We start from the raw sequence: 41,375 nt of genomic DNA, 5'->3' as shown, positions 1-41,375 counted from the left end.
ATTTTAATTAATATTAACACATATTTACTAAAAATAATTATTTTTAAACCTTTAATTTTTATTATTCTTTAAAATATTTTAATTTAAATTTAACTAATTATAAGTGTTATATATCTAATAAAGAATTCCATCTCTGTTTTATGTCTAAAATGCGGGCTCTTGAACTATTTTTAAAATTAAGTTTATCATTACTATTTTGAGAAGAAATTAAATCTAATACTATTTTTGATTTTGTAGAATCTATATTAAAATCAGTTAAATTTCTTAAAACTCTTCTTTTTAATCTTTCATCAACAATGTCTTGACCTAAATATATTGGTGTTTTAACAGCTGAAGAAATTTTAGTGTTCCCTCTAGCTATTTGTCTTTCTTGTTTTCTATTTTCAACAATAGTTTCACAGCTAGAGCCTAAATTCAAATCCCTAAATGGAATAGCTAAATCCGAAAGAGCTATTAATCTTTCTTCATCATAAGATAAATCTTTATCAATCATTTTATATGATGGAGAAGCTATAGTTCCACCACTTATCCTTCCAAATACAGGACCATCCCCTACATGAAAACCAGCAGCTATTAATCCTGCTTTTACTGGAATAGATGAAGTGTAAGTTAAAATCAAACCTTTAGATTTTAAAATTCTTTTAAATTCTTTAAAAAGTTCTACTGTGTATAACTCTGGAACCAATTTAGGTGAAAAACTATCTAGAAAAATTGCATCATAAAATTTTGAAGGAAGTTTTAAAATAATTTTTCTTATATCTTCAATAAAAAGACCTATGTTAATTTTTTCAGAACCTTCATTAGTTTCTAAATTTAACGAAAAAATATTTTCATGAAATAGCTTGGATTCAATAGACTTTTTTATAATATTATGTGATTCAATAGGTGATGGAATAGCTAAAGCCATTTTCAATATTGCCTCAGAAATTTCAACCATATCTATGTTTAAATTTAATTTATCTTCATTTTCCTTATCTTCACTGAATTTTAAAAATTCATCAATAATAGCTGCAGAATTATATCCAAATCCAGAACAAACATCTAAAATGGAATAAGCCTGAAAATTATCCGTACTAAAATTGTTATTTTCAATATTATTATTATTATTATTATTATTATTATTATTATTATTATTATTATTATTATTATTATTATTATTACTATTATTACTGTTACTATTGTTATTTATTTTACTCTTATTATCTTCATTATTAATATGAATATTTTTACCATTTCTAAGGTTTTTATTAAGCAAACCATCCTGTTTGTTAAATGGTTTTTGATTTAACAATGGATTAACAAATTTTTCAAATGATTCTGAAATAGCTCCTGCAGAAGTGTGCATTGTTTCTGTTAAATCATCCGCATCTGGAGGTTTAAAAGTGTATGACCCATCATCAGTAATTTGTAAATATTTTAATATCTTTTTTTTAAGTATTTGCCTATATTTAGGGTCTTTTGTTTCAAATTCTTTTTGAAAATAGTACTCTACTAAGTCAAAAGGATTTTCAAAGTTTTTTTCCTCCATTTTATCACTACATAAATAAATAATATAATCTTTTTATCAAAAAACCATTAAAGTATTAATTGATTAATTAATTAATTGATTAAAAAAAATATCAAATAATAAAAAATTGATTAAAAAGATAAATATAAAAAAATTATAATGTATGACAAAAATTTTTTAATTGATAATTTATAAAAAAAATTGTCTAAATTAAATAATTTAAGTTAAATATTCTTTAATTTCATGAAATATTAGTCCATAATTATTTATTTTTATAAATATTGAGTATAATTAATTATATTATTAAGTAAATAGAATAAAATAATATTTAAAATAATATTTAAAATAATATTTAAAATACTATTTAAACTAAAGATTAATACAAATTTTTTGTCCAAGATTATAAATAAAAAACAATAAGCAATTATATTTTTTTAAAAGTTAATTATATACATCATAATTTAAAATTAGAAAACAACAATATCATTATAACTAATTCATTTACGGTTATATTTAAAACATAAATCAGAAGAATAATATTATCTTTTTGAAAAAAAACTCACTTGCTTATAAAGAAAAAATTAAATGTTTTCTACTATCCAATTCTAACTTCTAGTTACATTATTCTATTTTAAAATAAACTTTCGGACTGTCACAATAAAATAAAAATAAAAGTAGAAAAAAGTAAGATAAAAATGAAAGTAAAAAAAGTAGGAAGAAAATAAAAGAAAATAAAAATAAAAGAAAATTAAATATTTAACCCACTGTAACACATTTAGCTAAATTTTTAGGGTGGTCTGGGTCTAAACCTCGATAAATACTTATATAATAAGATAATAGCTGTAAAGGAATAATATATGTTAGTGGAGCAAACAATTCTTCAAATTCTTCACCTAAGTCATTAGGGATTTCAAAAACATCCTGAGCCTTTTGGTCTGATAGATCCTCAACATCCGAAGTAAAAGCTATTATATCACCACCACGAGATTGAACTTCAGACAAATTATTCATTGTTTCTTTATAACTGTCACCTTTAGGAAGTAAAACAACAACCGGAACACAATAATCAATTAAAGCTAAAGGACCATGTTTTAACTCTCCAGCAGCATAACCTTCAGCATGGATATATGTTATCTCCTTTAATTTTAAAGCTCCTTCTAAAGCAGTAGGATAAGCTAAGCCTCTTCCTAAGTAAAAAAAATTAGGAGGATATTTATATTTTAAAGAAAGATCTTTAATTTCATCTTCATTTTCTAAGATTTTTTCAATTAATTTTGGAATCAAATTGATTTTTCTCAAAAGTGTGTTGGCAAATACTTCATCTTTTAAGTGATGTTTAGAAAAAAAGGCAGCAAGAAGATATATACAAATTAATTGACCAATATAAGTTTTTGTGGCAGCTACACCAATTTCAGGACCTGCTTGAGTGTAAATAACATAGTCTGCAATCCTTGTGGCTTGACTACCTAAAACATTAACAATAGCTAGTGTTTTAGACTTTTCTTTAGCCATTTCAATTGCATCTATTGTATCTCTAGTTTCACCAGATTGAGAGATAAATATTGTCAATGTTTCTTCATCTAAAGAGTTAAATGAGTATCCAAATTCAGAGGCAAGTATTACATCAGTAGGAATGTGAGCATAGTTTTCAAATAAGTACTTTCCAGTTAACGCAGCATGGTAAGATGTTCCACAAGCAACAAAACATATTCTTTTAATACTTTTAAGATCTTTAACAATATTTTCAATTTCTTCTTTAACAGATAATGTGTTTTCAACAGTAATTGCTTGTTCATGAATTTCTTTTAACATGAAATGATCATATCCTGCTTTTTCAGCCATATCTTCATTCCAATTAGTTTCAATTATCTCTTTTTCAATAACATTTCCATTTAAATCTTTCACTACTACATTATCAGCTGTTAATATAACTATTTCATCATATGCAGGATACATTATTTTTTTTGTGTGTTTTAAAAATGCAGGTACATCAGAAGCTAAATAGTTTTCTCCATCACCTATTCCTATAACAAGGGGACTTTTTCTACCAACAGCAACAATTTCATCAGGATTATTAGTAGAAATAGCTCCAATAGCATATGTTCCATCTAAATGACCAACTGTTTCAACTAAAGCAGATTCTAGATTCATTCCTTTTTCCATGTAGCTTTCAATAATATGTGTTATTACTTCAGAGTCTGTTTCAGATTTAAATTCATGTCCTTCATCAATTAATTTATTTTTTAATTCTTTAAAATTGTTTATAATCCCATTGTGAACAATAGCTACTTTGTTATGGCAGTCAGTATGGGGATGAGAGTTTTCATTACTTGGAATTCCATGGGTAGCCCATCTAACATGAGTTATTCCAACATTTCCATCAAACTTTTCCCATTCTTTGTCAACAACTTTACTGATTTGCCCTTTTGCTTTTTTTAAACCAATATTATATTCTTTATTATTGTTGTATCTATTTTCTTCAACTGTAGCAATTCCCACTGAGTCATAACCTCTGTATTCTAATTTACGCACAGAATCTAATAAAATAGGTGCTACTCTTCGTTTTTTGCTAATACATCCTGCAATTCCACACATTTTTTCACCATTTTCAAAATTATAAAACTTATAAAAATTCCATTTAACCAGTAATAACTATTTTTACAAAAAAATATAAAAAAATCATTTATTACAACAATATATGGTTTTTAGTAATATTTATATTTTTTTAAAAACCATCTGCGTCAAAAAGATACATTGATAAATGTCATGAAAATTCGTGTCCTTTCTCAATTAATTTGTCTTTTAATTCTTTAAAGTTAGTTATAACTCCATTGTAAGTAATAGCTACTTTGTTGCAGTCAGTATGAGGATGAGCATTTTCATTAGATGGATTTCAACTGGTAGCCCATCTAAAGATCTGTTCCAATATTCAATTTTGAGCTTTTTCCAGCCTTAATTAACAACTTCAATGATTTGCCCTTTAGCTTTTTTTAAATTAATTTGATATTTTTTATTATTGTTAGGCTTATTTTCTCCAGCTGTAGTTATACCCACTGAATCATAAGCTCTAAATTAATTATCCTCTTCTAATTTTTTTAAAACTAAATCATATCCAATTTCACTTAAAATGTGTTTTTGTATTTTACCACTGGTAGTCAATGGAAATTTTTCTACGAAGAAAACATGTTTAGGAACTTTATAACGAGCTATTTTTGTAACTGCATAATCACGAATATCTTCTTCTTCTAAATCTGCTCCATCTTCTTTAATAATAAAAGCACCAACAATTTCACCGTATTTTTCGTCTTTTATCCCTGCAACTTGAACATCCTTGACACCATCTATAGTAAACAAAAATTCTTCTATTTCACGAGGATAAATATTCTCTCCACCACGAATAATCATATCTTTTATTCTGCCCACAACAGAATAATATCCATCCTTATCAACAGTTGCTAAATCTCCACTATGTAACCATCCTTCATCATCAATAACTTCAGCGGTTTTTTCAGGCATTTTATAATAACCTTTCATTATATTGTACCCTTTACAACAAATTTCACCTACTTCACCAATGTCTAATGGCTTGTTAGTTTCAGGATCAACAATTCTAACTTCAACATCATCATATCTACGACCAACAGTATTTACTTTTCTTTCAATTGCATCTTCAGCACTTGTTTGAGTCATGCCCGGTGAAGATTCAGTTAGACCATAAACACTAGTTATTTCTTTCATGTTCATCTTATCCATAACCTCTTTCATAGTCTCAATAGGACAAGTAGAACCAGCCATTATTCCAGTTCTTAGTGAAGACATGTCAAACATGTCAAACATAGGGTGATTTAACTCAGCAATAAACATTGTTGGGACCCCATGAATAGCAGTACATTTCTCTTTTTCAATAGCTGAAAGTGCCAATAATGGATCAAACTCTTCTAACATCACTAAACATGCTCCATGAGTTAAAATAGCTAAAACTCCTAAAACAATCCCAAAACAGTGAAATAAAGGTACAGGAACGCATAATTTATCCTTTGAATTGAAATTCATTCTCTCTCCAATTCCAAAACCATTGTTTAAAATATTTCTATGTGTTAACATGACTCCCTTAGGAAATCCTGTTGTTCCTGAAGTGTACTGCATATTAATAACATCATTGTTGTCAAGAGAAGATTTAACCTCAATAAATTTATCCTCACTTTGATGAGATCCAAGCAAAATTAGTTCTTTAGTATTATACATTCCTCTATGTTTTTCTTGACCAATATAAACCACATTTTTAAGGAATGGATATTCTTTACTCTCAATGTTGTCCCTTTTAGATGTTTTTAATTCTGGAACTAAATTATAAACTGTTTCAATATAACTTACATCTCTAAATCCATCAATCATTGCTAAAACTTTCATGTCAGATTGCTTTAATATATAATCTAATTCATGACTCTTGTAAGCAGTGTTTATTGTAACTAAAACAGCTCCGATTTTAGCTGTTGCAAACATAAAAGCTAGCCAATCAGGGACATTTTTTGCCCAAATACCAACATGATCACCTTTTGAAACTCCAATAGCTAACAATCCTTTTGCTAAATTATTAACTCTTTCATTAAATGAATTATATGAAAATCTTAGATTTCTATCAGGATAAACAATAAAGTCTTTGTCTCCTTGTAGTTTTACTTGTTTTTCAAAAAAATTCCCAATTGTGTCCTCTGAAAATACCAAATTATCACCTGTATTAAAATAAGTATTAAAAAGCCATATAGATTGAAACATTAAAATGGCTGTGCAACAATTCAAAAATCTAAGTTTCTAAAATTAGTTGATTAAGTTAAAATTAGATTTATAAAGTTATAATAATGTTCATTATAAAAATAAAAATAAATATTTAATAAAGTTCTATTTTAATTAATATTAATATCTATTTAGTAATCATAATTATTTTTAAATATTTATTTTTTATAAAAGCATGTATTAATATTTTACATATGATTTAACATATTTTAACTAAATATCTGTTTTTACAAAGAATAATCATTGCACAGCCTATAAAAAAATTAAAGTTTATAAAAAAATTAAAAATGAACCATAGTGAAGAATTTTATGGATTATGACTGTAGAGATGTTCTTCTAACTTCTTTCTTATGTCCTCTGGAATAGGTTTAGATTTTTGCTCAATAAAATCAAAGTGAACACAAACAGCAGTACCTTTGACTTTAAGCTCGCCTTGTTGCCAAGCTTCATGATAAACAGTAAATGAGCTATTACCTATTTTAAGAATATAAGTTCTTATTTCAACATCATAGCCATAATACATTTGTTTAAGAAAATCATAATCTGTTCTAGCCATTATGAGTTTCCAATTTTCATGACTTAAATCTAAATCAGGTGTGAAAAATCTAAAAATGTCATTTCTACCTGATTCAAACCAAGAAGCCAATATTGTATTCGTAACATGCTTTAATCCATCTATATCTCCAAATTTAGGAATGACTGTAATTTTAAACATAATATCACATAGAATATAATAAACTAATTAAAAAATTAAGAATTTAATATTTTTATAAATTCAGCTAAAAGAAAAAAACTGAATAATAATAAATTTATAATTAAAATGAACATTAAAAATTGAATAATAAAAAATGAATAATAAAAAATGAATAAAATAATAATTTTAAATCTATTAATCAAAAGGAGAATAAATAACTGCTAAAATCTTGGATTTTTCATTATTAAACGAGTGTAAATGATGAGGAACAATAGAATCATAATAAATACTATCTTCAGCATTAACAATATAAGTATCTTTGCCATACTTTATTTCAACAGCTCCTTCTAAGACATATATAAATTCTTCACCCTCATGAGAGGATAAGTCAAAATCTGCATCTTCTGTATGAACATCTATTATAAATGGCTCCATATGTCTATCATTTTTCCCTGCTCCTAAAGAATAAAAATCTAATGCACTTCCATTGTTATTTTTTTCATCACCAGAGAAATACATAACCTTATTACTCTTACCTTTCTTAATAAGAATGGGTTTTGTACTTAAATTATCATCTAGAAATGTTCCTAATCGTACACCTAAAACATTAGAAATTTTCATCAAAGGACTTAAAGATGGAAAAACATCCCCATTTTCTATATTTTCTATTAACTGTGAATTTACACTAGTTCTATCAGCCAATTCTTCAACTGTTAATTTCTTGCTTTCTCTTAGAATTTTTATTTTATTTCCAATCTGATTACTTTCAGACATTTATTCACCAAATAATAGTTAATATTATCAAATAAGATTTAAATAATAAAAAAATATAAAATTATTAAAAAAATATAAAAAAATAAAAAAATTAGATATTAAATATTAAAAAAATTAAAAAAAATTGATAATTAAAAAAATTAAACAATTTTAAAAAAAGATTTAATAAATGTAAAATCAAATGTTAGACGAATTTGTATCAATGGGTAAAGTTGAGTTATTAGTAATATTTGTAGTATTTGTAGTATTATTATTTATTATTACAACAGTATTAATCTTTAATGGGCTAAAGTTCCCGTCCCCTACAGCTATTAATTTATTTGTAGATAAGTTCCATTGACTGTCATTTAAGTCAATAAAATTCCCTGTGAAAGAATAAGCTACAGAACTTGTTAAAATGGCCAAAATAGCTACCACAAAAATTATTATAAAATTAGCTTTTTTAACTGGACTCATTAAAACACCCTTAAGTTAACAAAATTATCATTAGTGAAAATAAATAATAATGATAAATAAAAATAATCAAAGAAATTACTATTAAAAATAATATAAAAATAATTAAAAAAAATTAAAAATAATAACCAATAATAGTCACTATAAAAAATTTACTACAACATATTAGGAACTCTCAAGTTATGTGGTAATGGTTTAATTTTTGCAGGAGTTCCAATAGCTAAATTATATGGAGGAACACGACGAGTAACAACAGCTCCAGCAGCAACCATTGCACCTTCACCTACTTCAATATTAGATAAAAATGTAGTGTTGGCCCCAATAGATGCACTTTTGCGAATTAAAGGTCCTTTCAAGTCAAAATCCACTCTAACAGGATATCTATCATTAGTAAAAACAGCACATGGACCAATAAATACATTATCCTCAATTAAGCTATTTATTGGAATATAAACATTAGATTGAATACTAACTCCATTACCAATTTTCACATTACCCTCAATAATTGTATTGGTTCCAATTAAAACATCATCTCCAATAGTAGTATTTTCTCTAATAACTACATTGTGACCAGTTTTAAAATCCTTTCCAATATTCACATCATTATAAATAATTGAACCTGAACGGATTAAATAATTATCTCCAATAGTTGGAGGGTTAGAGTCTTCTTTGTATTCTACTCCAAATTGAATATTATTCTTTAAAAATACTTGAGATGGACTATTATTTTCTTCTTTGTCATCATCTTTAGTATTTCCAAAAAATACAAACTTTTTTGCCATTTTATCTTCCGATAAACATTATAAAATTTATTAAAGCTTAGTAGCTATTATAAATTATTAATCTAAATTAATATTCTTATGTAAAATTTTATAAAAGTCATATTAATATAAATAAAAGTCATATTAATATAAATAAAAGTTATATTAATACAAATAAAAATTTACTTATAAACTATTTTTGCATAATCTATAAAGTATTTTTGTATAAATATTTTTGTATAAATAATTTCATTTATAATAATTATATTTATTAAAATAATAATATATAATATTATCTAATTAAAAAAAATATGATAAAATCTAAATAGATACTATGTATTCAATTAACGACATTAAAGAAAATATTAAAAGAATTAGAAAAAATATCGGTCATGATGATTCAGAAATTAATATTAAAGATATGATTTTTAATGAAAAATCAAATGAATTATGGATAATTACCAATGATCGTCCTGACAAATCAGTCATAATTGGAAAAGGTGGATGGGTTGTTGGTAGATTAAGAGAAGATTTAAATATAAATAAAATACATGTAGACAGCTATTCTGACCATATTTTAAAAAAATACAAAATGAACGAATCGTTAAATAAAATTAATTCAGTGATAGAAGATAAAAACAATAATAAAAATGACAAATCCAATGGATTAATAAATTTAAAAAAATTATTAGAAATAAAAATTGAAAATAGCTATAATTTTGATTTTAAAGAGCATTTAAAGAAAAATGAGTCAGAATATGATAAAAATAACCATGAAGCTATTGTTGCACTTTCAGGTGGAGTAGATAGTAGTTTTTCACTTGTCCTTGCCAAATTTTTAGGATTTAATCCAATAGCTATTACAGTTGATGCTGGGAGCATAATCCTTCCTAAACATTATAAAAAAAATATAGACAATTTAACTAAAGAAATTGGAGTTGAACATAAATACATTAAAAAAGATTACTCCAAGATTATCCATGAATCATTAGTTCAAGGAAGATTTCACCCTTGTGGACGCTGTTCATCAAAAACTGGAGAAACATTATTTAACTTTGGTCTTGAGAATGATATAGACACAGTTATTTTTGGAGATATGCTTGCAACTGGAAGCCAATGTATAACAAATAAAATTTTAAACTACAATGGAGAAAAAAAGAAAATGTATAGATTAAATTTACCTGCATCTCTTTCCATTGCAAAACAAGAAATTAAACAAGTGATAGCAGATTATAAAGTTGAAAGTATTGGTGGATTTGGGTGTCCACTTCTCTTTGAAGTCCATAAAAAATATCCTTACATGAGAAAATTCTCAATCCAAAGAATTTTAAGAGAAACAAGATCAGGAGCATTAGAAGCAGGAGAAGCCCTGAATTTAATCTGGAGTTTTGCAAAAAAATAACAAGATTAAACAAAATCAATCAAGTTAATGATAATGCCATACCTTCTATTTTTTTTAAATGTTTATACATCCATAGAGACAGTAATCCAGTAAATATTACTATTGAATAGACATTTATCCGTTCAGCTATTCCAAGGTATTCATTCGGAAGTATATTCATTAACATTGCTCCTACAAACAGTAATATCAATATAACCAATGAAATAATCCCAAAATATTTATATTCTTTTGTTTTAAAAAATCCCACAAAAAACAATATTAATGTAGCTATTGTAAAAATCACAACAAAAACCGTTACTAAAATATGCATTTGATCCTGAAATGATCCAGCATATCCTGATTCGGATAATGGAAAAAATGTATAACCTAAAAATGAAATAATTGTCATTATAGCAAAAACAAAAGAAGCACTGGTAACAATTCTATTAATCTTTCCTTTAAAATATGTAAAAAATCCAATTGAAAATATTACAGTAAAAATTCCATATAATATTGAAAATAGTGATGATATGTTTCTTGATGGAGAATTTAATGCAGTTAAATCACTTATTGCCTGTGCTAATGGATCATAATTTGGATAAAAAATTTCACCCGTGATTACATGAAGAAAATAAAATATAAGTCCAATTAAGCCAAAGAAACTAATTATTTTTATCAAATTTTTATTTGATGTGTTATTCATAATTCTATTTATTATACCTCGATATATTTAAATCTTAATCAAATTACAATAAATTATTGATTAAATAATGTTTATTGAAATAAATTTATTAAATAATATCTATTAAATAATACTTGTTAAATAATGCTTATTATAATAATGCTTATTAAATAATAGCTATAAATAGTGGTTCATTAAATAAAATGTCTTTTATTTGTAAGAATTTATTCAGAATGAGGTAAATACAATTTTTCCCTCTTAATTAACTCGAAAAAATTAATACATTGAAATGGGGCAGTATCAGGGTTAATGTTTTTAGAAATAAGCTTATCACTATGGCAATAAGCACCTAATTTAGGACAAATTGTAGGTATTTTATAGTTAGATTCATTGGTAGCTCCAAGATTGCATTTTTCTTGAGTAACAAGCACTGCACTATATGCCATTGCATAAGCAATTAAATATGGATCTGCCCAATTATTTTTAGAATCATCATAATTGTGGTACCATTCAGGAAAATTTTCTTCTAAAAAACCTAACTCAGTAGAAATATTATTATTCATACTTCTAAATAGATTAAGAAAATTATCAGACCATGTTTTTAATTCATCTGTTTTTTATTAACAATTTCATCTTTAACAATTATAGGGGATATAATTTTACCTTCATTTATCATTCTATCAAAATTGTCCCAGTGAATAGGAAAAGAATCATACTCGTACATATCATGTTTAGTCCTCCGAATAATAACACTAGAATCTATAACATAGAGAATTTCATTCAAGAATATTCCCTCTTTAATATGCATTCCCTAATTTTTTCTACAACATATAATGAAGTATCTAAATCCCTTGATAATTCTAAATCTGAAATTAATTCATTTTCGTAGGCTTCAAATAGTTTCTTAGTAAAATAATTGCCATTCTTACTAAAAAGTTCCGATGCTAGTTTTTGATATTTTTCATCAGCTGTTAGCATTTTAGCTGTTTTATTCTCTTGATTTAGAGTATTTTTTAATGTATTTGTATTTTTGTTTGTTCTGATAGCCCTTTCTTTTAAATATTCTTTAAATTCCAAATCTCTTTTTTTATAAGAATTTTTATTTATATAATTTAAATCTATTGCTTTTCTTATTATAACATCTTTACTTACATTAAAAGTTTTTGATAAATATTCAATGTCTTTATTTTCAAATTTATCATTTTTAAACTCCTTGGTAATAGCTTTAAAGAGTTCTAAAGGTACTAAAATCTCAGAAGCAATTTTGTTACATAATATTTCTTCACTAAATTTCAAATCATAATTTAATATATTACTTATACTGTTTTGTTTAAGGAGAATATGAGCTAGTTCATGGAATAATGTGAATTTTTTTGGGTTTTTATATTCTCTATGATTAATACCTATAATTGGTAGTTTATCATAGCATAATGCATATCCTCTTATTTTATCTGGGTCAATACCATAAAATTCAAAAATTAATATTCCCATAGATTCTAGTTTTTGAATCCAATAGCCTAAATTATATTTAGATGTAGATCTATTCATTTTTAATATAGACCTAATATTTTGAGATAGTTTTTCTATATTTTCATTGTTTAAGTCTTTTAAAACAAAATCAGCTATTTTAAAATTATTATGTTCTTTATTAATGTCCAATAGTATTTTTCGTCTGAATTTAGCATTTCTAATCTCAAATTCAATATCTGGAGTAATTTTTGCATTATTTTCATTGGCAAAGGTTCTAAAATCAGTAAAATCTTCTTTTTCATAATTTGGTTTAGTTTTACTAAAAAAAACAGATGTTGGTCTTTGATAATATTTTCCCAATTCAACAAGGTTGTCATATTCAATTTTTCCTGTTTTCTCCCATTCTATTAATGTTTCTGGAGATTTTTTAATCTTTCTAGCAATATCTTCAATGTTGTAGTGTGCTGTTTCTCTAGCCCAAACTAGCCATTCTCCATTTGTTTCTAATTTTGATGAACTCATTTAAATCTCTCTGTTTTAAATTTTTATAATAATATTTATTATATCTTATTAATTTTATAAATCTTTTCTTTTTTATTGAGTTTTTGTGTCAAAAATTGATGTTAAAATAAAATCATGAAAATTTGTCAAAAATTAAAAAATTAAAAAACAAGTTTAAAATCCCTCAATTTTTGAAATAAATATGATTAAGATATTAAACTAAAAAACATCAAAATAGTAAAATAAAATACCTCAAAATAGTAAAATAAAAAACATCAAAATAGTAAAATTTAAATACATCAAATAATAAAACAATATTTGAAAAACTAATAAAATTAACTGAGCAATTAATATGAAAAAAAGATATTTAAAGCGAGTAATTGATGATATTTTAAAAGAACGTTTAGAAATGATCGGAGCAATTGTTATTGAGGGGCCTAAATGGTGTGGTAAGACAACAACCGCCGAACAACATGCAAAAAGTATATTAAAACTTCAAGATCCTGATAAATCAAAATCATATCTAAAATTATCTGAAGTTAAACCTTCTGCACTTTTAGAAGGAGAAACTCCAAGATTAATTGATGAATGGCAAATGGCACCTGTGTTATGGGATGCAGTGCGAAATAGTGTAGATAATTTAAATGAGGTAGGATTATATATTTTAACAGGTTCAACTTCAGTAAATGAAAACGAAATAATGCATTCAGGAACTGGGAGAATACATAAATTAATTATGAGACCAATGAGTTTATTTGAAAGTGAAGAATCAAATGGCAAAATAGCTATTATGGATTTGTTTAATTCACCAAATATGGATATCAATGGTGTTAAATCAGAGTTATCAATTGAAGAATTGATTTTTGCTAGTTGTCGTGGAGGATGGCCAGATAGCTTAAATAAAAAAACTAAAAAAGCACAACTTTTTGTTGTATCCAATTATGTGGACAATATTTGTGAAAGTGATGTATCTACTGTTGATGGAGTAAAACGTGATCCACAAAGAGTTAGAACTCTTTTACAGTCTTATGCAAGAAACATATCCACACTTGCTTCAGATGAAACTATAATAAAAGACATTCGAGCAAATTTTACAAATATAAGTAAACCAACATATTATTCTTATATTGATGCATTAAATAGATTATTTGTTATAAATAATGTTCCTGCCTGGAACCCAAACATAAGATCAGCAACAGCTATCAGATCAAGGGCAAAAAAAGAATTTATAGACCCATCAATTGCAGTAGCATTGTTAGGTTTGACTCCAGAAACATTACTATATGATTTAAATACCTTTGGATTTATATTTGAGAATTTATGTATAAGAGATTTAACAGTTTATTCTACTTCAATAGATGGAAAAATAGCTTATTACAGAGATAAATATGGTCTTGAAGCAGATTGCATATTACATTTAAAAGATGGGAGATATGCCCTAATTGAATTTAAGTTAGGTAGTAATGAAATTGAAAAAGCTGCAGAAAATTTAATAAAACTTGACAATTTAATAAAACAGAATATAAGAGATTATAAAATAAATATAAAAGAACCAAGTTTCTTAGCTATTATTACTGGTGGAGAATTAGCTTATACTAGAGCAGATGGTGTTAAAATATTACCAATTGGTGTTTTAAGATAACAACAGGATAATATTATAAAATATAATTATAAAATATTTTCCTATAAGAAAAAAATCCAATAAAATTACAAAATATTTTCCTATAAGAAAAATATCTAACAATCATCAACTAATTTAATAAAACATCTCAAGTGTTGTAGTTCCTGATGGTGTTGTATTTTCTAAAGTGTTTCTTACATTTTCAAATCTAGAAATAACTGGAGTTCTATGAATAAACTCTACAAAACATGTGTCTGGACTTTCAGGAATATCTATTCCATTTTGAATAATTGCTGTATAAGTTTTTCCTTTTAATCCTTTAACTAAAGCTTCTCTTTTAGACAATTTAACTACTCTTTGTAATGGCATTCTTAATCATCTCCAAACCCTTAACCTAATTTTAAATTTTTTTATTATTAACTAAGCATTAGAAAAATTATTGAAAATTATATAATAATGCTTAACTAATATAAAATAGAGTTTTTATATAAAAGAAGATTGAGATAGAGAGCATTTGGAAAGTAATATTAGGAAGTTCATAATTTGTTCTCTTTTTAATATTTATTAAACAAAAGAAAGTAAAGAGTTAGTAATTAATTCTATTAACCAATTATAAATAATAAAAAATATAGAAATAAAAATTAGAAGTTGAAATAATAAATGATTTCTTTAACAAATTACTTTATACGAATGAGAATGAAAAAAATGGAGTTAAATTTATGGATGATTTTTCTGAAGAATTATATTTCATTGAAGAGAATAAAAATGATAAAGCTAAATCTATGGATGATTTTTCTAAAGACTTATATTTCATTGAAAAGAGTAAAAAAAATGAATCTAAATCTACAGATAATTTTTGTGGTGCAGTATTTGCAATAGCTGGGGTAATAACTTTAGCGGAAGTAATTTTAAGTATTTTTTAATGTTATTATTAAGCAAAACTTAATTGAAATACTATACAATTTTTAAAAATTTGCATGGTTATTATGATTAGAAAATTAAATTATAGTATTAATATTAATTTGTATAATTTTTGCAATATTAAATGTCTTTTTTTTTAAAAAAGTTGATTTATATTTATTAAATGGATTTTTTAATAACTATTTTAATGATCTTTTAGCTTCTAGAATAATTTTCTAAATATATCATTTGTTTGGGAATTTTTAGTAATTTTTATTAAATATCATGCAGTAAAAGATTATTTAGATATTTTAACATACATTATAGGTTGTTTAATATATTGGAGAGTAATAAATGAATTTAATTTGTCACAGGAGAAAAGATAGAACATTTAAGTACAAAAATCACTACTTTCCAGTGTGTGCAAGATGTACTGGATTTTATCTAGGGATTATTTCATTATTCTTTTTATTGGTTTTATTTTTTAAATCTTCTAATTTAGAAAATTTAGTTTTATTTGGTATTATTTTATTAATACCTATGATTTTAGATGGATTTAGTCAATTATTCCATTTAAGAGAAAGTAATAATATTTTAAGGTTTATTACTGGACTAATTGGTGGTTTTGGAATTGTATTGTTACTTATTAATATTGTTTTTAAATTTTCATTCATTATTTAATTTATGGAAAAATAATGCTCATAGAATGATCTTTGGATCATGACCATTTTTTGGCTCATTATTATATTATAGTTTGGAGTATTTTGTCATAGGAATCTATTTTATAGTTTATTCGGTATTGTTCTAATAGGATATATCCTTGTAAATTGTCTTTTGAAGCTCCTCGGAATATTCTTAAGAATCTTCGAAGTAATGAATGTCTATTTTCATTATTATTCACATGTGCTTATCCTCTTGCAAATTTTCTATCACCATGATTAACTGTATAATGATTTGCAACTTTTTCATGGTTTATTAAATTATTATAGATTGTATATTCCTCTGTGTAAATTGTAGCTTCATTTTCTACAATTTTATTTACAATTCCTCCTACTACTTTTTGTAAGTTTTTTAAAACTAGGAAAATTGTGTATTATGGTTTGTCTGTGAACAATGGTGGATACTTGTGGTTTATCAGTATCATATGTTCCACGTCCTCTTCTTTTTAAAGCTCTTCTTCTTGGTGGTTCTTCGAATTTGATGTTTTTTTTTATGCTTTTTCTTCCAGCATTTACATAAATTTCATCAAACTCTAAAAGACGGCTTCACATGATTTTTCTCTAAAAGACTCTTATTAATTTATGGTATCTTACAACAGTTTTACGATTATGTCCTAATTCTTCTGCCATTTGTTTAACAGATTTGTTATGAATGTTAGTTAAAATCCATAAGACTTCACCAAAAGGGATTTTACTTCTTTCAAGAAAAGTTCCTGTAAAATCATTGAAAAATGTCCCACAATGTTTACAAGAATATCTTTTACCATGACCTCGACCTCCACGATTATTCACTTCAAATGAACCACATGAAGGGCAATAAACATCACAAGACCAACGAAGACCCCTATAAAAAGCCAAAGATTCATCTTCATCAACCACCATACTTTTAATACCACTTTTAACAGATTCCATATGTAAATATAAGTCAACAACACCATATAAACTTATGCGCCATAAAATGGTCATGAGCCAAAGATGGCTCATGACCATTTCATGGCTCATTATTCGATTATGGTTTGGAGTATCATGTCATAGGAATCTGTTTTATAATTTATTCGGAATTGTTCCAATAGGATATATCCTTGTAAATTGTCTTTTGAAACTCCTCGAAATATTCTTAAGAATCTTCGAAGTAGTGAATGTCTATTTTCATTATTATTCACATGAACTTCTCCTCTTGCAAATTCTCCGCCACCATGATTAACAGTATGATGATTTACAACTTTTTCATGGTTTATTAAATTATTATAAATTACATATTCATCTGTATAAATTATAGCCTCATTTTCAACAAATCTGTCTACAATGCCCCCTACTACTTTTCGCAAGTTTTTTAAAACCAGGAAAATCGTGTATTTAGTTTGTCTGTGGACAATAGTAAATACTGGTGGTTTATCAACATCATATGTTCCACGTCCTCTTCTTTTTAAAGCTCTTCTTCTTGGTGGTTCTTCGAATTGGATGTTTTTTTTATCCCTTTTCTTCCAGCATTTACATAAGTTTCATCAAACTCGAATTCCCCATCAAAAGATGGATCCACATGATTTTTCTCCAAAAGATCTCTTATTAGTTTATGATATCTTGCAACAGTTTTACGATTATGTCCTAATTCTTCTGCCATTTGTTTAACAGATTTATTATGGATATTAGTTAATATCCATAAGATTTCACCAAAGGGGATTTTACTTCTTTCAAGAAAAGTTCCTGTAAAATCGTTGAAAAATGTTCCACATTCTTTACATGAATATCTTTTACTACGGCCTCTCCCTCCACGATTATTTACTTCAAATGAACCACATGAAGGACAATAGACACCACAAGGCCAATGAAGACTTCTATAAAAATTTAAAGCTTCATCTTCATCAACCACCATACTTTTAATACTACTTTTAACAGATTGCATATATAAATATTAGTCAATAATACCATATAAAAGTATGTGCCAAGAAATGGTCATGAGCCTATTCTTAAGAATCTTCGAAGTAGTGAATGTCTATTTTCATTATTATTCACATGAACTTCTCCTCTTGCAAATTCTCCGCCACCATGATTAACAGTATGATGATTTACAACTTTTTCATGGTTTATTAAATTATTATAAATTACATATTCATCTGTATAAATTATGGCCTCATTTTCCACAAATCTGTCTACAATTCCCCCTACTACTTTTCGTAAGTTTTTTAAAACCAGGAAAATCGTGTATTTAGTTTGTCTGTGGACAATAGTAAATACTGGTGGTTTATCAACATCATATGTTCCACGTCCTCTTCTTTTTAAAGCTCTTCTTCTTGGTGGTTCTTCGAATTGGATGTTTTTTTTATCCCTTTTCTTCCAGCATTTACATAAGTTTCATCAAACTCGAATTCCCCATCAAAAGATGGATCCACATGATTTTTCTCCAAAAGATCTCTTATTAGTTTATGATATCTTGCAACAGTTTTACGATTATGCCCTAATTCTTCTGCCATTTGTTTAACAGATTTATTATGGATATTAGTTAATATCCATAAGATTTCACCAAAGGGGATTTTACTTCTTTCAAGGAAAGTTCCTGTAAAATCGTTGAAAAATGTTCCACATTCTTTACATGAATATCTTTTACTACGGCCTCTCCCTCCACGATTATTTACTTCAAATGAACCACATGAAGGACAATAGACACCACAAGGCCAATGAAGACTTCTATAAAAATTTAAAGCTTCATCTTCATCAACCACCATACTTTTAATACTACTTTTAACAGATTGCATATATAAATATTAGTCAATAATACCATATAAAAGTATGTGCCAAGAAATGGTCATGAGCCAAAATTTAAATACTAACAAATTCATATTATATAATACATTCAAAGTAAGTCCCCCTAAATCTGAGCCGTCCGTGACGGCCGTGCTCTTAAATGAGTAAAAGTGTTTAGGGGGCAATGAACCTACTTAAATATATTCTTTTTTTAAAAAAACACTTATTTTGATAATTTTAAACCATAATAATTATTAAATTTAGATTATTACTACTGATTTTAAAAAAAACTATCATCTAATTATTACTATTATTATAAAGTTTAATACTAATAAATTTATCTATTAAAAAAATAATTCAATCAGAAGAAAAACTAAAAAATTGCACATAAGGGTAAAATTTTCTTAAGTATTTTTTTCAATCCTATGCAGTTATTTCCATTTTAGAAATAGCTGATTTTTCTTCAAGTTCTTTACCTCAAAAGTATTTTTCAAATGCTTAACTGATACTGGTGCTTGAACATTAAAAGTCTTTGCCATAACTTTTTGAATAACTCTCATTGTTTCATTTTTTGAAATAATAGAAAATATAATTTATATTTATTAATATTGCCTCATATAATGCATAAATATGTTTATTTTGGCTCTCAAAAGACTATCAATTTGTTAGTGTGGGTAAAAAATTTAAAACATGCTTAATATTTTAAATTGAAAAATAAAGAGACATTATGAATTTAATTTTTTCAAAAAACTAATAATTAACAATGCCCTAAAATTTCTCTTAGAAAAATATAAATAATAAAAGATAGAGAATAATAATAAATTCTAAGGAGAATAAAAAATGACATCAATAAAAATACAGTTACAACAATCAATCATTGATAAAATAAAAGGAAAAAACATTGCTGGTTGGAATATTAATAATAATGGAGAACTTGAGTTAGAATTTGTTGATTGTGATCTTGAAAAAGAAGTTAAAGAGCTTCAAAATGAACTCGATGCAGGAAAAGGTGTAAGAGTTGATATAAATGACCTTGAGAAACACTTTGGACTATGACTTAGAATTTACAAAAAAAGCAGAAAAATATATCCAAAAACTTGTTAAAAAAGATGAAAAATCTGCTAGAAAAATTTTAAAATCTATAAAAGAAATGGTTGAAAAACCCTATGAATACTCTATTTTAAAAGGTAATTTTAATAAAGTCCATAAAATTCGAGTAGGCAATTATAGAATTTTATTTGACATAAATGAAAATAAAAATCCTCGTATAATTCGTATAATTGATATTGGTCCAAGAAAAAACATTTACAGATAAAATAACTTTAAATAATACGATAGAAAAAATGTATTAATGTTATATAAAAGTAATTTTATAAGTTAAGTAGTCTATTTGAAAATTTTGTCTATAACTTTTTATTAAGGTAAATAGCATATTTAATTGATTTTTTATTGGTTATTATTTCTATTTATTTAAATTTTGATTAAAAAGCTAAATTTAAATTAGCAACTTATTTCAATTAAACCAGAAAATATAATTATAATAAGCATGATTTTTTTATCTACAAGTAATTCATTGCCTTCTCTTATTAATGATTAATAAAATGTTAAAAATGAAATAAAAATTATAATTGCAGATAAATTAAAGTTAGGAATATTATTTTAAAAAAGCACCACAAGTGTTGTAGTTCCTCTTGGAACCAATATCTTCTAGAGCAACTATAAAAAATATTTGATGACAATCTATGAGAGATTGAATAAATATAAAAATCACTACATTATTTGATTATGCCGAAAAATGGTAAAATTGCCGAATAAATGCCAAGTAAATGCCGAATTATTAAAAAATTGCCGAATTATAATTAATCTTATAATTTCACCCTTTAGTTTATACATCAGAGATAAAATATCATATTTGACTAAAACATTTAAATTAACTCTTAAAATTCTTTTTTAAATTCTAGGACAACTTTTATCTAATTTTAACTTGATTAACTAAATTTAAAAAATTAAATTTTCGAATGGCTTTAGATATTCAAGATAAATAAAAATAATTCCAATGTTAAAAAAGAGTTTAAAGATTCAATTTCTTAATTAATTAGAACTAAAGTCTTTTGTTTTATCTACATTAAGTATTTTGCATTTAACATCTGTAAATACTACATCATCTATTTCTGTGTCTTTTAATCCTAATGCCATTAGTCTTATTTCATAGCCTCTGTATGGTCTCCAATATTTCTTTTTTTGGATTTGTTTAAATGAATCTTTGATTAATGTGTCTAATGATTTTGATTCGACTTGAGTGTATTTCATTTCAGCTATAATTAGATATTTTTTTTCTCTGTTTTCCAGTGTAAAATCTATTCGTCCAGATTGAATTGCTTTTTCTTCAGTCACTTGAAATCCCATTGACTGAGCCCATGTTGTAAAAATTATTGAGTAAAATTTCCATTTTTCTCGGTTGTTTTTACTTGGTTTTAAGTAATATGGTATTCTTGCTATTGAGGTTTCAAGTTCTTGAGAGAGTTTTTTACAGCCTCCATTTATTATTTCATCCCAAAATTCATTAATTAAATTTTGGAATTCATCTTCAATTTCTTCAATGAATAATTCTTTAAGATTTTCTTTATAAGCAGATTCAACTTCAAAGTTAGGTATTTTAAGAAAATAATTAATGTCTCCACCTTCAATTATTTTTTTATCAATGGTTAAATATCCTGATTGGAAAAGTAATCCTGTAACATTGGCTTTTAGTGGGTTTATATCATTTAGTTCTCTTCGACTTAGTAGAATTGGTTTAAAGTAATCAATTGTATTTTTTCTATTTTTTAAAATTTCAGTTAAAAAACTTGGTGTTCCACTTTCAAACCAGTAAGGAATAAATTCTTGAGATCTAAAAGCTAAAATAGTAGAATAAGGATTAAAAACCTTAGTTTCTCCATCCCAACTGTAACCATCGTAGAAAAAATTAATTTTATTTAAAGTTTCTTTGTAAGAACAATTTAATTTTGTTGATAAAGCTTGTATTTGATCTTTATAATAATATTCTAATTCCTTATGAGTTATACCACATATAGTTGAATATTTTGGATCTAATGTGATTTCTATTAGGTTATTTAATTTAGAAAATATTGAAGTCTTTGCAAATTTGCTTATTCCAGTTATAAACACAAATCTAAGATATTCTTCACTATTTTTTAATACATTGTAAAAATTTTGTAGAAACTTACGATTATTATCAGCTATTTCCACATTATTTATATTATCAAGTATTGGTGCATCATATTCATCAATTAAAACAACGACTTTTTTATTTGTACTGTTATGTATTTTCCTAATTAATTGGAAGAAATTAAAAGATATTGGCAATTCTCTATTTAATTCAATATTATATTCTTCAGCATATATATTAATATAATCTGTAAGAGTTAATTCTAATAAATCATCATTTTTACTTTCTAATTTACTCATGTCTAAATGTATTACAGGATATTTTTCATTCCAATCCCAGTTGTCATAGATGTAGAGACTTTCAAATAATTTTTTATTCCCTTTAAAGAAGTTTTTTAATGTTGAAAGGAATAAAGTTTTTCCAAATCTCCTTGGACGTGATAAAAAATAGTATGTTCCTTCTTCATCTATCATCTGTTTTATAAATTTAGTTTTATCAACATAAATCTTGTTTTGACTTATTAATTTATCAAAATCACTTACATCAAAAGATAATAGTTTTCTATGATTTGTTTTCATTTAATAACCCTCTTAATTATCATTATTTACATAAAATTTTCATTGTAATTAAAAAATAAACAATTAATACTTTGTTATTTATCATATTTATAATTTTTTTATTAAAATTTCAAGACCAATTTCTATCTAATATAGGGTTTTAAATAATAATAAAAATGTACTAAAATTATACTAAAAAAGTAATAAAAAAATAATGAAATGATAATAAAATGATAGATAAATTTGTATTAAAATTATATGCAAGTTTCTATCCTATATTCCTAAAAGAAAATTTTCAATTAATGATTTGTTGAAATATTAAGTCATTTTAAAAAATAAGTTTTTATTATATTTAATTTTTGAAATAATCATTTATAATTTTATTATATAAAAAAATATTTATTATAATTATTTAATTTAATCAATAGATGAATATAAGAATTTTTAAAAAAAATCATTACTTCTAAACTTTATTTTCTGGACTATATTTTTCATTATAAAAGAAGACTTAATCTCTTTCAATATCAATAGATCCTCCTTCGTAACCACATACACCCATACGAGGAGAGTTAACAACTGGCAGATATCCATAATCCTCGAAATCAGGACATTCTACTGCATGTTTTTTTCCACATTTATCACAAAACATTTTATCATGAATAATGCATATTTGAGTAGCTATTTCTTCATTGCATGAGTCACATTTCCATTTAACAGGATCATTACGTGAAAGTAGCACTATTTCATCGTCTGCCTTTACAGAATACTCTTCTAAAACAGTTAATCTCAACTCAGTAGTACTTCCATAATCATAGTCATAACCCAATTTCAAATCTTTATAAAAAACATCCTTAACTTTTTCATCCATTGACACTTGCCCCCCTGCAAAACCACTCATATGTCCACAACATTCAAGCCAAATACCTCGAAGGAATGCATCAATATCCTCCATAATTGTCTCACCATCAACCCATAATGAAAGGAAATAAGGTGAAGAACCATAATATTGGTCAGATTCTACTTTTATAAGGTATGACTGTCCTTTTGTATTTTCACTTTCTTTTTGTTTTAAATGAGTTTTTAAATGACGGTTAATTCCTGCTTTAGTAAAAATTTTACCACAAAATGCACATTTACCCTTTGATTTAGGGAAATTCATTACCATTTTTTATTCCTCCAATAATTAATAATAATATGTTTTTTTGGCTCTGTAAAATAACTGCATCCTGAGATTTTTAGCAATATAACATTATAATTTTATATTATAATTTTATATTATAATTTTATATTATAATTTTATACTACTATTTCGCCTCCTGAGACTTTTTTACACTTGAAACAGCCCTTTAAGGTTTTATACACTTTAAATCATACTTCAGAGATTTTAAGCGAAAATTAAATAGTGAAAGTTAAATAGAAGTGTCGATAGATATTTATAATCTGAAAACAACAAATACTATCGACATTACTAATATTAAAAGCATACAATATAAATTTATCTGTTTTGGTACAAAAGTCCTGATTTCAATTAAAACTTAATTTTTATTATTTTTATTATTTTTTTATTTTAAAAATTTATTTAGCATAGTACCAAAAGTTATCCCAAGTAATATCTGGCACATGTAATAAGTATGTTATTCCATCATCCATAAACAGTGATACTACAAAGATTAATATTATTTTTCCAACAGAAACAGTCTTTTTTCCATTATAATCCATATCGTGAAAATAGTTACTAATAGTAATATCCAATTGATGAAGTTTTTCTACAATTCCATTTTTATTAGCTAAAATTCTATTTTTTAGGTTTTCATTATAGAAATAGTTTCCATTGTCTCTATTAATATCTGATGCAGTTTTATAGGCGTCATACATATTGTAAACACGAAAAATAAAGGATAACCAAGAAAAAGTATCTTGGATACTTTGTCCAATTAATTGAGAATATTGTAAATTGACCAATATTAATGAGATTACAATAAATACAAGCCCTTTCAGTATTTGTCCATTATGTAATTGTCCTAAACCTGGATATAAAGATAAAATTGTAGCCAAATATTTGTTTTTATGGTATACTATTTGATCGTCACTTTTTTCAGGAACATATTCCTTAACTTCTCGTTCAACCAACTTTTTCCCGCACTTTTCACAAAAGAGAGTGTTTTCATTTTTTATTGGTTCTCCACAGTATTGGCAATATCTAATTCTTTTTTCCATACTTTCACTTTTTAATCTATTAATTTAAATAAAATTATTACAATTTTTATTATAAATTATTATATTAATTTTTAGGAATATATAATTAATTGCCGAAGAATAAATCCAAAATGGTTAATGAAAAAGACATCCCACATGAAGATGTCCCATGATTAATTTCATGAAAAAAATTAATTTATTTAAAATTAATTTAATCAGTAAATTACTATTCAAATATAAATTTATAATTTATTAAGTATTATTTTACTAAATAAAGTTGTAATTAATAGTTATACTAAATTTAATCAATTTTAAAACCAATTTTAAATTATCTAAAATTTAAAAATTTTGAATTATTGGACATCCTCACAGTAAAAAAACACATACACATGAAAAATAATAAACGGACTTGGAGGGATTTGAATCCTTGATCTTAAGATTTTTTTCATTACGATTCATGATCAAAAGTCTAATTTTCGTTAAATTATATATAATGACTTATATATATTTATTTAGTTGATTTTGGATTTTGTTGGTAATTTTTTATGAGTTAGTTAAATCTGATGTTGGTCAAGAGAAGTGGATTTCCAAGGTTCATTCTTTTTATGTTCCTGAAGATCATGTTTCTCGTTTTGTTGTGGATTTTGTTGATGAATTATTTTATTAATACCTATGATTTTAGATGGGTTTAGTCAATATTTTATTTAAGAGAAGTAATAATATTTAAGGTTTGTTACTGGGCTAATTGGTGGTTTTGGAATCGCATTGTTACTTATTAATATTGTTTTTAAATTTTCATTCATTATTTAATTTATGGAAAAATAATACTAATAGAATAATATTCTATTAATTTCTAAGCTTTTTCTTTAAAAGTTTCATAACTATCCACGGCTTCAAAGTTAATATTTTTATCAATAGCTTCAAAATGTTTCTTACCACAAGTAATTTTATCTTTTTCAGTTGGTCTAAGTGTTTCTGGATCAACATTCCCTTTAGTTTCTACAACAAAGTACATCTTTTCCTCACCATCATCTTCAAGTAAAGCAGCCCAATCAGGATTATATTTACCAATTGGAGTGTTTATTTTAAACCATCCAGGTAGTTTTGTATAAACTAAAACATTTTCATCATCTTCAAGTCTTTCTGCAAATTCTTTCTCAATATTTGAATCATATCTAACATAATCATAAACTGAATTATCACTTTCTATTAAATTATTTATTTTTTCATCTTCTGAGAGGTAACCATATAACTCTTCATTTTTAAATAGATTTTGACAATAATAATCATCTTCTATTTTTCTGTATTTTATTCCATCAACAAGCATATGCTTCATTTCTCGGGAAATAATTTTTAAAGAGCTTTCCATATACTCTTGAGGATTCTTTTTAAACTGTTCTAATGTTCCACTTTTAATTAAAACATCTACAATTGTTTTTCTTGTTAGATAAGTTTCATTTTGAAGAAATGTAACAATATCAGGTAAAGCAATTTCATATTCTTCTGAGTGAACTGTTAGCCTTCCTTTTTCTGATACCACAACACCTTCTGCTTTAACATTAATTCCTGCTTTTGTATAAATTAATTTAGGTGGTTTTATATCTAAATCCTCTTTTAATGCATTTGAACATTTATCTATTAATTCATCACTATCAAATTCAACTTCATAAGTTGTTTTGAATTTTATTTTATTCCAAATTTTTTCAAAATCAGGAGATGAAAATACTTTATGGTTTATTTTGACTTCTCTTTTTTGGCGTGCAGGCTTAATAATAGTTCCACCAATTTTTCTTTTAACTATATCAACAATTGAGCTAGATATAGCTTCATATCTTTTAGGAACTTCCACTTTTTTATTTTTAAGATCTAATTTTAGAGTATCCAATATTTTACCTTTGCCATTAATATATTTTTTCTCTTTAAAGAAGTTAAAAATGTCATTAGATCCTACTTTATCAATAGTTTTAACTTCTCCTTTTTTATTTTCCATTCTAAGATGAGAAAAAGTATATTTTTCAATAATTCCAAATTTAATTCCTGCTTCTTGTTCCATTTCTTTTTGAAGAGTTTTTGCAAAATCCTCATAGCTTTCATTAGCCATAACAGTTAAAATATTAATGTCATTATTATGAACTCTGTCTCCTTCTTGATTAACACATAATCTTAATCCTCTTCCAATTTCTTGTCTTTTTTTCATAGTGGATTTTGTTTCATTTAATGTGCAAATTTGGAAAACATTAGGATTATCCCAACCTTCTTTTAATGCTGAGTGGGAAAAAATAAATCTTAAAGGACTATCAAAACTTAAAAGTCTTTCTTTATCTTTCATTATAAGCGAATATGTATCATCATCAGCTAATGTATTGCCTTTTGTATCTTTAAATTTACCTTTATTTTTACCAGATTTATCAATAGAAAAGTAACCATTGTGAATTTTCTCAACAGGTGTTTCAATGTCCACATCTTTTAAAGCACTGAATTTTTGTTTTTGACTTAATTTATTATATTCCTCTTCAAACATTAGAGCATATGGTCCTTTTTGAGGATTTCCTTCCTCATCATAAGTCCTATAATTAGCTACTTTATCTATAAAAAATAAACTTAAAACTTTAATTCCTTTCTTTGTTAAGATTAGTTCTTTATCTAAATGTTCCTCAATTGTTTTTCTAATCTGTTGTCTTTTTACAACAAAATCATCTATATCACCAACAACTTTTCCAATTGTTAATGTTTCTTCTCTGTTTGTAAAATCAACATATTCATTTCCTTCACCACAATAAATTTCATTTACTGTGTAACCTTCATAAATGTCTCTGTTTCCAAGTTTTGTTGATGTGAGATCATCCCCTTGTTTAACAGTACAAACTTTTCTTTTAACATTCCCATTTTTATATTGGTCAATTTCAATTTTAGCAGTTATAGGAGATTTTTTATTATCTACAGAAATTAATTTCATATAAGCTTTATTATGATAATCTAAGGATTCAAAAGAAGCTACTTCAATTTGTTTAACTAAATTCATTTCATAAGCATTAATTGCATCTAATCTGTATATTAAGTTTTGAATTTCACTATGTGTTGCAGAATATCTTAAAGTACATAATGGATTCAGAGATTCAATAGCTTCCTTAGCTTTAGGAGTATTAGCTACAGATTGAGGCTCATCAATAATAACAATAGGGTTAGTTTCTTGAATAAGTTCAATAGGTTTCCAACCATTTAACTTATCATTAGGCCTATGTATGATATTAGCACTAGTTTCTTTTGAAGGATCTGTGAAGCTTCTTCTAAATGCATCAATATTTATTACCATAATTTGAATATTACTGTTTACAGCAAAATTTCTAACTTGTTCAAGCTTTTGACTATCATAAATAAATGAATCATAAATTACATTATCATATAATCCTTTAAAGTGGTTTTTTGTAATATTTATTGATTTATAAACTCCTTCTTTAATAGCTAAACTTGGAACAACAATAATGAACTTTGTAAATCCATATTTTTTATTTAATTCGAATATAGTTTTTAAATAAACATAAGTTTTACCAGTTCCAGTTTCCATTTCAATGTTAAAGTCCATTGTAGAAGAGGATAAGTTTTCACTAGGAGGTAATTGATTTTTACTCTGTATATCTCTTAAATTATTTAATATGTCTTCATCTGGACTGATATCCAATTTATTAGCTACACCTTGAACTGTACTATCTAGAGAAAGTTGTCCTGTTACAGTGAAATAGGATAGCATTGAATTTTGCCCTTCAAATAAATTGACTACTGCTGAGACTGCATCATTTTGATATTTTAAGTTTGAATCAAATTTTAGTTTCATTTACTCATTACTCCGTTATTTTTAATATATTCCTTGTAATTAATTTTTTACACTAATTTTTACATTTTATTTGCCCATTTTCTAAAAAATGTAGCTTTTTTTGAGTTAACTCTCTATCCTACAGATATAATCGCATCAAAATCATATAATATTGGTTGTTTAGTTGATTCAGGATTAATAATAAGACTTCCACCAATAGTGGAATTGTTCACATTGAATGTTATTTCTGATTTATCGAGCCCACCATCTTCAAAAATATTATTTAAATGTTTACTCGCCTTTTTAGTAGCAACATTAAATAAATTTACTATTGTTTTCTGTGTAGTCAACATTATCTCATTCATATTATCTATAATAACTTTTAATGTTATAGAACATTCACTACTCATATATAACAATATATTTTTCATTTCAAAATTATTTTCTTCCATTAAAACCACTACTTTATTATTAGTTTTTAGAGTCACTTTCAAACTTTTTTAAAAAATTCGGAACAAAATAATAGTTATATTAAATCGTTATAAATTCATCAATATTATTAGTTTTTAGAGTTTCTTTTATATTAGTTTTGTCACTATCACTTGCAAAGCCATTATCTTTGAAAACAATTCTTGTAGTTTCAGGTGATAATTCTTTTTTTAGTTTAATTATTTCCGTAGCTATTTCTTTTGTGATGTTATTATCTAAACAAATTAATAAAGAACCGAATCCTATTGAGTATATTTTTTTATTATTTAATTCAAATTCTTTTATTGGTAATGTTAAATCAATACCATATTTAAGCATTATTTCATATATTAGGTCTAATTCTGTCCTATCTTCTTTGATGTTATCTCCACTTGTAAGTAAAGCCTGTTCAGGATCTTTATAATCAGGATCCCATTTTTTAAGATTCGAAGAATATAACTTAAAAACTTTGAAACCTGTGTCTAAATCGTTATTATTTGACTTTTCTATGATTTTATCTCCTGCTCTTCTTATTCTTTCTTTACCTATTTCAGCAATATTGAAAAAGCCTTCTTTATATAATTCTTCTTTTGATTCAATAGGTTCTGGGATTTGCACCATGATAAATTTTCGTTTATAATTATCTAAAGCATTTAATTCTAAAATTGCATGAGCAGTAGTTGAAGATCCTGAAAAAAAATCAAGAATTATTTGATTATTAGTGTCTGTCATAGATAACATCCGCTTAATCAAATTTAATGGTTTTTGTCCACTTTTAAATGTAGGAATATTCGATTCATTTTGTATATTATTATATGGTAAATCCTCCCATATATCTGACAAAGGAGTGGTAATTGCCTTTGTTCCAGTAGTATTGATTGGTTTAAATGAGGTTTCTAAAAAATTTAATAATCTACCATTTAACAGATATAGTTTCCTCCCATCAGTTCGCTTATGGATAATAACTTCATCTTTTGATTGTAATGATTTATTTTTTTCTTCTGAATCTTTATAAAACTTGGTGTCAAAGATATTACTTTTATATTTTCTATAAAAATCTTGGAATTCTTTTTGATTAAGAGATAAATCAGATAATTTTGTATTTTCATTAACAATTTTTTTCTTCTTCAAAATTTCAATCAAAGGAAAAACTTGATTTGATTCATGATCATAAAAGCTATTGAAATGAGTGTCCCATTTTCCACTTTTTTCAACGAAAGTAGAAATGTAATTATAATATTCTATATTCTTGGCATAAATCAACACAAATTCTTTTACTTTAACTGGTTTATTGGCTTTAGATTTAAAACCACCAGGTCCACCTGTTTTAATTGTGATTATAGTAACTAAATTGCTTTTTCCAAAAATTTCATCAGAAATTTTCATAAGGTTATTCAATTCATTATCGTCAATACTTATAAAAATAACTCCATCATTAGTTAAAAGATTTCTCGCTAATTTCAAGCGAGGATACATCATATTTAGCCAGTTTGTATGAAATCTTCCATCTTTTTCTGAGTTTGAACTTAATTTAATACCAATGCTCTCTCTCTCTCTCCTGAATTTCTAGGTGCGACCTGCCCCGTCATTTCGAGATAATGTTCAAGATTATCTTTGTAATTATCAGGATATACAAAATCTTTTCCTGTATTATACGGAGGATCAATATAAATCATCTTAATTTTACCATAATAAGACTTTTGAAGTAATTTAAGAACTTCTAAATTATCTCCTTCAATGTATAAGTTTTCTGTGGTGTCCCAATTTTTACTTTCTTCTTTACACGGTATTAAGGTTCCTGTTGATGGTGATTGAGCTATTTGAATAGCTTTTGATTTTCCATGCCAAGTGAAATTATATCTTTCATTTGATTCCTCAATATATTCTCCAAAGATTTGTTTGAATTTATCAAAGTCTATTTTATTTTCTGTTACTATTTCTGGAAATAGTTCTTTAAGTTTAATTATGTTTTCATTTAATATATCCAAGCTTTCTCCATTTAATTTTGATTCTATCATTTTATCACAACTTATTTAAAATTCTCATTAATTATCTATTACTTCTATTCCGTCTATACCTTTGAAATGTTTGTCAAAAGTAGCTATTTTTTTTATTCCTAATTTTTTCATTAAAGCTATGTAAATACAATCAAATAGGGGTAATCTTTTTTTATTTTCTTTTAATTCGTTAGAAAGCATTTTTAATCCGTCATCATAGAAATCATTATCTATTAGAACTTTATAGTCTCTATTTAATTCTTTATAAACTTCTAAAATTAAATTAATATCTTGTTTTAGTTTAAGGTTCATAACTGTTATTACTTCTGTAATTACAAGTTTTGAGATTAATACTTCTTCATCACCAAAAGATTTTAATATTTTCTTAGCTTTTTTATGCTCTTTATTCTTTTCAACATATAAATGGATTAAAAAGTTGGCATCTAAAAAAATCATTTCAATACTCCATTTTCCTTACTTCTTCTAATGTTTTAGTAAGGTTAACTGGTTTTTTTGTTTTAATAATTCCTGCAAATTTCATTCTTCTTTCAGGGTCAGGGTTGTATGTATTTTTATTAGCTATTAAGTTTTCAGGTATTTTATTTTTCTCATCTTCCAATTCTAAACCTTTCTTAAGATATTCAGTTATTATTTCAGTTTGTGTAGAGTTTTTATTTGCAGCAATGATTTTAATTGAATTAATAATATCTCTATCAAGATTTAAAGTAGTTCTTAACCTATCTTTAGTTTCCATCTTTTACACCATATTAATTATTAATTTATACATATTAATTTATACATATAAATATGATTTAGCATATATAAATAATTATCTGCTTTTTAAATAAAAACATATCTTTAGATTTTTGTTTGAAAAATAAAAGTCATAATTTAAATAGTGATAAACTCATCAATACTATTAATTTTTAAGGTTTCTTTAATATTAGTTTTATCACTATCACTTGCAAAGTCATTGTCTTTAAAGACTACTCTTGTAGTTTCTGGAGACAGTTCTTTTGTTTTTTCAATTAAGAGAATAGCTATTTCTTTTGTGATGTTATCGTCTAAACAGATTAATAAAGATCCAAACCCAATTGAATAAATTTTTTTATTAGTTATTTCCTATTCTTCAATTGGTAAAGTTAGATTAATTCCATATTTAATCATTATTTCATATACTAAGTCTAATTCGGTTCTATCTTCTTTGATATTATTAATACTAGTAAGGACAGATTGTTCAGGTTTTTCATAATCTGGTTCCCACTTTTTAAGATTAGAAGAATTTAATTTAAAAACTTTGAAGCCTATATCTAAATCTTTGTTATTGGACTCTTTTAGGATTTTATCTCCTGCTCGTCTTATTCTTTCTTTTCTTATCTCATATATATTTTTATAATTTCCTTAATCTATATGTTCAGGTAATTGTACTAATATAAAATTAGGATTTATCTTTTTAGTAAATAAATTTCTTTTTTATATAGCTATTTCTATTTTATCATAATTAACAACAGGTATTTTACTATTCTTAACCCCATCTTTCAAATCTAATAATCCTTCTTGTTCTAACTGTTTAACTTTTCTTTGCATTGTACTATTATCTTTGTTTAATAAACTAGCTAATTCATTTATTGATTTAGGTTTTTTATTTTTAATAAAATTTATTATTTCTAGTTCTGTTTTGCCTATGTTGATATTGTCACTTATTAATACTTTACCATCTTTTATAATTTCTTCTGGATTTTCTAGAGCATATTCCCATTGTTCTAGGTCAAATTCTAGTTTCATGTTTTTTTCTTGTTTTATAATGGTTTTAAGATGTTTAATTGTGCTGTATTTTTTTTCTAATTCTTTTATTATCTCTTTTGCTTCTATATTTCTAACTAAATTTATCATAATCATTTTAATTCCTCTTTTAGATCTTCTTTTATTAATTCATCATTTTTAGTTAAATAATTAATTATTATTGCTAGTGCTTCAGTTAATGTGTTTGTTTTTATTGATTTGTGGTTGTTATCCCCTGCAAAATAATGCATGTGTGGAAACCCATGAAAATTATCTATTCTTACTTCGTCTGGCATTATTACTATTGCCCATCCTCTTTTCGTTTCATAATAATATATTAGATATTTTTTGATTTTTATTTTGTTTTCATGTTTTTCCTTCATATTAATATTATATATTAATTTATATATATAAATGTTACTTAAAAAATGATTAATAAAAAATTTGAATTCTAAAAAAAGTATTACTAAAACTTAAAATTTAAGTAAATAATATTGATAGAAATGATTTTATAGTATTTTACATATAATCTCTTAAAATAAATTATACTCATGTCCTTAAATAGTGATAAACTCATCAATATCATGAGTTTTTAATGTTTCTTTAATATTAGTTTTATCACTATCACTTGCAAAACCATTGTCTTTGAAAACTACTCTTGTAGTTTCAGGTGATAATTTTTCTTTAAGTTTGATTATTTCTGTAGCTATTTCTTTTGTGATGTTATTATCTAAACAGATCAATAAAGCTCCAAAACCTATGGAATATATTTTTTTATTATTTACATCAAATTCTTCAATAGTAAATGTAAGATCAATACCATATTTTAGCATGATTTCATATATTAAGTCTAACTCTGTTCTTCCAGGAACTAAATTTTCTGATGAATCTATTAAAGTTTTTTCTAAGTTATTATAATCTGGATTCCATTTATTTAAATTTGATGAATCCAATTTAAATACTTTAAATCCAATATCTACTTCTTTATTTTCACTTTCTGAGAGTATTTTATCTCCTGCTCTTCTTATTCTTTCTTTTCCAATTTCACAAATATTTTTATGACCTGCTTTATAACTTTCAGATTTTTTATCAGTAGGTTCAGGTAATTGAACCATAATAAATTTTCTATTGCAATTATATTCTCTATTAATTTCCATTGTTGCATGAGCAGTAGTACATGATCCTGAAAAAAAGTCGAGAATGATAGAAGATTCTGATTTTAATAATCTAATTAAATATTTAATCAACATGCTTGGCTTCGGATAATCAAAATATCTTTTTCCATTGAATAATCCATCAAGTTCAGATTGTCCTATTTTTGTAGATCCTTGATTTGTTAACAATGATGATGGTATCTTTTTTCTTGTTTCAGTAATAAACTTCTTTAACCTTGGAACTGAGCTTCCATCTTTACCAAAATATATTTTATTATCTTCTATTAATTCATCCATATCTTTTTTATTAAAATACCATTGTCTTGTCCATTGTATCCCATTAGGTGCAGTAAGTGTAAAATAATTTTTTCCATGAGATAATGATCTTGCATCAGATTTACCTAATTCTGCTGACATCCAATTTCCACGAGGATCATTATCTGCATTGCCATAATTATTCTTAAATTCAATTTTTTCTTCTGGTCGCTCAAATTCTAGATTTAATTTTATCTTAGCATATACTATTGTTAATTCATGATCATTTCTGAATGTTTTCACACCTGAAAAAATGGATTTATTATCATTTCCTTGTTTTTGCCAAATAAAGTTACCAATATAGTTATATTCTCCAAAAATCTCATTACAAATCTTTTTAAGATTTTCTAATTCATTATCATCTATACTAATAAAAATTACACCATCATCACTTAATAAATTTCTTGCAAGTTTTAAGCGAGGATATATCATATTAAGCCAATTAGTATGATATCTCCCAGAAGTTTCGGCATGGGTACTTAATTTAATCCCAATGCTCTCTCTCCTGAGTTTCTAGGTGCGACCTGCCCAGTCATCTCTAAATAATTTTCTAAATTATTTTTGTAATTATCAGGATATACAAAATTTTTTCCAGTATTATATAGAGGATCTATATAAATCATCTTAATTTTGTCATAGTGAGACTTTTGAATTAATTTGAGAACTTCTAAATTATCTCCTTCAATGTATAAGTTTTCTGTAGTATCCCAATTTTTACTTTCTTCTTTACAGGGTCTTAAAGTTCCAGTAGAAGGGGATTGAGCTAATTGAATAGCTTTTGATTTTCCATGCCATGTGAAGTTGTATCTTTCATTTGACTCTTCAATATAATCTCCAAAAATTTGTTTGAATTTATCAAAGTCTATTTTATCTTCTGTTACTATTTCTGGAAATAGTTCTTTAAGTTTAGTTATATTTTCATTTAAAATATCTTTGCTTTCACCATTTAGATTAGATTCTATCATATTATCACATTTTACAAATTAAAATTAATTATAAGTATTTTTTTACTAAAATTGTGGAATTAACTAATATCATTACTATGATTATTCATTTTATCTTTTAAAAATAAGTCAACTTTTTCTGCTATTTCTTCAGCATTTGGTAATAATTTTTCATAGTTTTTTGGTAAATCACAAGTAGTTTCATAAGTTGCAACACCAATAGGCAAATTAGATGATTTTAATGAATATTCAACCACCGTTCTGTCTTTTTCTTTGCAAATAATAATTCCTATTGAATTATTTTCATCAAGTAGTTTAACTTTGTCATTTAAAATTTCTAAATAATATTCCATTTTACCTTTATATTCTGGAATGAATTCACCAATTTTGAGTTCAATAGCTACTAAACATTTTAGTTTCCTATGATATAAAAGTAAATCAATGAAATATTCTTTATTATTTATTTCTAATTTATATTGATTCCCCATGAAAGTAAAATGACTTCCCATTTCAAGTAAAAACTTTCTTATATTTTTAACAAGTTCTGTTTCTAATTGTCTTTCACAGTAGTCTTCTCCTAAGTCTAAAAAATCAAAAATATATTCATCTTTCACAGCTAAAATAGCTCTCTTTCTAACTTCTGAAGAAAGAGTTTTATCATAGTTAGTTTGATTTATTAAGAATCTTTCATAAGCTTGGCTTTCAATTTGATGGATTAAAACATTTTTTGTCCATCCAAATTTTTTTGTAGCTAAAATGTAAAATTCCCTCATTTGTGAGTCTTTACATTTCTGCATTATTAAAATATGTTTAGTCCAACTAATTTCTCCAATTAATGGTAATAATTTTTCATTATCATGATATTCTTTATAAAATTTAACCATATACCAAAGATTTCTTTCTGAAAACCCTTTAATTCCAGGAAATTCATTCTGTAATTCTAAAGATAATGATTTAACAATAAATTTTCCCCAATTTTGATCAGCTGACACTATTGATTTTCCTATATTCCAATAAAGAATAATTAACTCTTTATTAACTGTTTTTAAGGTGGTATACTGTGATTGCCTAATCTTTTCTTTTATGTCCTTTATAAATTCCTTTTGTGCATTGTTTAAAATTATGTCATTCATAAAATCATTATCCAAAACTGCAACCAATGGTTGCATTATTTTATTAAATTATTTGAAAAAAATAATAATAAAAGTTTTAAATTGTTATAAATTCATTAACATTATTAGTTTTTAGTGTTTCTTTTATATTAGTTTTATCACTATCACTTGCAAAACCATTATCTTTAAAGACTACTCTTGTAGTTTCTGGAGATAATTTTTCTTTAAGTTTAATTATTTCTGTAGCTATTTCTTTTGTGATATTGTTATCTAAACAGATTAATAGAGATCCAAATCCTATTGAGTATATTTTTTTATTCTTTAATTCAAATTCTTCAATAGCTAATGTTAAATCAATACCATATTTAAGCATGATTTCATATATTAAGTCTAATTCTGTTCTTCCATGAACTAAATTTTCTGAGGAATTAATTAATGTTTGTTCTAAATCATTATAATCTGGATTCCATTTATTTAAATTTGAAGAGTCTAATTTGAATACTTTAAAGCCTATGTCTAAATTAGGATTATCTGATTCTAGTTTTATTTTCTCACCTGTTCTTCTAATTCTTTCTTTACCAATTTCAGCTATATTTTTATAACCTGATTTATATCCCTCAGATTTTTTATCAATTTGTTCAGAAAGTTGAACCATAATAAATTTAATTTTTTTATTATCTTGAACATTTAATTTTAATATAGCTTCTGCAGTTGTAGATGATCCTGAAAAGAAATCTAAAATTATAGGGTCATAATCCACATTCATATTTATTAAATATTTTATCAAACTTGATGGTTTTGGATAATCCATAACATGAGAATTGAATAAAGAAAGAATTTCCTTTTTTCCATCTTCATTTGTCCCAACATCACATTCATCTTTAGAAATTATGTTAGATGGGACTTTTATTCGCTCATCTTGTCTTTCATACCTAATAGCAAATTTTTTAGATTTAACCCAAAAAATTGTCCCCTTATCTATTTCCTTATTTAAAGTATTTTGTATCCATTTAAATCGCCCTTCAATAACTAAATCATTTTGAGCACTATTATTTTTTACAATAAAATCTTCTTTAATATTAATTCTATCATACTTTCCTTTTTTATAAATTCCATCATCAATTTTCAAATTTAGTGAATTTTTATCAAAAATTAAAACTTTTAAATCGTTAGATTCATTTAATAAAGGCATATCACCTCCATCTATAATTCCTCCATTAAGCCCATTTATCTTTAATTTTTTAAAGCATAGCACATATTCTAATTTCTTTCTAACATTTTTTGACAAACTTGGAGGTGTGGATGTTTTCATCCAATTAAATTGTGCTACAAAATTTTCTTCACCAAAAATTTCATCACAGACTTTTTTAAGGTTATTAACTTCATTATCATCTATACTTATAAAAATTACACCATCATCAGCTAACAAATTTCTACCTAATTTTAATCTAGGATACATCATGTTAAGCCAATTTCCATGATATCTGCCATTTGTTTCTGTATTTGTACTTAATTTAATACCAATGCTCTCTCTCTCTCTCTCTCTCTCTCTCCTGAGTTTCTAGGTGCGACCTGTCCTGTCATCTCTAAGTAGTTTTCTAAGTTGTCTTTGTAATTATCAGGATATACAAAATCTTTTCCAGTATTATATGGAGGATCAATATAAATCATCTTAATTTTACCATAATAAGACTTTTGAAGTAATTTAAGAACCTCTAAGTTATCGCCTTCAATGTACAAGTTTTCTGTGGTATCCCAGTTTTTACTTTCTTCTTTACATGGTCTTAAAGTTCCAGTTGAAGGTGATTGAGCTAGTTGAATGGCTTTTGATTTTCCATGCCAAGTGAAATTATATCTTTCATTTGATTCTTCAATATAATCTCCAAAAATTTGTTTAAATTTATCAAAATCTATTTTGTCTTCTGTTACTATTTCTGGAAATAGCTCTTTAAGCTTAGTTATGTTTTCATTTAAAATATCTAAGCTTTCACCATTTAATTTTGACTCTATCATTTTCTCACAACTTATTTTTTAGTTTTTGCCTATTCTTTTTATTTTATTGAATATATCAAAATCTTCATCAAAACTAGCTATTTGTTCAATATCATTGTTTTGCATTACAATATAACTAAGATTATCAAAGAAACCTATAGTATTTTTGTTTAATGCATAATCTAATGCTTGTTCATAATATAATACATCTTCCAATACTTTTATTTTCCCATCAACTAATAATTTATAAACTTTATTAACAGTTTTAGTATCTTGTTTTAATTTTCTAAGCACAGTAATTGTTTCATATACTATCATTTTACTAATTATCTTTTCTTTGTCTTTTATTTCTCCCCATATTTCTTTGGCTCTCCAGTGGTTTTGTAGCTTTGGAACATTCAAGTTTATTAAATAGCTTGTTTCTAGGAATATCATATTAATACAACTTTTTTTTATAGTGTATGCTGTCTATTAGTTCATTTACATCTATATCTTTTGCATTATCTACTTTAGCTATCCCTATAAGATCATCTATATTCGCTTTGTTGTCTGGATCATAACCAGGCATTTCACTATTTATTATTCTGGCTTTTATTTTTCCAGTAGATTTATTTTCTACTCTATTTAGTGATTGATTTAAAAGATCATTTATTACTTTCTTTTGTGTAGTTCCCTTTTCAATAGCTAAAAGTTTTATTCTTTTTAAAGTTTCGTTTGGTAATTTTATAGTTGTAATAGTTTCATTTTTCATTTTATTTTTCATTATTGCACACTCCAATATTTAATTATATATATTTATCAAGAAATATAAACATATTTTAATATACTAATATTTTAATATACTAATATTTTGATATTAAAATATTTAAATATTCGTATTTTAGGAGAGTGTAAATTTTTGTGGAGTTTTTCCTAAATTTTTAAATTTTACTTATAAAGGTTTATAAATGAAAAGTGATTTTTTCTAAAAAAACTCCACACTTTTTTACACCCTTGCATAAAAATACATCCTAAGCTCAATGCTGTCAACTTAAGAAAAATGTTTTTCAAAATATCATTACTTTCATTAAAAAATTGAAATTGCTTTATAAATGAATCTTTCAGTTTATAATACTTATTCATGAAAATATATTAATAATTCCTTAAGTTGACAGCATTGCTGGGTAGACGAAGTCTTTTCAAGTATTATATAGTATGTCTATGTAAATCATTTTTATCTTACCCTAGTAAGACTTTTGAAGCAATTTAAAAACTTCTAAATTATCTCCTTCTATGTATAAGTTTTCTGTAGTGCCCCAATTTTTACTTTTTTCTTTACATGGTCTTAAAGTTCCAGTAGAAGAGGATTGAGCTAATTGAATAGCTTTTAATTTTCCATGCCATGTGAAGTTGTATCTTTCATTTGATTCTTCAATATAATTTCCAAAATTTGTTTAAATTTATCAAAGCCAATTTTGTCTTCTGTTACTATTTCTGGAAATAACTCTTTTAGTTTAATTATATTTTCATTTAATATATCTAAACTTTCATCATTTAATTTGATTCTATCATTTTATCACTATTTAAAATTTTAAAAACTATTTATTGCATATTTAATAAAAAAAAATAATCATTCATATACATTGTCATATTTTAAAAGTAAATCGATTTTTTCTGCAATTTCAGTACTGGCAGGTAGTAATTTTTTATAATCCTTTGGCAATTTACTTGTGGTTTTATAACTTGCAACACCAATAGGCATATTAGAAGTCTTTAAAGAATATTCAACAACAGTTCTATTTTTTTCTTTACAAATAATTATTCCTATTGAATTATTTTCATCAGGAAGTTTAACTTTATCATTTAATACTTCTAAATAAAACTCCATTTTACCTTTATATTCTGGGATAAAGTTCCCAATTTTAAGTTCAATAGCAACTAAACATTTTAATTGTCTATGGTACAATAATAAATCTATAAAATATTCATTATCATCTATTTCTAACTTATATTGATTTCCTATAAAAGCAAATTGATTTCCCATTTCAAGTAAAAACTCCTAATATTTTTAATTAATCCTAGTTCTAGTTGTCTTTCACTATAATCTTCACCTAAGTCTAGAAAATCAAAAATATATTCATCTTTTACTGCTAATTTAGCTTGATTTTTAATTTCTGGTGAAAGAGTTTTATCATAGTTTGTTTGATTTATTAAAAACCTTTCATAAGCTTGACTTTCAATTTGATGAATTAAAACACTTTTAGTCCACCCAAATTTTTTTGTAGCTAAAATATAAAACTCTCTCATTTGTGAATCTTTACATTTTTGCATTATTAAAATATGTTTAGTCCAACTAATTTCTCCAACCAATGGTTGGAGTTTTTCATTATCCTTATACTCCCGATAAAACTTAAGCATTGAATGAATATTACTGACTGAAAAACCTTTAATTCCAGGAAATTCATTTTGTAATTATGATGATAGTGTTTTAATAATAGATTTACCCCAACTTTCATCAATATTATTAATATATTTTCCAATATCCCAATAAAGATTAATTAATTCTTTATTAACTGATTTTAAAGCAATATACTGAGATTTATGGATCTTTTCTTTAATATTTTTGATAAATTCTTTTTGATTACTATTCAAAATTATATCTCCCATTAAAATCAACTATCCAAAACAACAACCATTGGTTGTTATATTTTAATAAAAATTTAAGAGAATTTTTATAAAATTTAATATAAATATATATAGGTAATAATTATATGAGATTTTCTATTAACCTGCTTTTTTTAATTAATTTTTTTATTTTTTTTTTAAAAATTGTATTTTTATGGAGATTTTTTTTAAATTATGGGATTTTTGCCTTTTTTTACTGTTTTTCTTGCTTATTT

46 protein-coding genes and 2 pseudogenes are annotated in these 41,375 nt (G+C 25.1%); 9 read left to right on the top strand and 39 right to left on the bottom strand.

What is annotated here, in order from left to right:
• Positions 1-106: 106 nt before the first annotated feature.
• The 8 genes and pseudogenes from MBCUR_RS10490 to MBCUR_RS09460 form a co-directional block, all read right to left on the bottom strand.
• Positions 107-1,528 (bottom strand): MnmC family methyltransferase, encoded by a 1,422-nt coding sequence (locus MBCUR_RS10490; protein WP_067092687.1) that lies wholly within the window; start codon positions 1,526-1,528, stop codon positions 107-109.
• 735 nt (positions 1,529-2,263) lie between these two features.
• The gene (gene glmS, locus MBCUR_RS09485; protein ID WP_067092686.1) at positions 2,264-4,102 is read right to left on the bottom strand and encodes a glutamine--fructose-6-phosphate transaminase (isomerizing); all 1,839 of its coding nucleotides are present in this window, start codon (positions 4,100-4,102) and stop codon (positions 2,264-2,266) included.
• A 169-nt stretch (positions 4,103-4,271) separates the two neighbouring features.
• A pseudogene (locus tag MBCUR_RS11100) lies at positions 4,272-4,376 on the bottom strand (hypothetical protein); the annotation flags it as partial.
• 203 nt (positions 4,377-4,579) lie between these two features.
• Positions 4,580-6,232, bottom strand: a complete 1,653-nt coding sequence (locus MBCUR_RS09480; RefSeq protein ID WP_067092685.1) for an AMP-binding protein — start codon at positions 6,230-6,232, stop codon at positions 4,580-4,582.
• 376 nt (positions 6,233-6,608) lie between these two features.
• A complete protein-coding gene (locus MBCUR_RS09475; protein WP_067092684.1) occupies positions 6,609-7,016 on the bottom strand; it encodes an acyl-CoA thioesterase in 408 nt (135 codons plus the stop codon).
• Positions 7,017-7,190: 174 nt separating this feature from the next.
• Positions 7,191-7,769, bottom strand: a complete 579-nt coding sequence (locus tag MBCUR_RS09470; RefSeq protein WP_067092683.1) for a helix-turn-helix domain-containing protein — start codon at positions 7,767-7,769, stop codon at positions 7,191-7,193.
• A 177-nt stretch (positions 7,770-7,946) separates the two neighbouring features.
• Positions 7,947-8,225, bottom strand: coding sequence for a hypothetical protein (locus MBCUR_RS09465; RefSeq protein WP_067092681.1), 279 nt, complete (start codon positions 8,223-8,225; stop codon positions 7,947-7,949).
• Between the two features lie 152 nt (positions 8,226-8,377).
• Positions 8,378-9,004, bottom strand: a complete 627-nt coding sequence (locus MBCUR_RS09460; RefSeq protein WP_067092679.1) for an acyltransferase — start codon at positions 9,002-9,004, stop codon at positions 8,378-8,380.
• A 304-nt stretch (positions 9,005-9,308) separates the two neighbouring features.
• On the opposite strand from MBCUR_RS09460, the gene MBCUR_RS09455 reads away from it, so the two are divergent.
• Positions 9,309-10,385, top strand: coding sequence for a 7-cyano-7-deazaguanine synthase (locus MBCUR_RS09455; protein ID WP_157077739.1), 1,077 nt, complete (start codon positions 9,309-9,311; stop codon positions 10,383-10,385).
• A gap of 19 nt (positions 10,386-10,404) precedes the next feature.
• Here MBCUR_RS09455 and MBCUR_RS09450 read toward each other — a convergent pair whose 3' ends face one another.
• The 4 genes from MBCUR_RS09450 to MBCUR_RS09435 form a co-directional block, all read right to left on the bottom strand.
• Positions 10,405-11,067: a DUF998 domain-containing protein gene (locus tag MBCUR_RS09450; protein ID WP_067092676.1), complete on the bottom strand. Its 663-nt coding sequence runs from the start codon at positions 11,065-11,067 to the stop codon at positions 10,405-10,407.
• 203 nt (positions 11,068-11,270) lie between these two features.
• A complete protein-coding gene (locus tag MBCUR_RS09445; RefSeq protein ID WP_067092674.1) occupies positions 11,271-11,609 on the bottom strand; it encodes a DUF4411 family protein in 339 nt (112 codons plus the stop codon).
• Between the two features lie 38 nt (positions 11,610-11,647).
• Positions 11,648-11,830: a DUF4411 family protein gene (locus MBCUR_RS10990; RefSeq protein WP_067092672.1), complete on the bottom strand. Its 183-nt coding sequence runs from the start codon at positions 11,828-11,830 to the stop codon at positions 11,648-11,650.
• Entirely contained in the window at positions 11,827-13,038 is a 1,212-nt protein-coding gene (locus tag MBCUR_RS09435) for an ImmA/IrrE family metallo-endopeptidase (protein WP_067092671.1), read from the bottom strand. The genes MBCUR_RS10990 and MBCUR_RS09435 overlap by 4 nt, the downstream gene beginning before the upstream one ends.
• 331 nt (positions 13,039-13,369) lie before the next feature.
• Here MBCUR_RS09435 and MBCUR_RS09430 point away from each other — a divergent pair, with 331 nt between their 5' ends.
• The gene (locus MBCUR_RS09430; RefSeq protein WP_067092669.1) at positions 13,370-14,659 is read left to right on the top strand and encodes an ATP-binding protein; all 1,290 of its coding nucleotides are present in this window, start codon (positions 13,370-13,372) and stop codon (positions 14,657-14,659) included.
• Between the two features lie 114 nt (positions 14,660-14,773).
• Here MBCUR_RS09430 and MBCUR_RS09425 read toward each other — a convergent pair whose 3' ends face one another.
• Entirely contained in the window at positions 14,774-15,007 is a 234-nt protein-coding gene (locus MBCUR_RS09425; RefSeq protein WP_067092667.1) for a hypothetical protein, read from the bottom strand.
• Positions 15,008-15,357: 350 nt separating this feature from the next.
• Between MBCUR_RS09425 and MBCUR_RS09420 the strand changes: the two genes are divergently transcribed.
• From MBCUR_RS09420 to MBCUR_RS10985, 3 genes are all read left to right on the top strand, one after another.
• On the top strand, positions 15,358-15,561 hold the full coding sequence (locus tag MBCUR_RS09420; RefSeq protein ID WP_067092665.1) for a hypothetical protein: 204 nt from the start codon (positions 15,358-15,360) through the stop codon (positions 15,559-15,561).
• A gap of 331 nt (positions 15,562-15,892) precedes the next feature.
• Positions 15,893-16,219 (top strand): DUF2085 domain-containing protein, encoded by a 327-nt coding sequence (locus MBCUR_RS09415; protein WP_067092663.1) that lies wholly within the window; start codon positions 15,893-15,895, stop codon positions 16,217-16,219.
• A gap of 432 nt (positions 16,220-16,651) precedes the next feature.
• Positions 16,652-16,777: a hypothetical protein gene (locus MBCUR_RS10985; protein ID WP_281190593.1), complete on the top strand. Its 126-nt coding sequence runs from the start codon at positions 16,652-16,654 to the stop codon at positions 16,775-16,777.
• A gap of 41 nt (positions 16,778-16,818) precedes the next feature.
• On the opposite strand, the gene MBCUR_RS09410 is transcribed toward MBCUR_RS10985, so the two are convergent.
• The 6 genes from MBCUR_RS09410 to MBCUR_RS10980 all read right to left on the bottom strand — a co-directional run bounded on the left by MBCUR_RS09410 (position 16,819) and on the right by MBCUR_RS10980 (position 19,559).
• Positions 16,819-17,259 carry an IS1 family transposase gene (locus MBCUR_RS09410; RefSeq protein WP_169805828.1) on the bottom strand — a complete coding sequence of 147 codons (441 nt, stop codon included), beginning with the start codon at positions 17,257-17,259 and terminating at the stop codon, positions 16,819-16,821.
• Positions 17,259-17,720: an IS1595 family transposase gene (locus tag MBCUR_RS09405; RefSeq protein WP_084269693.1), complete on the bottom strand. Its 462-nt coding sequence runs from the start codon at positions 17,718-17,720 to the stop codon at positions 17,259-17,261. The genes MBCUR_RS09410 and MBCUR_RS09405 overlap by 1 nt, the downstream gene beginning before the upstream one ends.
• Complete coding sequence (locus MBCUR_RS09400; protein WP_067092658.1) at positions 17,684-18,160, bottom strand: transposase; 477 nt, start codon at positions 18,158-18,160, stop codon at positions 17,684-17,686. Before MBCUR_RS09400 ends, MBCUR_RS09405 begins: the two co-directional genes overlap by 37 nt.
• 50 nt (positions 18,161-18,210) lie before the next feature.
• Positions 18,211-18,570, bottom strand: coding sequence for a transposase (locus MBCUR_RS10135; RefSeq protein ID WP_084269691.1), 360 nt, complete (start codon positions 18,568-18,570; stop codon positions 18,211-18,213).
• Positions 18,534-19,010, bottom strand: a complete 477-nt coding sequence (locus tag MBCUR_RS09390) for a transposase (RefSeq protein ID WP_067092658.1) — start codon at positions 19,008-19,010, stop codon at positions 18,534-18,536. The genes MBCUR_RS10135 and MBCUR_RS09390 overlap by 37 nt, the downstream gene beginning before the upstream one ends.
• 420 nt (positions 19,011-19,430) lie before the next feature.
• Entirely contained in the window at positions 19,431-19,559 is a 129-nt protein-coding gene (locus MBCUR_RS10980; RefSeq protein ID WP_281190590.1) for a hypothetical protein, read from the bottom strand.
• A gap of 280 nt (positions 19,560-19,839) precedes the next feature.
• Between MBCUR_RS10980 and MBCUR_RS09385 the strand changes: the two genes are divergently transcribed.
• The gene (locus tag MBCUR_RS09385; RefSeq protein ID WP_067092656.1) at positions 19,840-20,055 is read left to right on the top strand and encodes a hypothetical protein; all 216 of its coding nucleotides are present in this window, start codon (positions 19,840-19,842) and stop codon (positions 20,053-20,055) included.
• Positions 20,027-20,314, top strand: a complete 288-nt coding sequence (locus MBCUR_RS09380; protein WP_084269688.1) for a type II toxin-antitoxin system RelE family toxin — start codon at positions 20,027-20,029, stop codon at positions 20,312-20,314. The genes MBCUR_RS09385 and MBCUR_RS09380 overlap by 29 nt, the downstream gene beginning before the upstream one ends.
• Positions 20,315-21,090: 776 nt before the next feature.
• On the opposite strand, the gene MBCUR_RS09375 is transcribed toward MBCUR_RS09380, so the two are convergent.
• The 3 genes from MBCUR_RS09375 to MBCUR_RS10740 all read right to left on the bottom strand — a co-directional run bounded on the left by MBCUR_RS09375 (position 21,091) and on the right by MBCUR_RS10740 (position 24,942).
• A complete protein-coding gene (locus tag MBCUR_RS09375) occupies positions 21,091-22,746 on the bottom strand; it encodes an ATP-binding protein (RefSeq protein ID WP_067092651.1) in 1,656 nt (551 codons plus the stop codon).
• Positions 22,747-23,233: 487 nt separating this feature from the next.
• Positions 23,234-23,890, bottom strand: coding sequence for a hypothetical protein (locus MBCUR_RS09370; RefSeq protein ID WP_157077737.1), 657 nt, complete (start codon positions 23,888-23,890; stop codon positions 23,234-23,236).
• 410 nt (positions 23,891-24,300) lie between these two features.
• Entirely contained in the window at positions 24,301-24,942 is a 642-nt protein-coding gene (locus MBCUR_RS10740) for a zinc ribbon domain-containing protein (RefSeq protein ID WP_067092650.1), read from the bottom strand.
• A 508-nt stretch (positions 24,943-25,450) separates the two neighbouring features.
• On the opposite strand from MBCUR_RS10740, the gene MBCUR_RS10635 reads away from it, so the two are divergent.
• Positions 25,451-25,588, top strand: coding sequence for a hypothetical protein (locus tag MBCUR_RS10635; RefSeq protein ID WP_169805827.1), 138 nt, complete (start codon positions 25,451-25,453; stop codon positions 25,586-25,588).
• Between the two features lie 186 nt (positions 25,589-25,774).
• Here the strand turns inward: MBCUR_RS10635 and MBCUR_RS09360 are convergent, their stop codons facing one another.
• The 6 genes from MBCUR_RS09360 to MBCUR_RS09340 all read right to left on the bottom strand — a co-directional run bounded on the left by MBCUR_RS09360 (position 25,775) and on the right by MBCUR_RS09340 (position 31,951).
• Positions 25,775-28,753, bottom strand: a complete 2,979-nt coding sequence (locus tag MBCUR_RS09360) for a type III restriction-modification system endonuclease (RefSeq protein WP_067092648.1) — start codon at positions 28,751-28,753, stop codon at positions 25,775-25,777.
• 113 nt (positions 28,754-28,866) lie between these two features.
• A complete protein-coding gene (locus tag MBCUR_RS09355) occupies positions 28,867-29,184 on the bottom strand; it encodes a hypothetical protein (protein WP_067092646.1) in 318 nt (105 codons plus the stop codon).
• Between the two features lie 79 nt (positions 29,185-29,263).
• The gene (locus tag MBCUR_RS09350) at positions 29,264-30,736 is read right to left on the bottom strand and encodes a DNA methyltransferase (protein WP_281190596.1); all 1,473 of its coding nucleotides are present in this window, start codon (positions 30,734-30,736) and stop codon (positions 29,264-29,266) included.
• A complete protein-coding gene (locus tag MBCUR_RS10735; protein ID WP_211265157.1) occupies positions 30,727-31,218 on the bottom strand; it encodes a DNA methyltransferase in 492 nt (163 codons plus the stop codon). The genes MBCUR_RS09350 and MBCUR_RS10735 overlap by 10 nt, the downstream gene beginning before the upstream one ends.
• A gap of 27 nt (positions 31,219-31,245) precedes the next feature.
• Complete coding sequence (locus MBCUR_RS09345; RefSeq protein ID WP_067092645.1) at positions 31,246-31,653, bottom strand: type II toxin-antitoxin system VapC family toxin; 408 nt, start codon at positions 31,651-31,653, stop codon at positions 31,246-31,248.
• Position 31,654: 1 nt separating this feature from the next.
• Positions 31,655-31,951, bottom strand: a complete 297-nt coding sequence (locus MBCUR_RS09340; protein ID WP_067092644.1) for a DUF6364 family protein — start codon at positions 31,949-31,951, stop codon at positions 31,655-31,657.
• Positions 31,952-32,095: 144 nt separating this feature from the next.
• Between MBCUR_RS09340 and MBCUR_RS10630 the strand changes: the two genes are divergently transcribed.
• Entirely contained in the window at positions 32,096-32,299 is a 204-nt protein-coding gene (locus MBCUR_RS10630; RefSeq protein WP_169805826.1) for a hypothetical protein, read from the top strand.
• Positions 32,300-32,670: 371 nt separating this feature from the next.
• Here the strand turns inward: MBCUR_RS10630 and MBCUR_RS09335 are convergent, their stop codons facing one another.
• The 11 genes and pseudogenes from MBCUR_RS09335 to MBCUR_RS10840 form a co-directional block, all read right to left on the bottom strand.
• On the bottom strand, positions 32,671-33,096 hold the full coding sequence (locus tag MBCUR_RS09335) for an HVO_A0114 family putative DNA-binding protein (protein WP_067092643.1): 426 nt from the start codon (positions 33,094-33,096) through the stop codon (positions 32,671-32,673).
• A complete protein-coding gene (locus tag MBCUR_RS09330; RefSeq protein WP_067092642.1) occupies positions 33,093-33,362 on the bottom strand; it encodes a hypothetical protein in 270 nt (89 codons plus the stop codon). The genes MBCUR_RS09335 and MBCUR_RS09330 overlap by 4 nt, the downstream gene beginning before the upstream one ends.
• Before the next feature lie 174 nt (positions 33,363-33,536).
• Complete coding sequence (locus tag MBCUR_RS09325) at positions 33,537-34,937, bottom strand: site-specific DNA-methyltransferase (RefSeq protein WP_281190595.1); 1,401 nt, start codon at positions 34,935-34,937, stop codon at positions 33,537-33,539.
• Complete coding sequence (locus tag MBCUR_RS10730; RefSeq protein ID WP_211265155.1) at positions 34,928-35,413, bottom strand: DNA methyltransferase; 486 nt, start codon at positions 35,411-35,413, stop codon at positions 34,928-34,930. The genes MBCUR_RS09325 and MBCUR_RS10730 overlap by 10 nt, the downstream gene beginning before the upstream one ends.
• A gap of 59 nt (positions 35,414-35,472) precedes the next feature.
• Positions 35,473-36,561: a PDDEXK nuclease domain-containing protein gene (locus tag MBCUR_RS09320; protein WP_211265154.1), complete on the bottom strand. Its 1,089-nt coding sequence runs from the start codon at positions 36,559-36,561 to the stop codon at positions 35,473-35,475.
• A 40-nt stretch (positions 36,562-36,601) separates the two neighbouring features.
• Positions 36,602-38,023: a site-specific DNA-methyltransferase gene (locus MBCUR_RS09315; RefSeq protein WP_281190594.1), complete on the bottom strand. Its 1,422-nt coding sequence runs from the start codon at positions 38,021-38,023 to the stop codon at positions 36,602-36,604.
• Complete coding sequence (locus MBCUR_RS10725; protein ID WP_211265152.1) at positions 38,014-38,517, bottom strand: DNA methyltransferase; 504 nt, start codon at positions 38,515-38,517, stop codon at positions 38,014-38,016. Before MBCUR_RS10725 ends, MBCUR_RS09315 begins: the two co-directional genes overlap by 10 nt.
• Before the next feature lie 18 nt (positions 38,518-38,535).
• Entirely contained in the window at positions 38,536-38,931 is a 396-nt protein-coding gene (locus MBCUR_RS09310; RefSeq protein WP_067092640.1) for a type II toxin-antitoxin system VapC family toxin, read from the bottom strand.
• Position 38,932: 1 nt separating this feature from the next.
• Entirely contained in the window at positions 38,933-39,259 is a 327-nt protein-coding gene (locus MBCUR_RS09305; protein WP_067092639.1) for a ribbon-helix-helix domain-containing protein, read from the bottom strand.
• 846 nt (positions 39,260-40,105) lie between these two features.
• Complete coding sequence (locus MBCUR_RS10720) at positions 40,106-40,519, bottom strand: PDDEXK nuclease domain-containing protein (protein WP_211265151.1); 414 nt, start codon at positions 40,517-40,519, stop codon at positions 40,106-40,108.
• A pseudogene (locus tag MBCUR_RS10840) lies at positions 40,495-41,142 on the bottom strand (DUF1016 N-terminal domain-containing protein). The gene MBCUR_RS10720 and the pseudogene MBCUR_RS10840 overlap by 25 nt, the downstream one beginning before the upstream one ends.
• Positions 41,143-41,375: the final 233 nt, after the last annotated feature.

The sequence above is a fragment of the Methanobrevibacter curvatus genome (assembly GCF_001639295.1).
GTDB lineage: Archaea > Methanobacteriota > Methanobacteria > Methanobacteriales > Methanobacteriaceae > Methanoflexus > Methanoflexus curvatus.
The sequence above is the reverse complement of the archived record's forward strand: the minus strand, read 5'-3'. Positions and strand labels throughout refer to the sequence as shown.

What these genes read in the sequence shown, in the direction of transcription:
- MBCUR_RS10735 (WP_211265157.1), bottom strand. Translation starts at nt 31,218, where the DNA reads ATGATAGAATCAAAATTAAATGGAGAAAGCTTGGATATATTAAATGAA.
- MBCUR_RS09470 (WP_067092683.1), bottom strand. Translation starts at nt 7,769, where the DNA reads ATGTCTGAAAGTAATCAGATTGGAAATAAAATAAAAATTCTAAGAGAA.
- MBCUR_RS09410 (WP_169805828.1), bottom strand. Translation starts at nt 17,259, where the DNA reads ATGAGCCATGAAATGGTCATGAGCCATCTTTGGCTCATGACCATTTTA.
- MBCUR_RS09390 (WP_067092658.1), bottom strand. Translation starts at nt 19,010, where the DNA reads ATGCAATCTGTTAAAAGTAGTATTAAAAGTATGGTGGTTGATGAAGAT.
- MBCUR_RS09370 (WP_157077737.1), bottom strand. Translation starts at nt 23,890, where the DNA reads ATGGTAATGAATTTCCCTAAATCAAAGGGTAAATGTGCATTTTGTGGT.
- MBCUR_RS09435 (WP_067092671.1), bottom strand. Translation starts at nt 13,038, where the DNA reads ATGAGTTCATCAAAATTAGAAACAAATGGAGAATGGCTAGTTTGGGCT.
- MBCUR_RS09460 (WP_067092679.1), bottom strand. Translation starts at nt 9,004, where the DNA reads ATGGCAAAAAAGTTTGTATTTTTTGGAAATACTAAAGATGATGACAAA.
- glmS (WP_067092686.1), bottom strand. Translation starts at nt 4,102, where the DNA reads ATGTGTGGAATTGCAGGATGTATTAGCAAAAAACGAAGAGTAGCACCT.
- MBCUR_RS09385 (WP_067092656.1), top strand. Translation starts at nt 19,840, where the DNA reads ATGACATCAATAAAAATACAGTTACAACAATCAATCATTGATAAAATA.
- MBCUR_RS09335 (WP_067092643.1), bottom strand. Translation starts at nt 33,096, where the DNA reads ATGATTATGATAAATTTAGTTAGAAATATAGAAGCAAAAGAGATAATA.
- MBCUR_RS09415 (WP_067092663.1), top strand. Translation starts at nt 15,893, where the DNA reads ATGAATTTAATTTGTCACAGGAGAAAAGATAGAACATTTAAGTACAAA.
- MBCUR_RS09375 (WP_067092651.1), bottom strand. Translation starts at nt 22,746, where the DNA reads ATGAAAACAAATCATAGAAAACTATTATCTTTTGATGTAAGTGATTTT.
- MBCUR_RS10720 (WP_211265151.1), bottom strand. Translation starts at nt 40,519, where the DNA reads ATGGGAAATCAATTTGCTTTTATAGGAAATCAATATAAGTTAGAAATA.
- MBCUR_RS10730 (WP_211265155.1), bottom strand. Translation starts at nt 35,413, where the DNA reads ATGATAGAATCTAATCTAAATGGTGAAAGCAAAGATATTTTAAATGAA.
- MBCUR_RS09420 (WP_067092665.1), top strand. Translation starts at nt 15,358, where the DNA reads ATGGATGATTTTTCTGAAGAATTATATTTCATTGAAGAGAATAAAAAT.
- MBCUR_RS09330 (WP_067092642.1), bottom strand. Translation starts at nt 33,362, where the DNA reads ATGAAGGAAAAACATGAAAACAAAATAAAAATCAAAAAATATCTAATA.
- MBCUR_RS10985 (WP_281190593.1), top strand. Translation starts at nt 16,652, where the DNA reads ATGGTGGATACTTGTGGTTTATCAGTATCATATGTTCCACGTCCTCTT.
- MBCUR_RS09465 (WP_067092681.1), bottom strand. Translation starts at nt 8,225, where the DNA reads ATGAGTCCAGTTAAAAAAGCTAATTTTATAATAATTTTTGTGGTAGCT.
- MBCUR_RS09475 (WP_067092684.1), bottom strand. Translation starts at nt 7,016, where the DNA reads ATGTTTAAAATTACAGTCATTCCTAAATTTGGAGATATAGATGGATTA.
- MBCUR_RS10725 (WP_211265152.1), bottom strand. Translation starts at nt 38,517, where the DNA reads ATGATAGAGTCAAAATTAAATGGTGAAAGCTTAGATATTTTAAATGAA.
- MBCUR_RS09445 (WP_067092674.1), bottom strand. Translation starts at nt 11,609, where the DNA reads ATGAATAATAATATTTCTACTGAGTTAGGTTTTTTAGAAGAAAATTTT.
- MBCUR_RS09425 (WP_067092667.1), bottom strand. Translation starts at nt 15,007, where the DNA reads ATGCCATTACAAAGAGTAGTTAAATTGTCTAAAAGAGAAGCTTTAGTT.
- MBCUR_RS09400 (WP_067092658.1), bottom strand. Translation starts at nt 18,160, where the DNA reads ATGCAATCTGTTAAAAGTAGTATTAAAAGTATGGTGGTTGATGAAGAT.
- MBCUR_RS09450 (WP_067092676.1), bottom strand. Translation starts at nt 11,067, where the DNA reads ATGAATAACACATCAAATAAAAATTTGATAAAAATAATTAGTTTCTTT.
- MBCUR_RS10490 (WP_067092687.1), bottom strand. Translation starts at nt 1,528, where the DNA reads ATGGAGGAAAAAAACTTTGAAAATCCTTTTGACTTAGTAGAGTACTAT.
- MBCUR_RS10980 (WP_281190590.1), bottom strand. Translation starts at nt 19,559, where the DNA reads ATGAGAGTTATTCAAAAAGTTATGGCAAAGACTTTTAATGTTCAAGCA.
- MBCUR_RS09360 (WP_067092648.1), bottom strand. Translation starts at nt 28,753, where the DNA reads ATGAAACTAAAATTTGATTCAAACTTAAAATATCAAAATGATGCAGTC.
- MBCUR_RS09430 (WP_067092669.1), top strand. Translation starts at nt 13,370, where the DNA reads ATGAAAAAAAGATATTTAAAGCGAGTAATTGATGATATTTTAAAAGAA.
- MBCUR_RS09340 (WP_067092644.1), bottom strand. Translation starts at nt 31,951, where the DNA reads ATGGAAACTAAAGATAGGTTAAGAACTACTTTAAATCTTGATAGAGAT.
- MBCUR_RS10740 (WP_067092650.1), bottom strand. Translation starts at nt 24,942, where the DNA reads ATGGAAAAAAGAATTAGATATTGCCAATACTGTGGAGAACCAATAAAA.
- MBCUR_RS09310 (WP_067092640.1), bottom strand. Translation starts at nt 38,931, where the DNA reads ATGATATTCCTAGAAACAAGCTATTTAATAAACTTGAATGTTCCAAAG.
- MBCUR_RS09305 (WP_067092639.1), bottom strand. Translation starts at nt 39,259, where the DNA reads ATGAAAAATAAAATGAAAAATGAAACTATTACAACTATAAAATTACCA.
- MBCUR_RS09380 (WP_084269688.1), top strand. Translation starts at nt 20,027, where the DNA reads ATGACCTTGAGAAACACTTTGGACTATGACTTAGAATTTACAAAAAAA.
- MBCUR_RS09320 (WP_211265154.1), bottom strand. Translation starts at nt 36,561, where the DNA reads ATGCAACCATTGGTTGCAGTTTTGGATAATGATTTTATGAATGACATA.
- MBCUR_RS09355 (WP_067092646.1), bottom strand. Translation starts at nt 29,184, where the DNA reads ATGGAAGAAAATAATTTTGAAATGAAAAATATATTGTTATATATGAGT.
- MBCUR_RS09345 (WP_067092645.1), bottom strand. Translation starts at nt 31,653, where the DNA reads ATGATTTTTTTAGATGCCAACTTTTTAATCCATTTATATGTTGAAAAG.